This window comes from Salinispora cortesiana, from assembly GCF_000484695.1.
Taxonomy (GTDB): Bacteria; Actinomycetota; Actinomycetes; order Mycobacteriales; family Micromonosporaceae; genus Micromonospora; species Micromonospora cortesiana.
In genome coordinates, this window is record NZ_AXVR01000029.1 from 1 (window position 1) to 55867 (window position 55867).

51 protein-coding genes, 3 tRNA genes and 5 pseudogenes are annotated in these 55867 nt (G+C 69.4%); 37 read left to right on the top strand and 22 right to left on the bottom strand.

What is annotated here, in order from left to right; all coding sequences use genetic code 11:
• The 3 genes and pseudogenes from K228_RS0114155 to K228_RS27185 all read right to left on the bottom strand — a co-directional run.
• A pseudogene (locus K228_RS0114155) lies at positions 1–272 on the bottom strand (hypothetical protein); the annotation flags it as partial.
• A gap of 68 nt (positions 273–340) precedes the next feature.
• On the bottom strand, positions 341–607 hold the full coding sequence (locus tag K228_RS0114160; protein WP_025619029.1) for a hypothetical protein: 267 nt from the start codon (positions 605–607) through the stop codon (positions 341–343).
• The gene (locus K228_RS27185) at positions 607–852 is read right to left on the bottom strand and encodes a helix-turn-helix domain-containing protein (RefSeq protein WP_080671605.1); all 246 of its coding nucleotides are present in this window, start codon (positions 850–852) and stop codon (positions 607–609) included. Before K228_RS27185 ends, K228_RS0114160 begins: the two co-directional genes overlap by 1 nt.
• Positions 853–1394: 542 nt before the next feature.
• Here K228_RS27185 and K228_RS28340 point away from each other — a divergent pair.
• From K228_RS28340 to K228_RS28350, 10 genes and pseudogenes are all read left to right on the top strand, one after another.
• Positions 1395–1499, top strand: a tRNA-Ile gene (locus K228_RS28340).
• A 261-nt stretch (positions 1500–1760) separates the two neighbouring features.
• The gene (locus tag K228_RS0114165; protein WP_025619030.1) at positions 1761–2129 is read left to right on the top strand and encodes a VOC family protein; all 369 of its coding nucleotides are present in this window, start codon (positions 1761–1763) and stop codon (positions 2127–2129) included.
• 147 nt (positions 2130–2276) lie between these two features.
• Complete coding sequence (locus K228_RS29190; protein ID WP_011903934.1) at positions 2277–2405, top strand: DLW-39 family protein; 129 nt, start codon at positions 2277–2279, stop codon at positions 2403–2405.
• A gap of 38 nt (positions 2406–2443) precedes the next feature.
• Positions 2444–2516 (top strand) — tRNA-Ala (locus K228_RS0114175).
• Positions 2517–2566: 50 nt separating this feature from the next.
• A pseudogene (locus tag K228_RS30185) lies at positions 2567–3139 on the top strand (helix-turn-helix domain-containing protein); the annotation flags it as partial.
• A pseudogene (locus K228_RS30190) lies at positions 3134–3397 on the top strand (VOC family protein); the annotation flags it as partial. The pseudogenes K228_RS30185 and K228_RS30190, both read left to right, overlap by 6 nt.
• 65 nt (positions 3398–3462) lie before the next feature.
• The gene (locus K228_RS28345) at positions 3463–3639 is read left to right on the top strand and encodes a hypothetical protein (RefSeq protein ID WP_155251584.1); all 177 of its coding nucleotides are present in this window, start codon (positions 3463–3465) and stop codon (positions 3637–3639) included.
• Between the two features lie 228 nt (positions 3640–3867).
• Complete coding sequence (locus tag K228_RS0114190; RefSeq protein ID WP_033776908.1) at positions 3868–4854, top strand: sigma-70 family RNA polymerase sigma factor; 987 nt, start codon at positions 3868–3870, stop codon at positions 4852–4854.
• Between the two features lie 64 nt (positions 4855–4918).
• On the top strand, positions 4919–5842 hold the full coding sequence (locus K228_RS0114195) for a YybH family protein (RefSeq protein ID WP_025619033.1): 924 nt from the start codon (positions 4919–4921) through the stop codon (positions 5840–5842).
• A 42-nt stretch (positions 5843–5884) separates the two neighbouring features.
• Positions 5885–6022 (top strand): hypothetical protein, encoded by a 138-nt coding sequence (locus K228_RS28350; RefSeq protein ID WP_245603477.1) that lies wholly within the window; start codon positions 5885–5887, stop codon positions 6020–6022.
• Positions 6023–6047: 25 nt separating this feature from the next.
• Here the strand turns inward: K228_RS28350 and K228_RS0114205 are convergent, their stop codons facing one another.
• The 3 genes and pseudogenes from K228_RS0114205 to K228_RS27195 all read right to left on the bottom strand — a co-directional run.
• The gene (locus tag K228_RS0114205) at positions 6048–6476 is read right to left on the bottom strand and encodes a type II toxin-antitoxin system VapC family toxin (RefSeq protein WP_245603478.1); all 429 of its coding nucleotides are present in this window, start codon (positions 6474–6476) and stop codon (positions 6048–6050) included.
• Entirely contained in the window at positions 6473–6718 is a 246-nt protein-coding gene (locus K228_RS0114210; RefSeq protein WP_025619035.1) for a FitA-like ribbon-helix-helix domain-containing protein, read from the bottom strand. The genes K228_RS0114205 and K228_RS0114210 overlap by 4 nt, the downstream gene beginning before the upstream one ends.
• 238 nt (positions 6719–6956) lie before the next feature.
• Positions 6957–7160, bottom strand: a pseudogene (locus K228_RS27195) (hypothetical protein); the annotation flags it as partial.
• 108 nt (positions 7161–7268) lie between these two features.
• Here K228_RS27195 and K228_RS0114220 point away from each other — a divergent pair.
• On the top strand, positions 7269–8222 hold the full coding sequence (locus K228_RS0114220) for an L-threonylcarbamoyladenylate synthase (protein WP_025619037.1): 954 nt from the start codon (positions 7269–7271) through the stop codon (positions 8220–8222).
• A gap of 87 nt (positions 8223–8309) precedes the next feature.
• Here K228_RS0114220 and K228_RS0114225 read toward each other — a convergent pair whose 3' ends face one another.
• On the bottom strand, positions 8310–12788 hold the full coding sequence (locus K228_RS0114225) for a cation-translocating P-type ATPase (RefSeq protein ID WP_025619038.1): 4479 nt from the start codon (positions 12786–12788) through the stop codon (positions 8310–8312).
• Positions 12789–12905: 117 nt separating this feature from the next.
• Here K228_RS0114225 and K228_RS0114230 point away from each other — a divergent pair.
• Together K228_RS0114230 and K228_RS0114235 are read left to right on the top strand one after the other, a co-directional pair.
• A pseudogene (locus K228_RS0114230) lies at positions 12906–13266 on the top strand (hypothetical protein).
• A 120-nt stretch (positions 13267–13386) separates the two neighbouring features.
• Positions 13387–13581, top strand: a complete 195-nt coding sequence (locus tag K228_RS0114235) for a hypothetical protein (protein WP_018722533.1) — start codon at positions 13387–13389, stop codon at positions 13579–13581.
• Between the two features lie 101 nt (positions 13582–13682).
• Here K228_RS0114235 and K228_RS0114240 read toward each other — a convergent pair whose 3' ends face one another.
• From K228_RS0114240 to K228_RS0114250, 3 genes are all read right to left on the bottom strand, one after another.
• Entirely contained in the window at positions 13683–14318 is a 636-nt protein-coding gene (locus K228_RS0114240; protein ID WP_025619039.1) for a DsbA family oxidoreductase, read from the bottom strand.
• A gap of 20 nt (positions 14319–14338) precedes the next feature.
• A complete protein-coding gene (locus tag K228_RS0114245; RefSeq protein WP_025619040.1) occupies positions 14339–14767 on the bottom strand; it encodes a SufE family protein in 429 nt (142 codons plus the stop codon).
• 136 nt (positions 14768–14903) lie between these two features.
• Entirely contained in the window at positions 14904–15329 is a 426-nt protein-coding gene (locus tag K228_RS0114250; protein WP_025619041.1) for a CBS domain-containing protein, read from the bottom strand.
• A gap of 243 nt (positions 15330–15572) precedes the next feature.
• Between K228_RS0114250 and K228_RS0114255 the strand changes: the two genes are divergently transcribed.
• The 7 genes from K228_RS0114255 to K228_RS0114285 all read left to right on the top strand — a co-directional run bounded on the left by K228_RS0114255 (position 15573) and on the right by K228_RS0114285 (position 25301).
• On the top strand, positions 15573–16340 hold the full coding sequence (locus tag K228_RS0114255) for an SGNH/GDSL hydrolase family protein (RefSeq protein WP_025619042.1): 768 nt from the start codon (positions 15573–15575) through the stop codon (positions 16338–16340).
• A gap of 159 nt (positions 16341–16499) precedes the next feature.
• Complete coding sequence (locus K228_RS0114260; RefSeq protein WP_025619043.1) at positions 16500–17081, top strand: TetR/AcrR family transcriptional regulator; 582 nt, start codon at positions 16500–16502, stop codon at positions 17079–17081.
• 126 nt (positions 17082–17207) lie between these two features.
• A complete protein-coding gene (locus tag K228_RS0114265) occupies positions 17208–18545 on the top strand; it encodes an acetyl-CoA carboxylase biotin carboxylase subunit (protein ID WP_025619044.1) in 1338 nt (445 codons plus the stop codon).
• A gap of 199 nt (positions 18546–18744) precedes the next feature.
• Complete coding sequence (locus K228_RS0114270) at positions 18745–19656, top strand: hydroxymethylglutaryl-CoA lyase (RefSeq protein ID WP_025619045.1); 912 nt, start codon at positions 18745–18747, stop codon at positions 19654–19656.
• Positions 19657–19864: 208 nt separating this feature from the next.
• A complete protein-coding gene (locus K228_RS0114275) occupies positions 19865–21397 on the top strand; it encodes an acyl-CoA carboxylase subunit beta (RefSeq protein ID WP_025619046.1) in 1533 nt (510 codons plus the stop codon).
• Positions 21398–21455: 58 nt separating this feature from the next.
• Positions 21456–22610 carry an acyl-CoA dehydrogenase family protein gene (locus K228_RS0114280; RefSeq protein WP_025619047.1) on the top strand — a complete coding sequence of 385 codons (1155 nt, stop codon included), beginning with the start codon at positions 21456–21458 and terminating at the stop codon, positions 22608–22610.
• 123 nt (positions 22611–22733) lie between these two features.
• Positions 22734–25301, top strand: coding sequence for an ATP-binding protein (locus K228_RS0114285; protein ID WP_025619048.1), 2568 nt, complete (start codon positions 22734–22736; stop codon positions 25299–25301).
• A gap of 303 nt (positions 25302–25604) precedes the next feature.
• Here the strand turns inward: K228_RS0114285 and K228_RS0114290 are convergent, their stop codons facing one another.
• Positions 25605–26102, bottom strand: a complete 498-nt coding sequence (locus tag K228_RS0114290; protein ID WP_025619049.1) for a MarR family winged helix-turn-helix transcriptional regulator — start codon at positions 26100–26102, stop codon at positions 25605–25607.
• Between the two features lie 224 nt (positions 26103–26326).
• Between K228_RS0114290 and K228_RS0114295 the strand changes: the two genes are divergently transcribed.
• Positions 26327–27805, top strand: a complete 1479-nt coding sequence (locus tag K228_RS0114295; protein ID WP_025619050.1) for a glutamate-cysteine ligase family protein — start codon at positions 26327–26329, stop codon at positions 27803–27805.
• A gap of 57 nt (positions 27806–27862) precedes the next feature.
• Here the strand turns inward: K228_RS0114295 and K228_RS0114300 are convergent, their stop codons facing one another.
• Positions 27863–29128, bottom strand: coding sequence for a hypothetical protein (locus K228_RS0114300; RefSeq protein ID WP_025619051.1), 1266 nt, complete (start codon positions 29126–29128; stop codon positions 27863–27865).
• A 250-nt stretch (positions 29129–29378) separates the two neighbouring features.
• Here K228_RS0114300 and K228_RS0114305 point away from each other — a divergent pair, with 250 nt between their 5' ends.
• A complete protein-coding gene (locus K228_RS0114305) occupies positions 29379–30092 on the top strand; it encodes a PASTA domain-containing protein (RefSeq protein ID WP_025619052.1) in 714 nt (237 codons plus the stop codon).
• A 126-nt stretch (positions 30093–30218) separates the two neighbouring features.
• On the opposite strand, the gene K228_RS0114310 is transcribed toward K228_RS0114305, so the two are convergent.
• Complete coding sequence (locus K228_RS0114310) at positions 30219–30506, bottom strand: hypothetical protein (protein ID WP_018730929.1); 288 nt, start codon at positions 30504–30506, stop codon at positions 30219–30221.
• A gap of 421 nt (positions 30507–30927) precedes the next feature.
• Here K228_RS0114310 and K228_RS0114315 point away from each other — a divergent pair, with 421 nt between their 5' ends.
• The 4 genes from K228_RS0114315 (at position 30928) to K228_RS0114330 (ending at position 34403) form a co-directional block, all read left to right on the top strand.
• Positions 30928–31809 (top strand): helix-turn-helix domain-containing protein, encoded by an 882-nt coding sequence (locus tag K228_RS0114315; RefSeq protein WP_025619053.1) that lies wholly within the window; start codon positions 30928–30930, stop codon positions 31807–31809.
• A complete protein-coding gene (locus K228_RS0114320; protein ID WP_025619054.1) occupies positions 31779–32000 on the top strand; it encodes a DUF397 domain-containing protein in 222 nt (73 codons plus the stop codon). Before K228_RS0114315 ends, K228_RS0114320 begins: the two co-directional genes overlap by 31 nt.
• 181 nt (positions 32001–32181) lie before the next feature.
• On the top strand, positions 32182–32586 hold the full coding sequence (locus K228_RS0114325) for a hypothetical protein (RefSeq protein WP_025619055.1): 405 nt from the start codon (positions 32182–32184) through the stop codon (positions 32584–32586).
• Positions 32587–32849: 263 nt separating this feature from the next.
• The gene (locus K228_RS0114330; protein WP_025619056.1) at positions 32850–34403 is read left to right on the top strand and encodes a S8 family peptidase; all 1554 of its coding nucleotides are present in this window, start codon (positions 32850–32852) and stop codon (positions 34401–34403) included.
• A 68-nt stretch (positions 34404–34471) separates the two neighbouring features.
• On the opposite strand, the gene K228_RS0114335 is transcribed toward K228_RS0114330, so the two are convergent.
• The 3 genes from K228_RS0114335 to K228_RS0114345 form a co-directional block, all read right to left on the bottom strand.
• Positions 34472–35278, bottom strand: a complete 807-nt coding sequence (locus tag K228_RS0114335; protein WP_029723588.1) for a WecB/TagA/CpsF family glycosyltransferase — start codon at positions 35276–35278, stop codon at positions 34472–34474.
• Positions 35275–36348: an NAD-dependent epimerase/dehydratase family protein gene (locus K228_RS0114340; protein ID WP_025619059.1), complete on the bottom strand. Its 1074-nt coding sequence runs from the start codon at positions 36346–36348 to the stop codon at positions 35275–35277. Before K228_RS0114340 ends, K228_RS0114335 begins: the two co-directional genes overlap by 4 nt.
• A gap of 103 nt (positions 36349–36451) precedes the next feature.
• Positions 36452–36537 (bottom strand) — tRNA-Leu (locus K228_RS0114345).
• A gap of 221 nt (positions 36538–36758) precedes the next feature.
• On the opposite strand from K228_RS0114345, the gene K228_RS0114350 reads away from it, so the two are divergent.
• Genes K228_RS0114350 through pknB form a run of 7 tightly spaced genes read left to right on the top strand, consistent with a single transcriptional unit; the run spans position 36759 to position 45670 of the window.
• A complete protein-coding gene (locus tag K228_RS0114350; protein ID WP_018730922.1) occupies positions 36759–37547 on the top strand; it encodes an FHA domain-containing protein in 789 nt (262 codons plus the stop codon).
• 6 nt (positions 37548–37553) lie between these two features.
• Positions 37554–38039 (top strand): FHA domain-containing protein FhaB/FipA, encoded by a 486-nt coding sequence (locus K228_RS0114355; protein WP_018724305.1) that lies wholly within the window; start codon positions 37554–37556, stop codon positions 38037–38039.
• On the top strand, positions 38036–39490 hold the full coding sequence (locus K228_RS0114360; protein ID WP_025619060.1) for a PP2C family protein-serine/threonine phosphatase: 1455 nt from the start codon (positions 38036–38038) through the stop codon (positions 39488–39490). Before K228_RS0114355 ends, K228_RS0114360 begins: the two co-directional genes overlap by 4 nt.
• Positions 39491–39518: 28 nt before the next feature.
• Positions 39519–41009, top strand: coding sequence for an FtsW/RodA/SpoVE family cell cycle protein (locus K228_RS0114365; protein WP_025619061.1), 1491 nt, complete (start codon positions 39519–39521; stop codon positions 41007–41009).
• Positions 41006–42511 carry a peptidoglycan D,D-transpeptidase FtsI family protein gene (locus K228_RS0114370; RefSeq protein ID WP_025619062.1) on the top strand — a complete coding sequence of 502 codons (1506 nt, stop codon included), beginning with the start codon at positions 41006–41008 and terminating at the stop codon, positions 42509–42511. Before K228_RS0114365 ends, K228_RS0114370 begins: the two co-directional genes overlap by 4 nt.
• 1 nt (position 42512) lies before the next feature.
• Positions 42513–43907, top strand: coding sequence for a serine/threonine-protein kinase (locus tag K228_RS0114375; RefSeq protein ID WP_025619063.1), 1395 nt, complete (start codon positions 42513–42515; stop codon positions 43905–43907).
• Positions 43904–45670, top strand: a complete 1767-nt coding sequence (pknB, locus tag K228_RS0114380; protein WP_025619064.1) for a Stk1 family PASTA domain-containing Ser/Thr kinase — start codon at positions 43904–43906, stop codon at positions 45668–45670. Before K228_RS0114375 ends, pknB begins: the two co-directional genes overlap by 4 nt.
• A gap of 104 nt (positions 45671–45774) precedes the next feature.
• On the opposite strand, the gene K228_RS0114385 is transcribed toward pknB, so the two are convergent.
• From K228_RS0114385 to K228_RS0114400, 4 genes are read right to left on the bottom strand one after another with little or no spacing between them, the layout of a single operon-like run.
• Complete coding sequence (locus tag K228_RS0114385; protein ID WP_025619065.1) at positions 45775–46425, bottom strand: aminodeoxychorismate/anthranilate synthase component II; 651 nt, start codon at positions 46423–46425, stop codon at positions 45775–45777.
• 3 nt (positions 46426–46428) lie between these two features.
• A complete protein-coding gene (locus K228_RS0114390) occupies positions 46429–46719 on the bottom strand; it encodes a hypothetical protein (protein WP_025619066.1) in 291 nt (96 codons plus the stop codon).
• Between the two features lie 4 nt (positions 46720–46723).
• Positions 46724–48247, bottom strand: coding sequence for a class E sortase (locus tag K228_RS27205; RefSeq protein ID WP_080671607.1), 1524 nt, complete (start codon positions 48245–48247; stop codon positions 46724–46726).
• A complete protein-coding gene (locus K228_RS0114400; protein WP_025619068.1) occupies positions 48244–49047 on the bottom strand; it encodes a DUF881 domain-containing protein in 804 nt (267 codons plus the stop codon). The genes K228_RS27205 and K228_RS0114400 overlap by 4 nt, the downstream gene beginning before the upstream one ends.
• A 189-nt stretch (positions 49048–49236) precedes the next feature.
• On the opposite strand from K228_RS0114400, the gene K228_RS0114405 reads away from it, so the two are divergent.
• The 3 genes from K228_RS0114405 to K228_RS0114415 all read left to right on the top strand — a co-directional run bounded on the left by K228_RS0114405 (position 49237) and on the right by K228_RS0114415 (position 53363).
• Positions 49237–49500: a cell division protein CrgA gene (locus K228_RS0114405; RefSeq protein ID WP_018738360.1), complete on the top strand. Its 264-nt coding sequence runs from the start codon at positions 49237–49239 to the stop codon at positions 49498–49500.
• 308 nt (positions 49501–49808) lie between these two features.
• Complete coding sequence (locus K228_RS0114410) at positions 49809–52004, top strand: (Fe-S)-binding protein (RefSeq protein ID WP_025619069.1); 2196 nt, start codon at positions 49809–49811, stop codon at positions 52002–52004.
• A gap of 351 nt (positions 52005–52355) precedes the next feature.
• Positions 52356–53363, top strand: a complete 1008-nt coding sequence (locus K228_RS0114415; RefSeq protein WP_050580992.1) for a C40 family peptidase — start codon at positions 52356–52358, stop codon at positions 53361–53363.
• Between the two features lie 141 nt (positions 53364–53504).
• On the opposite strand, the gene dcd is transcribed toward K228_RS0114415, so the two are convergent.
• A complete protein-coding gene (dcd, locus tag K228_RS0114420) occupies positions 53505–54083 on the bottom strand; it encodes a dCTP deaminase (RefSeq protein ID WP_025619071.1) in 579 nt (192 codons plus the stop codon).
• Between the two features lie 77 nt (positions 54084–54160).
• Between dcd and K228_RS0114425 the strand changes: the two genes are divergently transcribed.
• Positions 54161–54697, top strand: coding sequence for a pyridoxamine 5'-phosphate oxidase family protein (locus K228_RS0114425; protein ID WP_025619072.1), 537 nt, complete (start codon positions 54161–54163; stop codon positions 54695–54697).
• Between the two features lie 105 nt (positions 54698–54802).
• Here the strand turns inward: K228_RS0114425 and K228_RS0114430 are convergent, their stop codons facing one another.
• Positions 54803–55798: a zinc metalloprotease gene (locus K228_RS0114430; protein WP_025619073.1), complete on the bottom strand. Its 996-nt coding sequence runs from the start codon at positions 55796–55798 to the stop codon at positions 54803–54805.
• Positions 55799–55867: the final 69 nt, after the last annotated feature.

The window sequence follows — 55867 nt, forward strand, 5'->3', positions numbered from 1 at the left end:
TACAGCCCGACATGCAGGCACAGACTCGTGCTCACCGAGGGCGCCGGTGTGCCGGCGAGAGAGCCGATCCGGTCAGCCACCGCACGTAGGTCAGCGGCGAGATCCTGCCAGTAGTCCGGCCCCGGGGTGGCCTGCGGCTCTGCTGCCGGCGTGGGCAGCGGGTGCTCGCAGTCCCAGCCGCGGCTGCGGAAGCAGGCCGGCGAGCAGTGGACACCAGCCGCGGCGGCGGCGCAGCCGGGGCGCTCGGTGGTGTCGGTACGATCGGTGTGCATCTGGACTCCTTGGTTGATCAGGTTCTGGTCCGGGTGTCGAGCCCCTCGCCGTTGCTGCGGCGGGGGGCTCACTTACTGCTGGGCGGTGCGGCGCGCTTCTTGGCGCTGGCCAGGGCCATACGCCGGTAGTGCGCCGTCTTGAGCCGCTGCACGGCTGCGGCGAGTTCGTCGGGCGGTAGGACGCCCTGCGGGTCGGCCTGCCGCTCCCACTGCCTCAGCCGTGCTATCCGCGCTGGAGCAAGGGTGGCCTTCCGTGCCTCCGCGCTGGTGATGCGTGACCAGCGCGTCAGGCTGCCGATAGATGCGGCGAGCTGCCGCTGAGCCGGACTGGCCATCAGGCGGCCCGACGGAGCTGTGACGGGTCAGCCTCGAGGTCAAGTGCGCCGGCAAGGCGTCGAAATAGGGGTGGGGAGATGGTTGGCTTAACTCCACGCTCAATCTGGCTCAGGTAACCAAGGCTGAGGCCAGCACGATCCGCAAGCATGGTCAACGTCAGTCCGGCGAGCTTTCGGCGCTCCCGTAGGGCTGCCCCGTCGATCTCCACCCCGCTGGGTGCGTAGTTCGGTGTTGCATGGGTCATGCCGGCAAAGCTACCAGACTGAGCCAGGATGAGCCACTCACAAGTTCAAGATTGAGATGAATGAATGACTTGTGCGCTAGATTGAGCCGGAGTGAGCTGCCATGATGGCGCGTATGGAAGACCGACGCGCCGCACTAGGAGCCGCGATCCGGCAGCGACGCCTAGCACTTCGCCGCACCGAGCGCGAGGCCGCAAAGCTGGCGCAGATCGCACGTAACACGTGGTCAGGTGCGGAAAAGGCCACAGTCCGTACGTCTGAGCACGTCTGGCCTGGCATCGAGCATGCACTCGACTGGGAGCCGGGTAGCGTCGCTGCGATCTTGAGCGGTGACGACCCAACCCCCCGCGCCCGAACCCGGCCACAGCCCGCCGCTCCGTCGAGTGGCGATGAACTCGCTGAGGAGGTGGATCGCATTCGCAACCTCAAGATCTCCGCTACCGCCAGGCGGCGAATGATCGAGGCGCTCATCTCGGTCTACGAGGAAGCAGCAGAGGAGGAAAGCGGCGGTGTAACACCAGCTTCGAGACAGCAGTAAGGTATCGGTGTTGTGTAGGTCAGCGGCACCCAGGGGACGCGAGATCGAACGATGCTGGGACCGGCAGAGCTGATAACTCTGAGGTCGCTGGTTCGATTCCAGCTAGCCCCACCTACCACTCGGTCCTCACATTCTGAGGGCCGAGTTTTTTCATAGAGCCGATCGAGGTCTCCACCCGCGCCCGGCCGCTCCTGGCCCTATTCCGGCAACGCCCTGCTCGCCGAGGTGTCAGACACCGATGTCACCGGCCGGACAACCTCGGCACCGGCGGCGAGACACTGGAAGTGTCGTACCCCACCCCTAGCCTTGCGCCGTTCGATGTTCTGTCCTGGCCCGCCTTCCACGGGTCGGTTCGCCTTCGAGGAGGTTCGGGTGCTCAACCACCTTGGCATTCAGGTGCGCGATTTCGATGCCAGTCTCGCCTTTTATGATGCCGTCCTGGCCCCACTTGATGGGCGTCGCCTGATGGAGTTCCCGGGGGCGGTCGGCTATGGCGGCAGCACCCCTGACTTCTGGCTCAGCCCGCTGGGCGGTGCGATCGGGGGCGTCGAGGCGCACATCGCCTTCACCGCGCCGGACCGGGCTGCGGTGCAGGCGTTCCATGACGCCGCGGTGGCGCTCGGGGCGGAGGTGCTGCATGCGCCCCGGGTCTGGCCGGAATATCACCCGACCTACTTCGGTGCTTTCGTCCGCGATCCGGATGGCAACAACGTCGAGGCGGTCTGCCATCAGCCGGAGTGATCGCTTCCGCAACGCCAGCGGGGGTGGGGGCGGTGATGAGTGGTCCGGTGGCCACGTGCCGGCGGGCCCGTTAACCGGGCCTTGCTTCCGGCTGATACGGTCCTCGGGTAGGTCCGACGGCACTGTCGAGCGTGAGGGGTTGCCCTAATGTTCAAGAAGCTGCTGATCCTCGTCGGTATCGTCGGTGTGGCGGCAATCGTGGCCAAGCGAGTCAAGGAAACCAACGACGAGCGTGCTCTGTGGCACGAGGCCACCACCGCGCCCGATCTGCGCTGACCCGCACTGGTCGGCGTTCGGCGGCACGGACCGCTTCCGGGGCCCTAGCTCAACTGGCAGAGCACTGCCTTTGCAAGGCAGGGGTTAGGGGTTCAAGTCCCCTGGGCTCCACCTTCCAAGCCTGTGACTAGGCATGACGTAGTTTGACCTGCCATCGGTGCGTGTGGGAGCAGCGAGCTTCGCCCATGCCCGAGGTCCGGACAGTCTGGCGTGCCTACGTCGAGGAGGCCGCTGACTACATCGACGAGGCGAGCGAGCACTGGGGCCTGTCGTTCATCCGTCGCCCCGATGGATCGCTGGCGGCTGAGCTGGCGGGTCCGCGGATTACGGGTCTGCCGATTTGCTCACATGCGGGGGAGTCCTACTGGGGCGTCGAGCTCTCCGCTGACGTGGTGATCCCAGGCGTGGACAAGGCGTTGCTGCGCGGTGCGATTGCTGAGCTGCCGGTCGCCGACGGGCAGGTAGCGCTCGGGGGCCGCCGCTGTCGTGTTCCTGGGTGGGAGGGACACGAGTCCTTCGTCGCGCGGCTTGTGGCCGACGGGGTGTTGGTGGCGGATGCCGACATCCGGCGGGCGCTCAACGGCGACGACCGTGGGCTGTCGCGACGGAGTTGGCAGCGGCGGTTCCGGTCGATCACGGGCCTGCGCCGCAAGGAAATCGAGCGGCTCGACCGGGCGCGTCGTGCCCACCAAATGCTCAGCGAGGGAGTGCCGCCGCCCGAGGTCGCTCTCGCGCGGGCCGTGCAGCGTGGCGCGCGGATCATTACTCGGCCGACCGACTTCTTCGGCACGGTCTTTTCTCGGATGCGTGACCCGTGGGGCAACATGTGGTGGGTGTATCAGTACGCCGTGGCCCCGGAACTGGACTGGGACGGCGGGGGCGGCAGTGACGCGGGCTCCACCGAATGGTCCGACCCCGACCTGGCCCACATCCACCGAACCCTCGTGGAGGCGATGCCGCGGCTGGACACCGAGCCCAGCGGCGAGCGTTAATTCATGTAGAGGGCCGACCTTAACCTGCCCCCGCCTGAAGTGATCATGGACTGGGAGGGCGCGCCGTGCTGAGCTATCTCCACCCCCGAGTCTCTGTCCCCGCGCTCGTTGGGCTCGTCCTGCCGATGGCCTTCCTCTCCGGCTGCGGGGAGGATGCCCCAGGACGGACCGTGGAGGCGGACGGAATCATCACGTTCGTGGCACCGGAGACCAATGGAGGCCGAGACGGCCCCCGCCAGTAGCACTCTCGGCCCCGGTGTGACGCGCCTTTTCCAAGGCACTCTTCGCCGCCGCGGGCGACCTGGGTCGTGGTCGGCGTGCAATGCGGGCAGGCTTTCCTGGCACCGCGGACATGTCCCCGCAACGAAGGCTCACCCCCGCGTTGTCGATGTAGCCTGGCGCTGGTGAGCGGTGCCGGAGGTCGCGAAAGCAGTTCGAGGCGGCTGGGCGAGGCTGCTGCGACGCAGTTGGTGGCGGCGCGGGCCGGTGACGGCGATGCCTTCGGCCGGTTGGTGGGGCCGTTGCGGGACGAGCTACGCGTCCACTGTTACCGGATGTTGGGGTCGGTCCATGACGCGGAGGATGCGGTCCAGGAGACCTTGGACCGGGCGTGGCGCAGCCTGGAGCGCTTCGAGGATCACGGGTCAGTTCGGCCGTGGCTGTACAAGATTGCGACGAACCGGTCGCTGACGATTATTGAGCGTCGGGGTCGGCGTGAGTTGCCCACGGATCTGAGTCCGGGCGGTGCGCCGCTGACCGAGGCGGCCTGGCTGGAGCCGTACCCCGATCGGCAGATGGACTGGACGGCGCGGCTGAGCCCCGAAGCTCGCATCGTGGCGCGAGAGAGCGTGGAGTTGGCGTTCGTCGCTGCCTTGCAGCACCTGTCGGTGTCGCAGCGAGCGGTTCTGTTGCTGCGCGACGTGCTCGGCTACACCACCGGTGAGGTCGCTGAGGTGTTGGGCACCACGGTGGCCGCGGTCAACAGCGCTCTGCAACGGGCCCGCAAGGTCGTTGTGAAACTTCGCCCCGAAGCCAGCCAACAGCAGACCCTGCAGACGCTCGGCGACGCGGAACAACGAAAGGTGGCCCGGCGGTACGTGACCGCCTGGGAGGCTGGCGACGTTGACGCCATCGTGGCGATGCTGACCGAGGACGCACGATACTCGATGCCGCCGCTGACAAGGTGGTACGCCGGCCCGGTAGCAATCCGCGGGTTCCTGGTCGAGGCGGTGCTGCGACATCGCTGGCGGTTCGTGCCGGCCTGGGCGAACGGGCAGCTCGCGTTCGGCACCTACCTGTGGAGCGACGAGCGGGGCGCGTACGTCCCGGCGGGTTTGGACGTGCTGACGCTGCGCGGGCGGCAGGTGGCCGAGGTGGTCTCGTTCCTGGACGCCGACTTCCCGACCTTCGGCCTGCCGGTCCAGCTGTGGGAAGAGAACCTGCCCGGCGCGCGATGATTTTGCGGACTGGCCCGGGTTGTAGTCCTGACGGACGCATCAACCCGGAAGGACCGAGCCGACCATGGCTACCAACGAGGAGCAAATCCGCACCCTGATCGAGCGCTGGGCCAAAGCGGTCCACCACGGCGATCTCACCGGAGTTCTTGCCGACCACACGCAGGACATCGTGATGTTTGACGTGCCGCCGCCGCAGCAGGGGGTGCGGGGTCTCGACGCCTACCGCGAGACCTGGCCACCATTCTTCCGATGGCAGGCCCAGGGCGCCTCGTTCGACGTCGAGGCGCTGGAGGTCACCGCGGGCGAGGATGTTGCCTTCGCGTACGCCCTGCTGCGCTGCGGCACCGAGCGCGACTTCGCCGACAATCCCGATAGCCGGCTGCGGCTGACGTTCGGTCTGCGCAAGCAGGCTGGCCGATGGGTCATCGTTCATGAGCACCACTCAGTTCCGCTCACCGACGGGTCCACCGCGGCCGACCCCGCTCCGCACCAGGACCACGCCGCCGCCGAGCAGGACCACGCCGCCGCCGAGCAGGACCACGCCGCCGCCGAGCAGGACCACGCCGCCGCCGAGCAGGACCTGCGCCAGCTGCATCAACGCTGGTTCGCCAGCACCGCCGCCAAAGACCTCGACGGCCTGATGGCCCCCATCGCCGACGAGGTCGTCTCCTATGAGCATGACCAGGTGCTGCAGTGCGTCGGGGTCGACGCCATCCGCGAGGTCTGCAAGGCCGGTCTCGACGCGGCCGGCGACAGCAGCGTCACCTGGCACGTTCCCGACCTGAAAGTCCTGGTCGATGGTGACCTCGCCGTCGCCTGGGGGCTCAACCATGTCAAGGTGACCGCTGGCAGCCAGCCAGTGGAGAGCTGGTCCCGTGGGACTCGTGTCTTCCAGCGCAGAGATGGCGCCTGGCTGATGACCCACCAGCACCTCTCCTACCCCTTCGACCCGGTCACCGGTGACGCCAAGACCGACCTTCGCCCGTAACGGGAACGGCGGGTTGTCGACCAACTGCTTGGGAGGACGGCGATGTCGGGCAACGAGTTGTGGCAGGTACGGGTCTTCGTGGGGCCCGATGCCATGGGAAACGTCACCGGCGTGGTGACGGTGGGCCCGGATACGCGGTCCGACGACCTGGCCGCCGATGCGCCCGGCTGCCTGCCCTGACCCGGTAGGCAGCCGGGCGCACGAGTCAGGTAACCGTGGTTTGCCAGGGATCAAGGACGTCGATTCCGGTGTCCGCGAAGTCCTTGGTGTTCCGGGTGGCGAGGGTGGCTGCTTGGGCGCGGCAGATGGCGGCGATCTGGGCGTCGAAACCGTTGATCGGTTGGCCGAGCCGTTCCCGGCCAGCGACTACGCCGGCGTAGGCGCCGGCGGCGGCGAGGTCGAAGGGCAGCACTTGGCGTGGGAAGGCGGCGAAGATCTCATTGGCCGCCTGGTGCAGTGATTCCCGGCGCTGACCCTCCGGCAGCCGCGCGATGCCGTAGCGGATTTCGGCGACGGTGACGGCAGTGGTGTACAAGCCGGCGCTCGAACTCTGCTGGATCCACGCGAGCACCGCTGGGGCGGGCTGCGCCCGCATGAGCTCGGAGACGACGTTGGTGTCGAGAACGATCATCATTCGGGCAGCCGCGCCGCGCGGGGTGGCGTGGCACGGTCCGGCAGATCCAGTTCGACGCCGCCGAGTCTGGCGAATCGATCGGTGAGTGCGCTGAACAGGTCGGTTGCCGGCGCGTCCTCGGCGACGGCGGCGGTGAGGATGTCGCGGATCTCGGCTTCCATGGATCGACCGTGCCGTGCGGCGCGGCGGCGTAACTTGTCCCGGACCGCGTCGTCGAGATCTCTGATGCTGAGGGCTGCCATCGCTTCTCCTCACCGAGGAATGAGAGCAATGCTAGCACCGGTGGCGGGTTGGACGGCACTCCGCTACCTACCACTATCCGGTAGGAGGCGGAGGGCCGGTGCAGCCCGGCCCCGTCAGCCGAGTGTGATCTCCGGCGTCAACGGCGTGTCCGCCTCGGCGGTGTCGACCTCCCGCACCACCCCCGCTGCTCGAACATCCCGGCTGACCAGAGCGAAGGCGGCGAGGTCGGTGGCGCGGGGTGTGGGAGAAGACGTGACCGACGTGCAGCGCCCCGCTGACCGCCGGCGGCGGGGTGTCGATCGAGTAGACCTCGTCCCGGGATACCGAGCGATCGAAGCGATAGGTGCCGTTTTGCTCCGATACCCGCGACCAGACCTTCTCGATGCCCTGGAGGGACGCTCTGGCCGGTACGGCTATTCGCTTCTTGGCGTTCTCGGTCATGGGTCCGAGTTTTGTCACTGCTCCAGCGAAATCTTGCACGCTGATCGGGTCGGCGGCGGGGGAGGGGTTCCGGCAGGCTAGCGTCGAGGCGTGAGCACGCCGCGAGTTTTGCCCGCTGACAGCGGTGCCGCCGAGGCCGCTGCCATCCTGCGGGCCGGTGGTCTGGTGGCCCTACCCACCGAGACGGTGTACGGCCTGGGCGCGAACGCACTGGACGCCCCGGCGGTGGCTCGGATCTTCGCCGCCAAGGCGCGGCCGAGCTTCGACCCGCTGATCAGCCACCTGGCTGAGGCGGCGGAGCTGGAGAAGCTGGTGGGTACGGTGCCGGCGGCGGTGGCGGTGCTGGCCGAGCGGTTCTGGCCCGGGCCGCTGACGCTGATCGTGGACCGGCCGTCGGTGATCCCGCCAATCGTCACCTCCGGGCTGGAGACGATGGCGGTGCGGGTGCCGGACCACGCGGCGACGCGCGAGTTGATCGCGGCGGCCGGGGTACCGGTGGCAGCACCGAGCGCGAACCGGTTCGGCCAGCTCAGCCCGACCCGGGCCGAGCACGTGGTGGCGGGGCTGGGGGCGGCCGTTGACGTGGTGCTCGACGGCGGGCCGACTCGGTGTGGGATCGAGTCGACGATCGTGGACGCACGAGGCGACCGTCCGGTGGTGCTGCGGTTGGGCGCGCTGCCGGTGGAGTCGCTGCAGGAGGCGGTCGGTCCGGTGCTGGTCCGGCCGGGCAGTTCGGGCCAGCCGGTGGCGCCGGGGACGCTGGCGGCGCACTACGCCCCGCGTACGCGGCTGCGGTTGGCCACCGATGTTGAGCCGTCCGACGGCGGCGCCGCCCGGCGGGGGTTCCTGGGCTTCCGGGGCGCTCCGGTGGGGGACTGGGCGGCGGTCGAGGTGCTGTCCAGCCGGGGCGACCTGACCGAGGCGGCGGCCCGGTTGTTCGACGCGCTACATCGACTGGATGGGGCCGGCGTCGACGAGATCCTGGTGGAACCGGTGCCCGAGGTGGGGGTGGGCCGGGCGATCAATGACCGGTTGCGCCGCGCCGCCGCCACCTGGACGTAGCCGCCTGCCGGGTACGACCTTCTCTCGGCGGATGCCGGGACGGCCTGCGTTCCCTGGAGGTGGGCGACGATGATCATTCCCCTGGCGCTAGCCGTCATTCCCGGCGCTGGCTGCGTACCCCCGAAGGCGGGCGAGTAGGTCGTGTAGGTCCACCCCGGGGCGGGGCGGGGCCGGTAGCTGCTCCACCAGGCGGGCGACCGTGCCGTTGGCGAGTGCGGCCCCGGCCGCGGAGCCGGTGGCGATCGTCCAGCTGATCGGGCCGAGCGGGGTGCAGCCGAAGAATTGACTGAGGCCGGGAGTCTGTACGACCAGTACGAGTACCCCCACCGAGCCGGCGGTGGAGATCAAAACGCCGGGGGTGGTGCCGCCGGCCAGCAGGGTCTGGCCGAGCTGGGTGCCGATCAGCGACACCAGGGCTACCGTGCCGGCCCGGCGGGGTGACGCCGCCACCCACCGGGACAGCATCCAGCCGGCGGTGGCGCCGAGCGCGGTGGAGGTGGCACGGACGCCAAGTTCCCGGTTGAGGGTGGCGCCGAGGGAGGTGTCGGGTCCTTCCCGGAGCAGGTTCTCGCTCTGTTCCGGCGGGGGTGGCCGGACCGCAACGGCCAGAGCGGGGGCCAGATCAGTGAGCAGGTTGACGAGTAGCAGTTGCCGGCCGTTGAGCGCGGAGCGGCCGTCAGCGGCGGCGGTAACGATGCTGAACGCGATCTCGCCAAGGTTGCCGCCGAACAGGATGCTCAGCGCGTGCCGGACCGACGACCACATGGCCCGCCCTTCGGCGAGGGTGGCGATGATGGTCTCCAGCCGGTCGTCCAACACCACCAGGTCGGCCGCCGCGCGAGCCGCGGGGGTGCCGCGCTGTCCGAGGGCGATGCCGACGTCGGCGAGGCGGATGGCGGGTGCGTCGTTGGCACCGTCGCCGGTCATCGCCACGGTGCGACCGCAGGTCCGGAGCGCCTGGATGATCCGTACCTTGTGGGCGGGGGTGCACCGGGCCACGACGTCGGTGGTGACCAGGCGAGCCGCCAGCGCCTCGTCGTCGAGGTCCACGAGGTCGTTGGCGGTCGCCACCCGCTGGCCGTCACCGGGGCTGATCACCGAGGCGATCGCCTCGGCGGTGGCCGGATGGTCGCCGGTGATCATGATCGTGTGCACTCCCGCCTTGCGGATGCTCTCCACCGCCGGGGCGGCGCTGGCCCGGATCCCGTCGGCCAGCGCGAGGATGCCGACGAAGGTCAGGCCCTGGACGTTGTCGTCGGCGATGGACTCGTCGGACACGGCCCGTTCGGCGAGGGCCAGTATCCGCTGGCCGGCCCCGGCGTGCCGGAGCAGCTCCTCTTGGACCGCCTCCCGGGTCGCGTCGTCCAACGGCACCACCCCGGCCTCGGTCCGCCGGTTCCGGCAGCGGGGCAGGACGGTCTCCGGGGCGCCCTTGACGCTGAGGACCAGGCCGGCGTCACAGGTGCCGACGGTGGCGTGGTAGCCGCGGGACGGTTCGAAGGGAAGCCCTCCGGCGGGACGCCAGTCTTCGGCATCGGTCTGCTCCACCGTGTGGGTCTCCTGGGCCGCCTGGCGGATCGCCCGGTCGGCCTGCTCGGGAAGCTGTTCCGGGTCCTCGGCGTCCGGAGTGGCGCGCAGCGCGACCGCGAGGATCATGCGGAGGTGGTCGTCGAGCTGGTCCACGGTGTCGAACCGAGTACCGTCGCCGACTCCGGAGAGCACCAGCCGCCCCTCGGTCAGGGTTCCGGTCTTGTCGAAGCAGAGCACGTCGACGCGCCCCAACGCCTCGATCGTGCGGGGGTTACGCACCAAGGCGCCGCGTTCGGCCAGGCGCCGGGCCGCCGCCAGCTGCGCGGCGCTGACCAGGAACGGCAACCCCTCGGGCACCGACGCGACGGCCAGGTTCGCGGCGGTTGAGGCGGTCTCCGCCAGCGGTACGCCGCGCGCAACGCCGGCACCGGCGACCGCGACGGCGGATCCGAGCGCGAGCGGTATCGCCGAACCGGTGAGCCCGCCGAGTCGCGCTTCGACGCCGCCGCTGGGCCGGGCCTGCCGAGCGAGGCTGAGGCTGCGCCCGGCCTCCGTGTCGGTACCGGTGGCGACGACCACGCCCCGGCCGTGACCGGCGGCGACGGTGGTGCCTTCGTACAGCATCGAATGGCGGTCGGCGATGTCGGATGCGGCCACCGGTTGGTCGGTCTTGCCGACCGGCAACGATTCACCGGTGAGCGAGGACTCGTCTGCCTCCAGCCCCGTGGCCTCGAGGACCCGGCAGTCGGCCGGTACGGCATCACCTGGTTCCAGGATGATCACGTCGCCGGGGACCAGGTCGTCGGCGGGTAGCTGCTGCTCGGCATCGCCGCGCCGGACCCGGGCGGTGATGGCCGTACGGGACAGCAGCTCGGCCAGCGACCGCTCGGTGTTGCGTTGGTGTGCCGCCCCGACCAGGGCGGAGCCGCCGACCACACCGCTGACCAGGGCGGCGTCAACCAGGGAGCCGAACGACGCGGACAGCACCGCTCCGGCGGCGAGGACCGGGGTCAATGGGTTGGCCAGCTCGTCCAGGAAGGCGCGGAGCAGGGTCGGAGTCGGACCACCGTCGGCGACGTGGTCGGAGCGTCGGCGGTCGGCCTCCGTCGGATCCAACCCGTCGAAGCTGCTACCCAGCTCGTCGAGGACGGTTCCCGCCGGCATCAGGTGCCATGGGGCCGCCGTCCGCCCGGCGGGGGCCTGGGTCGGTTTGGGCAGGTGGTGAGCCCGCCACACGCCGTGGGCGAACGCCAGCGCCGCCGTCCCGTTGACCGCGGCCTGAGTCCGGTCCGGGAGCTGTTCCTGTGCGGCGGTGAGGGCGGACAGCGTCCCGAGACCGGTGCCTCCGAGCCCCAGCCGGATGTTCTGCGTCGTCATCCGGCGCGCCACCCCAGCTGCCTCGACTACCAGCGCGCAGGCCCGGAGGTCGGTTCCGACCAGTAGGTGCGCACCCCAGGGTGGCAGTTCCTCGTCGATGGTCAGGCCGAGGCCGCAGTCGGCTGCCGCGAGCGCCCTCCGGTCACCGGAGAGCAGCATCACGACCGCGCCGTCGCGTTGCAGTTGGCGTACGGTTGCGGTGAGCTGGGCACCGCCGGCGAGGACGGTGTCGGCGAAGTCGTACCGGCTTGGGTCGTCGTCCGCCACGACCAGCCGCAACCCCGCGCGTCGAGCGGCGGCCGGTAGGAGATCCACGCCGGGGGCCGGCTCGGCCTCGACCCGGAGCAGCGCGACGAGCCGACCGCCGTGTGCCAGGCCGAGGAGTCGGCCACCGGAGGCGCGCAGCCGGTCGCTGTGCAGGGTGTCGCCCGGGTCAGCCGCGTCGAGGCGGTCCAGCGGGCCGAGATCCCAGCCATCGCCGTGCTGGACCGCCGTCGGCTGATCCGGGTCGAAGAGGGCAAACGCTCGGGCACCCACCTCGCCCAGCTCCGCGTCGCCCAGTGGCGCCAGGTCGGTGAGGACACCGCGGTCGGAGCCGAGGATCGCGGCGTCCAGCACCAGCGTGTCGATCCGGTCGAGTTCGCGGAGCACGCGGCGGTCCATGGCGATGACGCCGCGCCGCGCGAGCAGGCTACCGAGTTGGGCGGCGTACCCCTCCCGGCCGGCACCGCTGGCCTTCGGAAGCGCGGCGAGGCCGAGTGCGGCGGCGCGTTTCGGACCGGCCACCGGGACCGCGGCAGCGGCGGCTGCCACCCCGGCGTGGAGCATCCGCAGCACGTACGTCTCGGCCGGTCCATCCGGTTTCGGGCAGGGACGTTCGGTGGGCAGGACGGGGGCAGCGGCCCGGCCCGGGGCGCCGGTGAGCCGGGGTTCGGCCGTTGTCCACGCGCCGAGTTGGGCCCGCGCCTCGCCCCATTGCACCACCCGCTGGAGGCTGTCCAGGACGATGCCGGTCCAGCCACCCGCGAGGCCCTGCGTCACCGCCTCGGCCAGCGGGAAGAGTAGGTCGGAACGCGGGTCGGCGCGTACTCCCCGGTCGGCGAGGGCATGCAGCCTCGGGTGCAGGTCGACCGCGTTGAGGAGGCCGGATACCTCACCCGGCACCGGGGTGAAGGGCAGGATCCGGGTGGCAGCGGAGATCGTCAGACCGAGCGCGTCGGAGGCGAGGGCGCCGAGCGTACGGGGGGTGCGGGGGCCCTCCTCCGGCGGGTGCGGCGGGGGGATCTCCGGGTCCGGTTCGTGTGGGCTGATGCGTTCGGCGCGGGCCACGGTGGCGATCAGGTCGCGCAGCCTTGGCTCGGGGGAACCGACGGCGACCACCACCCGTCCCGAGGGGGCGTTCACCCGCGCCCAGCTCACGCCGGGTACGCGTTCCAGCGCCGCTTCGACCTGCCGGGCCAGCTGGTCCCCGCCGTCCTGACAGACACCGTGCACCTCGATGTGGTGTCGGCCGTAGCGGGACCAGACCCGGCGGCGGGTCAGTCCGGTGAGCCGTGTGGCCCGGGCAGCGGCGGATCCGAGGTTGCGGGCCGCCTGCCCCATCAGCTGGGGCACGGCCGGCACGCGCACGCTGCCAGCAACGCGGCCCAGCGGGATCATCGAGGCGTACGGCGGGACTCGTGTCGGCCCGATCCCCCGGTGTCACTCTTCCCGTACGCCATCCCGCCTCCCACGCCGTGTGTCCCGGCGGTCTTACTTCCCGCCCGGCCGTCCGTTATGCCCTTGGCCAGCGGTGAAGTTCTGCCGACCAGGACGGCATGGAGGACGGCGACGGTGGAAAACCACGGCGGTCACCGCCGTTTTCTGGGAGGTCGAGATGAGTGTGTTGACCCGGGATCTCAGTGGGAGTCGGGACATGATCCGGACGTTCACCCGCCGAGTGGAGGTGCCGGTACTGGGGGAGGTGGCGATCCCGCCGCCAGACAAGCTGGCGTACTACGCGGGCGTGGGTCTGCTCACCCTGCTGCAGGTCATCGAGTGGCCGGTGGCATTGGTGGTCACCGCTGGTCACGTGCTCGCCGATCAGCATCTTTCTGGGCTGGCCAAGGGGCTTGGGGAGGCGATGGAGACCGCTTGATCACCCCGGCGGCCCTCGGCCCTCGGCGCCCCTGGGCCGGGTGGTGGGCGGCGGTCACGTTCGGGGGAACCCGTCCGTGGCCACCGCTCCACTCGGCGCGGACGGACCTACGGTGGCCTCATGTTCACCCTGGTCACCACCGTGATTCTGTACGTCGGAGGGTTCGTCTTCCTGTACGGAGTGATCCGCCTCGCGATCCGGCACGCCCTGGAGGAGGCGGAGGTGCGTCGGATCCAGGCCCAGCGGGCCGAGGAGTTGGCCGCCCACCGTGATCGGACCCTGCTGGAGGGAAAGGGCTATCTCGCCGGGAGCTGACCTGGCAGCGGTGCCCGCACGGCCAGGCAGCTGTGGTTGTCAATGTTGTTGCACGTGAAACATCAGGATGGTCGATTCCCCTGGCCGGCGCCGGTGCTCCATCAGGCCTCGGTCGCCAGTTGTCGCTGGGCCTCGGTCAGGGCGGCGAGCAGGGCTGACGAATCCTGCGCGCCGCTCACCGCGTACTTGCCGGCGAGAACGTAGGTCGGCACGCTCGTGATGCCGAGTTCCCGCGCGGCGGCCAGCCGGGCGCGGACCTCGGCTACCTGCCCGTCGGACTCGAGGAAGGTGTGGGCTGCCGCGGCGTCCAGGCCGACCTCGCCCGCGATCGTGGCCAGCGCCGGCCGGGAGCCGATGTCGACGCCGTCGCGGAAGTGGGCCCGGTGTAGCGCCTCTACCGTCTCGGCGGCCCGGTCCCGCTCGGTCGCCCAGGCGACCAGCCGATGCGCGTCGAAGGTGTTCGCGGCGAGCGCACGGTCGAAGTCGAACTCAATGCCGTCTCCGGCGGCGGCCCGAGTGACCTGGTCGGCCATCTGCCGCGCGCGTTCCCGGCCGCCGAACTTCGCGCCCAGCGCGTCCAGTAGTGGCAGCGGCTCGGGAACCGGCGCCGGGTCGAGCTGGAACGGTCGGTAGCTGACGGTCGCGGCGCCGTCGTAGGACGCGAGCGCCCGCTCCAGCCGGCGCTTGCCGAGATAGCACCAGGGGCAGACCAGATCGCCGTAGATTTCGATCTCCATAACCGAAGGCAACCCGGGCGTCAGCGCGTCTGTTCCCGGACCTGACGTTTGAGTCGGGCCAGGACCGCGGTGCCGCCCCGGATCCGCAGCGGACTTACCGCCTGGGCCAGCCCCATCCGCTGGTACAGGTCGTCGGGGACGGCCAGCACCTGCGCTGGCCGAGCGCCGGCGAGCCCCTCAGCGAGGATCCCCGCGAAGGCGCGGGTGGTGGCCGCCTCGGGTGGGCAGTCGAAGACGGTTTCGACGCTGCCCTCCGGAGTTACGCGTGCGCGCAGGAAGAGCGCCGTCTGGCACTCCGGGACCTGCTCCATCTCCGCGCGGCCGGGGTGCCCGGACGGCAACGGCCCGATGGCGTCGGCGTACTCCAGCAGGAGTTCCAGCACGATGTCACGGGGTGCCGTGGCGAACTCGTCCACAATCTCGACCAGCCGGGGAGGCATCTCGGGCATCCCCTCAGGCTACCGCCGCCCGGAATCCGGGCCGGGCGGTGTGACGACGAGGCGCGCCCATCTCACGGCCGGGTGAGGCGTGCCACGTCGCGGCGGCAGGGTGTGCCCGCCTCACGGCCGGGTGAGACGTGCCACGTCACGGCGTCGGGGCCTGCCCGCTGAGTTGGCCGAGCGCCGACTGAGGGTCGAGCCGCAGGACGAGGTCACCGAGGGAGACGATGCCGACCAGCCTCCGTTCGTTGTCGCAGACCAGCACTCGCCGTACGCCCCGCTCCCGCATGAGGGCCGCCGCCTCGCCCGTGGTGCAGTTCTGTTCGATCATCACCACCTCACGGGTGATGATCGATTCAATGGTGGTCCGGGCCGGGTCGCTCCGTAGGGCGACGGCTCGGACCACGATGTCCCGGTCCGTGAGTACCCCGGCGAGGGTGGCGCCGTCGGTGGCGACCACGTCCCCGATGTCGGCCTCCTTCATCACCCGTGCGGCTTCGTCCAGAGTGGTATCCATCGGTAGGTAGATGACCTGCCTTGTCATCACGTCGCTGACCCGGAAACTGGTCATGGGACTCCTTTGGAAGCGATCCAGCCCGATCGGGACGCGGTTCCCCGTTCCACCCTTACTACACCTGTCTCTGCGGTCACCCTTCGACCAGAGGTTGTCCGGCTTCCCATCGCCTCGATGTCACCCGGCTCCGACCCGGGGGCACCGGCAGAGGCACCATTGCTGAGAAACTATCGCTTCTCAGGCAGGGCTCACCGCTACCGGAGGCGGAGACACGAGCCCTTCCCTACCCTGGAGGGTGTAGTGGGCTGGCGCAGTTTCGTGGCGGTCGGGGACAGCTTCACCGAGGGCCTGAACGACACGTACCCGGACGGCGGCTTTCGGGGCTGGGCTGACTTGGTGGCCTCCCGGCTCGCGGTGGAGGCCGGGTCGGAGTTCCGGTACGCGAACCTCGCAATTCGTGGCCGGCTCTTTCCCCGGGTGGTGGACGAGCAGGTTCCCGCCGCGTTGGCGATGCAGCCGGATCTGATCAGTTTCGCGGCAGGTGGGAACGACGTGCTGCGGCGAAGCTTCGACCCAGAAGACCTGATCGCGCGCTTCAACGACGTGGTGGGGCGGCTGCGTGCAGGCGGGGCCGACGTAGTCCTGTTCCGCTTCGCCGACGTCATGGCGCGCCTGCCCGGGCAGCGGCTGGTCGCCCCTCGAGTGCAGCTACTCAATCAGGCGGTTGGTGACACGGCGGAACGGCACGGCGCGATCCTGGTCGACCTGTACGCCGACGATACGTACCTGAATCCGATGCTGTGGAGCACCGACCGGCTGCATCTCTCCTCCGCCGGGCACCGGCGGGTGGCCGCCCAGGTGCTGACGGCGCTGGGGGTCAGCTGTGCCGAGGATTGGTTGTTGGCCCCGGAATGTCCGCTGCCCAAGCCGTGGCTGACGGCCCGCACCGACGACCTCCGTTGGGCCACCCAGCACCTGGCGCCCTGGCTCACGCGTCGCCTCACGGGTCGCAGCTCCGGCGATACGGTCACCGCCAAGCGCCCCATCCTGACCCGGTTGACGGACTGACCGGCCCAGCGCTGTCCAGCGCGGACCACCGCGCCTGGTCGCTACCCGGTTGTGCCTCGGGAACCCGAGGCACAACCCCGGCCACTGCACGCGGTGGAGTCTGCGGACTACGCTCTCCCCGTGACGGTGCAGCAGTCGCCCAGAGCGGCGAACGGCGATGTGGGCGGCGGCCGGCGTCGGTCCCGCAAGGAGGAGATCCTCGAGATCGCGGTCGGGCTGTTCGCTGCCCGGGGCTACCACGGTGTGTCAATGGACGACATCGGCGCCGCCGCCGGGGTGACCGGTCCGGCGCTCTACCACCACTTCGCCGGCAAGGAGGCGATGTTGGTCGCCGCCTTGACCCCGGTCAGCGAAGGGCTGCTCACCGGCGGCCGGGAGCGGGCCGCCGCCCATCCCGACGATCCGCGCGCCGCACTGGAGTCGTTGATCGACTTTCATGTCGACTTCGCGCTGGCCCAGCCGGCGGTGATCGCCCTGCATCTGCATGAGCTGGACCGGTTGCCTGATCAACCGCGTCGCCGCATTCGCCGGCTCCAGCGGCTGTACGTCGAGGAGTGGGTCAGCGTGCTGACCGCGTCGCACCCGGGCTTGCCCGACAACGAGGCACGGGTGCTGGCCCACGCCGCCTTCGGCCTGATGAACTCGACCCCGTTCCTCGGCGGCGTGGTGGACCGGCAGCGCCGAGCCGAGCTGCTCCGGGGCGCGACGCTGGCTGCCCTGTTGGCACCGACAGCCCGCTGAGTATTGGGCCCGGGCCCGAGGTTGCCTCAGGCTGGATCGAGGGGCTGTGCCGCACACTGACTCGTCAGTAGCCGGGGTGGCATGGTTCCCTAGCTGTCCGTTCGACCCCGGGACGCTGGAGGAAACATGATCGAGTCACTGTTGGTCGTCAATCGGGGCGAAATCGCCCGCCGGATCATCCGGACTGCGAAGCGGCTCGGTGTCCGGGCGGTGGCGGTGCACTCAGAGGCAGACGCCGGCCTGCCGTTTGTGACCGAGGCCGACGAGGCGGTCTGTGTCGGTCCGGCGAACCCGGCGCAGAGCTACCGGAACGTCGAGGCGGTCCTCGCCGCCGCGAAGTCGACCGGTGCGCAGGCGATCCACCCTGGCTACGGCTTCCTGTCGGAGAACGCCGACTTCGCGCAGGCTGTCGCTTCGAGCGGGCTGCTCTGGGTCGGGCCCGGTCCGGACGCGATCACCGCGATGGGTGACAAGATCAATGCCCGGAATCTGATGGCGGCGGCCGGGGTGCCGGTCGCGCCGGGCACCACGGAGCCGGCGGCGGATCTTACTGCGGCGGTTAACGCGGCGGCGGAGATCGGCTACCCGGTGATGGTCAAGGCCGCCGCCGGCGGGGGCGGCATGGGCATGGGAATCGCGAACGACGAGGCCGCGCTCCGCACCGAGTATGACAAGGTACGCGCGTTCGCCGAGCGGATGTTCGGGGACGGATCCGTCCTGATCGAACGGTACTTCCCCCGGGTACGCCACGTCGAGGTGCAGATTCTCGGCCTGGCGGATGGCCGGGTGGTGGCGCTCGGCGAGCGCGAGTGCTCGGTGCAGCGACGGAACCAGAAGCTGGTCGAGGAGTCCCCCTCCCCGGCAGTCACCCCGGAGCTTCGGTCCCGTCTGCTGGCCGCGGCGGTGCGGGCCGGCGAGGCGGTCGGCTACCGCAACGCCGGCACGGTCGAATGCCTGCTCGACCCCACCACTGGCGAGTTCTTCTTCCTGGAGATGAACACGCGCCTGCAGGTTGAGCACCCGGTCACCGAGCTGGTCTACGGGGTTGACCTGGTCGAGGAGCAGCTGCGGGTGGCCGCGGGGCTGCCGCCGACGTTCGACCCGGATGCCCTGACGCCGCGTGGGCACGCGATCGAGCTGCGGGTCAACGCCGAGGACCCGAAGCGTTTCCTGCCCGGACCGGGGGCGATCACCACCTGGACCGAGCCGACCGGCGAGGGCGTCCGCGTCGATTCGGGATATGTCGCCGGTAACACGGTGACCCCGTTCTACGACAGCCTGATGGCCAAGCTCATCGTCAGTGGCGTGGACCGCGCCGAAGCGATCAGTCGGGCGCGGGCCGCGGTGGCGCAGTTCCAGCTGGCCGGGCCGAAGAACAACCTGCCCTTCTTCGCCGAGCTGCTGGACAACCCGGAGTTCCTCTCCGGCGACTACGACACCGGCATCGTCTCCCGAATGCGCTGACCCACATCCGACCTCGGGCGGGTGCGCCCGGGTCGAGGTATCGACCGCGGGGTCGGGGAGCTGACCCCGCGGTCGGGTCGGGTTGGTCGCCGCGCTGCCCCGACTGTCGTGATCACGCGATCGACTCGGCCACGGCTGCGGGTGACATGCTGGGGGAGTCGGACCAGAGCGTGTCACAGTGAGGTGGCCCATGGGTAGTATGCCGGGATTCGTGTCCATTCGGGAGGTTGGGCCGCGCGACGGGCTCCAGAACGAGGAGCCGATTCCGACCGAGGCGAAGGTAAGACTGCTCGATGCGCTCTCCCGGACCGGGGTGGGGCGGATCGAGGCGGTGTCCTTTGTGCACCCAAAGGCGATCCCGCAGATGGCCGACGCCGACGAGGTGTGGCGGCGGGCGGAGCGGACCGAAGGGGTGCGCTACTCGGCACTGGTGCCGAACACGCGGGGTGCCCATCGCGCGTTGGCTGCCGGGTTCACCGAGATAGAGGTGGTGGTCTCCGCCAGCGACACCCACAACCGGCGCAACGTCAACCGCTCCACCGACGAGTCGCTGGATGACATCGCCGAGTTGGTCGAGCTGCTCCACAACGCCGGTGCTCGGGCCGAGGTCATCGTCGCGACCAGCTTCGGCTGCCCGTACGAGGGGGATACTGACCCCGCTCGGGTGGCCGGCATCGTGGACCGCGTGGTGCGCGACGGCGCCGACCGGGTGGCGTTTGGCGACACCACCGGCATGGCGACGCCCCGCCGGGTTCGCGAACTGGTGACGGCCGTACGTGATCGCGACGCAGCCGTGCCGGTGCTGATGCACTTCCACAACACCCGCGGCACCGCGTTGGCGAACCTGTTGACCGCCATCGAGCTGGGGGTCACCGAATTCGACGCGAGCGTCGGCGGCCTGGGTGGCTGCCCGTACGCGCCCGGGGCCAGCGGCAACCTGGCCACCGAGGAGGCCGTGCACTTGCTGCACGACATGGGTGTCGACACCGGTATCGACCTGGCCGCACTGATCGAGGTCGCCGAACTGGCTGAAGAACTGGTCGGCCGAAGCCTGCCCAGTGGCGTACTCCGGGCCGGCCCGCGGACCCGGCTGACTCCGCTGCCGGGCTGACTCCCTCGCCGGGCTGGTTCCCACCACCGTGCGGTCGGCCCCGGCCGCACGGTGGTCGCTGCCGTGGCGCCGGATTGGTGTCCGAATCTGCCCGGTGCGGGCGGGCGGATGGTGGGCGTGGTGCGTTACCCTAACGATCGTTCAGGAAGGTTCGGTTGTGCACGTGAGTGCGCGCCGGACCGGGAGCGGCGGCACAGGAGGAGTCGGCGTGACGCTCGATGGTGAGGCGCTGGAGCAGCTACGCAAGCGGTCCCGGGCCGGTGGCGCGGACAAGTACCATGCGGCGAATGCCGCCAAGGGGAAGCTCTTCGCCCGGGAACGGGTCGCGTTCCTGGTTGACGAGGGATCGTTTGTTGAGGACGGGCTCTATGCCAACGCCCTGGCCGAGGGGTTGCCCGCCGACGGCGTAGTCACCGGGACCGCCACCATCGACGGCCGTCCGGTCTGTGTGATGGCCAACGACTCCACGGTCAAGGCCGGCAGCTGGGGCGCCCGGACCGTCGAAAAGATCATTCGGATCATCGAGCGTGCCTACGCGACCAAGGTTCCGATGGTCTACCTGGTCGACTCGGCCGGTGCCCGGATCACCGACCAGGTGGATCTGTTCCCCGGCCGGCGGGGCGCCGGAAAGATCTTCTGGAACCAGGTCCGCGCGTCTGGCTCGATTCCCCAGGTCTGTGCGCTCTTCGGGCCGAGCGCGGCCGGTGGGGCGTACATCCCGGCCTTCTGCGACGTGGTCGCCATGGTCGAGGGAAACGCCAGCATGTACCTGGGCTCGGACCGGATGGTCGAGATGGTCACCGGAGAGCAGACGACACTGGAGGCGATGGGCGGGGCCCGGGTGCACTGCGCCGAGTCCGGCGTCGGCCACTTCCTCTGCCGGAGTGAGGCCGACGCCCTTGATGTCGTGCGGCGCTACCTGTCGTATCTGCCGACGAACTGGACCCAGCAGCCGCCCCCGGCACCCGCGGTCGAAGCGCCGGCGAAGGTCGATCTGGCGGCGCTGGTACCGGCCAGCGAGCGGCAGGCGTTCGACATGCGTCGGTACGCGAAGGGGCTGCTCGACCAGGGGAGTTTCTTCGAGATCCAGGCGCTGTGGGCCAAGGAGCTGACCATCGGCTTCGGCCGGCTCAACGGCGAGGTCGTGGGCGTGGTCGGCAACAACTCGATGTTCAAGGGGGGCGTGCTCTTCGTCGACTCGGCCGACAAGGCGACGCGGTTCGTGCAGCTCTGTGACGCGTTCAATGTGCCGCTGCTGTTCCTCTCCGACGTGCCGGGGTTCATGGTCGGCAGCGCGGTGGAGAAGCAGGGCATCATCCGGCACGGTGCCAAAATGATCACTGCGATCTCCGAGGCGACCGTACCCAAGATCTGCGTTGTGGTGCGCAAGGCCTACGGTGCCGGCCTCTACGCGATGGCCGGCCCCGGATTCGAGCCGGACGCCACGATTGCCCTGCCGACCGCGAAGATCGCCGTGATGGGTGCAGAGGCGGCGGTAAACGCGGTCTACGCCAACAAGATCGCTGCTATCGGGGACGAGAGCGAGCGCGCCGCCTTTGTCGCTGCCCGGCGCGAGGAGTACGAGCAGGACATCGACGTCGTCCGGCTCGCCAGCGAACTGGTGGTTGACGCAATCGTGGAACCACCCGAGCTGCGCGGTGAGTTGACTCGCCGGTTCGCCGCCGCCCGCGGCAAGGATCGCCACTTCGCCACCCGTCGGCACGGCGTCACCCCTGTCTGACCCGGCCGCCCGGCGTCACGAGCGCCGGGGTGACCCATCCCCCTACCAGGAGGAACCCATGGACTTTCGGCTCACCGAGGAGCACGAGGCGCTGCGGACGAGCGTCCGCGACCTCGCCCGGGAGGTTGTCGCTCCGGTCATCGCGGATCACTACGAGCAGCACACCTTCCCGTACGACGTCATTCGCCAGATGGGAAAGATGGGCCTGTTCGGCCTTCCTTTCCCGGAGGAGCACGGCGGAATGGGGGGTGACTACTTCGCGCTCTGCCTCGCGCTGGAGGAACTGGCCCGGATCGACTCCAGCGTGGCGATCACGCTCGAGGCGGCGGTCTCGCTCGGCGCTATGCCCATCTTCCGGTTCGGCACGGATGAGCAGCGGGCACGGTGGCTGCCGCGGCTACTCAACGGCACGGCACTGGCCGCGTTCGGGTTGACCGAGCCGGGCTTCGGCTCGGACGCCGGGGGGACGCAGACTCGGGCGGTACTCGATGAGTCGACGGACGAGTGGGTGATTAACGGGTCGAAGGCGTTTATCACCAACTCCGGGACCGACATCACCGATCTGGTCACCGTCGCGGCGGTCACCGGTACGAGGGCGGACGGCTCCAAAGAGCTGTCCACGATCATCGTGCCGACCGGAACCCCGGGCTTCACGGTGGCGCCGAGCTACTCCAAGGTGGGCTGGACGGCCTCCGACACCCACGAGCTGACCTTCGATGACTGCCGGGTGCCGGCGGGGAACCTGCTCGGTGAGCGGGGCCGGGGCTTCGCGCAGTTCCTGCGGATTCTCGACGAGGGGCGGATCGCGATCGCCGCGCTCGCCGTCGGGCTGGCCCAGGGCTGTGTGGACGAGTCGGTCCGGTACGCGAAGGAACGGCACGCCTTCGGCCGTCCGATCGGGGCCAATCAGGCAATTCAATTCAAGATTGCGGATATGGAGCTGCGGGTGCACACCGCTCGGCTGGCATACTACGACGCTGCGGCGCGGATGCTCGCCGGAGAACCGTTCAAGCGTCAGGCAGCCATCGCCAAGCTGCACGCCAGCACCATCGCGGTTGACAACGCCCGGGACGCCACCCAGATCCACGGCGGATACGGCTTCATGAACGAGTTCCCGGTGGCCCGCTTCTGGCGAGACGCCAAGATTCTGGAGATCGGTGAGGGTACCTCCGAGGTGCAGCGCATGATCATTGCTCGGGAGCTGGGGCTGTAGCCGGACCGGGACGCTTCGTTGCCGGACTACTCGGCGGCATCGCTGTCGGGTATCGGCAGTGGCGCGTCAGTAGGGCGACGATGACCTGTCGACGAGCGTCGTTGATCCGTACCCTTCCTGGCCATGAACCCGGAGGATGACCATTCGCGGTGGTCAGGCGGCCAGCTGGGGCTGCCCGACCTGCTCCGCGGACACCGGCTCGCCGCTGGCCTGACCCAGGCCGATCTGGCGGGCCGGGCTGGCATCGGGGTCCGGACCGTTCGGGACGTGGAGCGGGGCCGTTCGTCGCGGCCCCAGCGGACCACAGTCGAACTGCTCGCCACCGCCCTTGGGCTGGCCGGGGCAGCGCGGTCCACCTTCGTCGCCGCCGCCCGACACGTGCCGACGTCGCGGTGCCCGGAGTCCGAGTCACCGCTTCACGGCGGCCGGGATGGCATGGCACGGCCGATCGTGCTGCCCCCGGCCCCCGAGCTGATCGGCCGGGAGCGGGACGTTGCCGAGCTGGTCGGGATGCTCACCGGCGAGCCGGCAGTCCGGCTGGTCAGCCTGGTCGGGTTGGCCGGCGTCGGCAAGACGGCGCTGGCGCTGTCGGTGGCCCACGCGGCTGCCGAGCACCTCCCCGGCGGGGTGGCCGGGGTCCTCACCGGGGAGGGAACGGATGTTGCGGAGCTGCTTGCCACCGCGGCGGCGGTCTTCGGGGCCGCTCGCCTCCCCGAGCTCGCCACCCGCCTCGCGGGTCAGCCGGCACTGCTGCTTGTGGACGCGGTCGAGCGGGCTCCCGGCCCGGTCGCCGAAGCCCTGCACCAGCTCGCGACCACGGTGCCGTCCCTGGGTGTGCTGGTCACCGGCCGGCACCCGGTCGGGCTGCGCGGTGAGCGGGTCCGGCCCGTAGCCCCACTCGACACCCCACCGCCGGACCGCGACGAGGCGGGTCCGGCGGCCCTCGCCCGGTATCCGGCGGTGGCGCTGTTTACCGCCCGGCTCGCGCTGGTCCGACCGAACCCGCCGACAGTGGAGGAGCTGCCGGCGCTGGCCCGGCTGGTCCGGCGCCTCGGTGGCCTTCCACTTGCGATCGAGCTGATGGCGGCGCGGGGGCACCTTCTCGACCTCAACGAGCTACTCGACCGGTATGGCGATCGGGTTCTCGATCTGGCGACCGCCTCCGGCGCAGCGGCGCGGCCGGGCTGGAACGCTGCCGATCCGGGCCCGGCACAGCGATCGCCCGCGGCGGTCGTCGAGACGCTGCGGGACGCCGTTGCGACCAGCTATCTCCTGCTCGCCCCCCAGGAGCGGGCTGCCCTGCGGCGGCTCGCCATCTTCGGTAACCGCTGGTCGATCAAGCTGGCCGAGGAGATGCTCGGAGTTGGTGCCGAACCGGCGGACCCGGTGCTGGTCGTCGATCCGGTTGTGCTGCTGGACCGGCTCCGGGAGCTGGGACTCCTCAGCATCAGGGGGGTGGGGTCGTTCCGATTCCGGCTGGTCGACGCCGTCCGGGAGTTCGCCGTCGAGCAGGCTGCCGGCGCGGGGGAACTCACCCTGGCCCGGCGTCAACATGCCCGGGTCATGGCCAGACTGGTCGCCGAGACGGCCCCGTACCTGGTCGGGGCGGACCTGACCACGGCGGTGCACCGGCTGGACGACGTGGGCGGGGACATCAGCTCCGCGCTCGCGCACGCCGCTGTCGACGAACCGGTGACCGCGCTGGGTCTGGCGGCCGGGCTCGTCCGGTGGTGGCGCTTCCGGGGGCGGGACGTCGCGGGCCGGCAGTGGCTGCGCCGGTTGCTGGCGGATCCGCGTACCGCTGATGCTGCGCCCGTCTTGCGGGCGTGGGCGTTGCTGGGCGTGGCCCGGTTGGCTGCGGAGCACGGCGCGGGGGCGGAGGAGTTGCCGGCCGCCCGCGCGGCACTCGCCGCTTTGCAGTCGGCCGGCGACGTCGCTGGTGAGCTGGAGGCCCGGACGGTTCTGGGCAGGTTGTTCACCGGCACCGGTGACCACGACGAGGCGCGGGGGCAGGCTGAGGCGGTACTGGCGCTGGCCACCCGGCACGGGCGGATCCGGGATATGACGGTGGCGCAGAGCAATCTGGCCTGGCACGGGATCCGGGTCGGTGACCTCGCCACTGCCCGGCGCCGGTTGGCTGCCGCGGATCGACTGGCGGCCCAGTGCGGGGAGCGGCGGCTACGAGTGCTCGCGATGGCCAATCTGGCCGAGGTCACGCGCCTTGAGGGCCGGTACGACAGCGCCGTCGATCAGGGGCGGAGGACGCTGGCGGCGTTGATGGCGTTGGGCGACCCGGGGCACCACCGTCGGGTGCTGGGCACGGTCGGGCTGGCGCTGGCACAGGACGATCGGGTGACGGAGGCGGCCGAGGTGCTGGCCGAGCTGCGACCGGGGGGGCCGGCGGCGGGTCTGAGCTGGATGCCAGCGGATGGGATCTGTGGGTTGATCGAAGGAACACTGGCGTTGCGCCGGGGCGATCGGGAACTGGCGGCCGAGTGGTTCGCTGTCGCTGCCAAGGTGGGGGCCAACAGCCAGGACCGCCGTGACCTGGTGGAGGCGCTGGTGGGGCTGGCCGCCAGCACGGCGGAGCCGGCCGTGTTGGATCGGCTGGATGCGGTCTGCAAGGTCAGTGGGATCCGCCTGCTGCCGCCGGAGGTGGCGGCCTTGGCTGCGGCTACCCGTCGGGCATGACCGGTTTGCGGCGGAGAGTGGGTGGGCCCGGGTGCGGCGAGGACCGGGTGGGCCGGGTGCGGGGCCGCGTGAATAGTCCCGGGAGTGGCGCGAGCGAGAGCCCCCTCTGTTACCCCTCGCTCGTCGCCCGCGCCATCTCCCCCGGGTGCATCCCCCGTTGATCGGAGCTTAGTTGGCGGGGAAAAGTCGGCTGACCGATTTGCCCAACAATAATCTGGCGCTCGAGCAGTTCTGCCGCTCTTTCTGCCGGTGGTGTCCCTTCGCCGGCGGCGATCCGGCCAGGCCGGCCCCACCACGGCGGTGTCAGTCGTTGCCCTGGTCCGGTTCCTGGCCGGTGGCGCCGGCGGTGGCGCCGGGGTGGACCGCATCTCGCACCTGACGTAGCCCATCAAGGAGCCGGGCCAGCGACTCCGGGTCGAGCTGCCCGGTGAACCACTCCTCGATGATTCGTAGGTGTCCCGGGAGTACGGCGTCGAGCCGCTTACGGCCGGATTCGGTGGCCACCGCGAAGTAGCTGCGTCGGTCGGCGGGGCAGGCGCGTCGGGCGAGGAGCCCATCGCGTTCCATTCGGTCGACCACGCGGGTCGTCCCGCTGGTGGAGAGGGAGATCTGTGCGGCGAGGTCGGTCATTCGAAGCTGGTTGTCCGGCGAGCGGGCAAGCCGGGTGAGCACCTCGAACTCCACCGGAGAGAGGCCGTGCTCCTCGAACTGGGCGGTGAACCGGGCCGACAGTCCAGCGTGCGCCTCGACGAGTAGGCCGACGGCGGTGATCCGGGGGTCGTTGAACACATTCTGGTCCACCCGCCGGAGCCTATCAGTAGTTGATCAACGAAATATTGCTGTGGGCGTATCTGTTAAGAGCGTTATTTACAAAACAAGCATTTTTGTGGAGGGTGCACGTGACCAGGTTGGTGGGCTCGTGTGTGCCCGGCTCTGGCCCGCGGCCTTGGGCGCTTCTACCGTGAATGGTTCACAATGCGCTGCGGAGCGGCATCGCTCCGTCACCTCGGGCGCCGGGAGGACACATGGGCAGGGATGTCACGCGGGGCGCCTTCTCCCGGGAGGACCGGGTCCGCTACCGCCGCAAGGTACGTCGCTGCCTGGACGTCTTCGCTCTGATGCTGGACGACTTCGGGTTTGCTGCCGACCGGCCGACGACCGGCTTGGAGATCGAGCTGAACCTGGTCGACTCTGCCGCCGAACCGGCGATGCGGAACGAGGAGATTCTGGCCGACATCGCCGACCCGCTCTTCCAGACCGAGTTGGGGCAGTTCAATCTGGAGCTGAACGCCGCACCCCGGCTGATCGAGGACACCGGCTTCACCGGCTACGAACAGGACCTCCGCGGCAGTCTTGCCCGGGCCGACGAGCGGGCCGCCAAGTCCGACGCGAAGATCCTTCTGGTGGGAATCCTGCCCACCCTGACCGAGGGGCACCTGGTCGTTGACAACCTCTCCACCAACGAGCGCTACCGCGCGCTCAACGACCAGATTGTCGGAGCGCGTGGCGAAGACATCGAACTCGACATCCGCGGAGTCGAGCGGTTGCAGACCCACACCGACTCGATCGCTCCTGAGTCGGCCTGCACCAGCCTGCAGTTGCACCTGCAGGTCGCGCCGGACAGCTTCGCCGACTACTGGAACGCCTCGCAGGCGATCGCTGCCGCCCAGGTGGCGATCGGGGCGAACTCTCCCTATCTGTATGGCCGACAACTCTGGGCGGAGACCCGGATCGCGCTGTTCCAACAGGCGACTGATACCCGGCCAGACGAGTTGAAGGCGCAGGGTGTCCGCCCTCGGGTCTGGTTCGGCGAACGGTGGATCACCTCGATCTTCGACCTCTTCGAGGAGAACGTTCGCTACTTCCCGCCGCTCCTGCCGATCTGCGAGGAAGAGGACCCAGTGGAGGTGCTGCACGCCGGGGGAGTGCCGAAACTCGGCGAACTGCGCCTGCACAACGGGACCGTCTACCGCTGGAACCGGCCGGTCTACGACATCACTGAGGGGCGCCCGCACCTAAGGGTGGAGAACCGGGTCCTGCCGGCCGGTCCGACTGTGATCGACATGCTGGCCAACGCCGCCTTCTACTTCGGATCGGCGCGCGGGCTGGCGGAGGCGGACCGTCCGGCCTGGAGCCAGCTGACGTTCAGCTCGGCGGAGGAGAACTTCCACTCCGCCGCCCGTCGAGGCATGGACGCGGTGGTGCACTGGCCTCGGCTCGGTGAGGTGCCGGTCGCCGAGTTGGTCCTCGACGTGCTGCTGCCGCAGGCGGCGATCGGGTTGGACCGGTTCGGCGTGGCTCCTGGTGAGCGAGACCGGCTGCTCGGCGTCATCGAGCAGCGCTGCCGGACCCGGCGCAACGGCGCGGTATGGCAGGCGGAGACGGTGTGGGCCGCCGAGCGGCACCGGAAACTCGACCGCTCGGCGGCGCTGCACCACATGGTCCAGCGGTACGCCGAACTCCAACGCAGCAACGAGCCGGTGCACACCTGGCCGGTCGACTAGGTGGGCGGCGGGGCGACCATGGCCCCCTGTGGTCGGAGCGTCCGACCACCACCGCCGTCAGCTGGTGCGGCGGGTGGAGCGGGGCCGGCGCGAAGCCGTCTCCTTCGGCTCCTGTGGGGCGGGGGCGGCGTCCGCTGCGGGTGCGTCGTCCGCGGCCCGCTGAGCCGGTACCTCGCTGGTGGCATCCGCCTTAACGGTGCGGGGCCGTCGGCTGCCCGATCCGCGGGTCCGGCCGCGGGTGGTGGGCGTCGCGACGGTCGAACCGTCCGGCTCCGGGTTGGTTGGGGACTTCGTCGGCCGGGGCGAATCAGTTGGGGGCTGCGCCAGCCGGGGCGAATCTGCCCGCTTCCGGCGGTTGGCTCGTTGACCGACCGCGGTGACCAGCGCCGAGCCCCCGAAACCGATGATGACCGCATACGGGGCGATGAGGTGCGCTGACGCCTGGCCGGGAGCGAGGTCGGCCAGGTCCGGCACGGCGAGCAGATAGGCGACCGCGACGAGGAGCGGGCCGGCTGCGCCAGAGGCGGTGGCACCCACCTGCTGGTCGGGGCGTTGGGCCGTGCCACGGGCGACCAGTACGCCGATGAGGAGGGCGGAGCCGAGGGACAGCAACGCACCCGGCCAGTAGAACCAGTCGCGGAGCCACAGCTCGGTTCCGCCGACGCTGAGCTGCCAGATGCCGAGCTGAGCGGTGTTCAGTCCCCGCCCCACAATGACGCCATCCACAACGGCCACCACAGCGAGCAGCCACAGCCAGCCGACGGTCGAGATCACGTTGGTGGCGGCGGCGCGGGAGTGCAACGCCCACGCGGCGATGGCCACGCCGACCAGGACGCCCAGGGCGGCGTATCCAGCGGCGACCTCGCGGGGCGCGGCGACGCCGGGTACCGCGGCCACCCGTGCCGGTACGGCGGTCAACAGCACCGTGATCAGAGCACCGAAGCCGGCGGCGCCGGCGAGCGCCAGTTTGCCGAGCACACTGTCGGATGCGCCCGGCTCGGCCTGGCTTCGCCATTCCCGGGGGGTCGCTGCGTCGGCGTCCGGTCCGCTCGGGTTGTCGGCCGTCGAGTCCGCACTGGAGAGCTCGCCGTGGCTGCCGGTCGGCGGATGCGCCACCGGGCCACGATGACGGAGGCGTTGTGCGCAGATCGCACCAGCCACAGTGGAGGTGGCGGCGATCCACGTGGCCCAGATCAGGCTGGCTGTCCAAGCGGTGATGGCGACAGTCTCATCGGGCGGTGGGGCCCAGTTGATGATGCCCAGGCCGTAGCCGAAGCCCAGTGCGGCGGCGCCGGCCCCGGCAGCGGTGCCAAGCGCGGTCATGATCGATACTGCCCAGCCGCGTCTCGCCATGCCGGCGAGCGTAACGTCCTGTGGTCGGGGCGGGGAGTACTGCGCCCAAATTCTCACTCAGAGTAATCGATGCGGGGCGTTCTGGTCGTCGGCGGTCGAGGTGACGATCAGCGCGATCGCCGGGTGGGCGTTGACACGGACCGGGCCGCGGTGAACTGATTCCCGCCGATCCCCCTGCTGGCGGGCTAGGTTGTCGTCAGGCAGCGAGGGGGAACGTGGGATGAGCGACGACCGAAAGCCCGCCGCCGACGGGCCGGACGACGAAACCCGTCCGCTGTCTGCCGACCAGACCGCGCCGCTGCCGCCCGCTGGAGGCCCGGCGGCATGGTCGGGGCGGGCGGGTGTTCCGCCGCCGCGTCCGCCGGAGTACCAGGAGGCGCCCGGGTGGTACGTGGAGCCGAGTGGGCGACGGTGGTGGTCACCGATTCTCTGGGGAGTGATCGTGCTCCTGCTGGCTATCTTCGGCGCCGGTCTGTGGCTCGCCCTCGGTGCCGGCGACGACGAGCAGGTCACCCCCGACTCCTCGCCGTCGGCCACCACGCCACCGGTGTCGCCGACGCCTACGTCCGCCGCGCCGACCACGATGGCGCCGACCACGACCGCGCCGACCGCGACCGGGCCGACCGCGACCGGGCCGACCACGACCGCGCCGACCACGCCGTCGCCGACGGAGGAGCTGGGTGAGGTCCCGATGCCCCCGGTGGTCAACCTGCCGCTGACGACGGCCCAGGCGCTCCTGGACCAGATCGGACTGACGTACCGGGTCCAGTACCGGACCTCGGATCAGCCCTCCGGGATTGTGATCTGGACCGAGCCGCGAGCAGGTGTGCTGGTGCCGGAGGGAGCAGCGGTCGTACTGGTGGTGTCGGGGTCTGGGCCGTCGCCGCAGCGGCCAACGCTCACCCCACCCTCGGAACCCACCCCCACCGGCTGACCGGGCGTACCAGTTGGCTGGACGGCGCTCCCCGGCTCAGGTCCTGGCGGTGCGGGTGGAACTGCCGGGGTGGGCGTACCGGTGTTCCTCTCGTAGGTACGCCCACCAGCGGCGGATCGCAGCAGTTCAGCCCACGCGTGCGGGGGTACGCGCCAGCGGTCGGCGCTGTGTCCCTACGGTGTGTGGGTGGCGTTGCGGCGCGGCCTGGATCTGGTCCAGCCCTTCCTGCTGTACGAAGATCGACCGCCGGCTGACCGCGTCCCCCGATGCGTTCAACTCGTAGCCGTCGAGCCAGAGCCAACCGTCGTAGGTCGGCCAGTCGAGGACCCGGATCACCCGGAAGGCGATGGGTCGGAGGAACTGGACACTCGCCGCGCGAGTCACGTGCAGTACGTCACCGGTGCGGGGAAGCACATGGGCTCCTGGGAAAGAGGGCCGGCGGAGGCGCCGGCGGGAGTTGTCGGGGGACATGTGTTGTCGGCCTCGGGGTGGTGCCCCGCAGGCTGGCGTTGTTGGTGCTGGCCGTGGGATCACCACGGTGGGAGAGCGGAGTAGGACTCTGCGTGATCCGCCATAGGGAATAGAGTGCATCAGGGACGTGCGACATGCAAGTTGCATGTCGGTTGTTGCCGATGGGTTGTCGGTCCAGAGCGATGTAATGCTTGAGCTGTTCGTATTCGGGCGGCACACTGAGGGCCGGGTTCGCCCCGCCACCATCCGCCGTCGCGAGCCCGTCCACCGGCGTGCCCTCCCCGGCGCGACGGCCGAGCCGGGAAGTTGTCAAGGTGGAGGGGGACGGTGGCAATGACCGCGAGATTGAGTCCGGGGTGGCACCGTGGCTGAGCGGCGAAGCCCGACGATCCGCCGGCGGCGGCTGGGCGCGGAACTCCGTCGGCAGCGTGAGGCTGCGGGGATCACCATCGAGTCGGTCGCCGAGCAGCTCGAATGTTCGGCCTCGAAGGTCTCTCGGATCGAGACCGGCCACACCACGGCGACGCCCCGCGACGTCCGGGACATGCTCCGGATCTACGGCGTGGTGGGGGCGGAGAGCGACGAGCTGGTACAGATCGCTCGCGAGGCCCGACAGAAGGGTTGGTGGCACCCCTACAGCACGGTTTTGGTCGGGGCGTACGTCGGCCTGGAAGCGGCGGCCAGCTCCATCCGTGCCTACGAGCAGCAGGTCGTGCCGGGTCTACTAGAGACCGAGGAGTACGCGAGCGCCATGATCCGCGCTGCGCGACCGGACTTCACCACAGAACAAGTCGCACAACGTGTCCGTGTCCGGTTGGGTCGTCAGTCGTTGCTGACTCAGGATGATTCAGTCGATGTGTGGGTGGTGCTCGATGAGGCAGTGGTGAGCCGACCGGTGGGTGGGGACACGGTGATGCGTGGTCAGCTCAAGCGGCTGTTGGAAGCAGCCGAACTACCGAACGTGACGTTGCAGATCCTGCCGTTCGAGGTTGGTGCGCATGCGGGCATGGACGGGACCTTCAGCATCCTGAGCTTCCCCGAACCCAGTGATCCGGATGTTGTGTACGCGGAGAACGCCACGGGTGGGCTCTTCCTGGAAAAGAGCGACGAACTGCAGAAGTACAGCTTCATCTTTGATCACATCCGAGCGGCTGCCATCAGTCCTGAGGAGTCCATCGCACATATCGCGAAACTGGCAGAGGAGCCGTTGTGGAAATGGCGACCAAGGAGTTCCCCGTGGACCTGACGCAGGGTACCTGGTTCAAGAGCTCGAAGAGCGGGCCGAACTGCGACAACTGCGTTGAGGTGGCGTACGTGCCGGGGGCGGTCGGCGTGCGGGACTCGAAGGACAGGTCTGGCCCGGCCCTGGTCTTCAGCCCGGGTGGCTGGCGTTCCTTCGTCAGCGATGCGCGGGGCGGTGCCTTCGACCCGCGCTGACCAGGACCGGTGCCCCCGTCCGGCCAGTTCGGACGGGGGCACCGGATCGGTTTCTGGGTTCCGGCGACCGGCTTGCCCCGGGCCCGTCGCCACAACGGCTCCGTCTCGTTGAACCCGTCGGTACGGCGCAGGTCAGTGACCCGCCGCGCCGATCGGCAACCGAATGAGGTAGGCGAGACGGATGACGACGATCGGGTCAGAGAACCTCACCAACGGTCCGGGTAAGCCGGAGCGGTTCGGCGGCAAGTACCGAGGGACACGCCGGGACACGGTGCTCACCGAGGTGGTGTCGCCGGACGCCGAGGCTGGCGAGCGGCAGGATGGGGCCGCACCTCCGCGACCTGCGCCACCCCGCCCCCTGCCTTCACTCGACCCGGACCCGTCAACCGGTCCGGGCTTTCCGGTCGATGGCTGGTCGACCGGTCCGGTCGAATCACTGGTTGATCACCCGTTGCTCCGCGGTCTCCTGCTGGAACTGCCGCCGAGGGGCAGTGTTCCGCCACCGGGTTGGTTGGATCGCTGGTTCGAGGCGACCCGGGCCATCCTCGAACTGCTCTACGTGCAGGGCCCGGGGCGGTCCCGCTGACGGTTGTTTCGCACCAAAGTGCTGGTCAGGCCGCGAGTCTGCGGTGCTGATCGGCGGGGCTCCGGCGGCTCTGCCAACCGGTCGCCGGAGGTGTCCCCGTCGCCACCTCGGTGACTTCCCCGGTATTCCACCCGTGGCCCCGGTGACTCGACGTGTTGATTTCTCATCTCCTTGCCGTTTACTCTCATCGATGGATAGGCATCTATCGATCGACTCGCCGGGAGTCGGTGGACCTTGATGCCATCCGGAGGGAGACAGAGGAGATGGGTCTATCTCGAAGGTCTGTGTTCGTCGGATTAGCCACGATGGCCATGGTGGCGTCCGCAACCCCCGCTATGGCCGCTGAACCGGTTGGTGAGATCCGTGGTGCGGGGGGCGCTACGGCTGTAGCCGACAGCTACATTGTGGTCTTCAAGGAGAGTGCGGTCGGCCGTGGCGCGGTTGAGAGGTCGGCTGACCGTCTGGTGGATCGGCACGGTGGCCAGGTGGCCCGGACGTACACCGCAGCACTGCGTGGGGCCGAACTGCGGGTGGATGCTGGTGCGGCAGCTCGTATCGCGGCCGACCCGGCGGTGGCCTACGTTGAGCAGAATCACCAGGTGTCGATCAACGGCACGCAGGTTAATCCGCCGTCCTGGGGTTTGGACCGGGTTGATCAGCGGGATTTGCCGTTGGACGACTCTTACACCTACCCGAATACCGCCAGTGATGTGACCGTCTACATCCTTGACACTGGGATTCGTACCACTCACCAGGACTTCGGTGGCAGGGCTACCTGGGGTACCAACACCGCCGACAACAATGACACCGACTGTAACGGGCACGGTACGCACGTGGCCGGCACCGTTGGTGGTACGGCGTATGGTGTGGCCAAGGAGACCAACCTGGTAGCGGTGAAGGTGCTGGACTGCGCGGGCAACGGTACTTTCGCTGGGGTTGTGGCCGGTGTTGACTGGGTGACTGCGAACGCGGTCGCGCCGGCGGTGGCGAACATGAGCCTTGGCGGCGGTGCGAACACCGCGTTGGACAACGCGGTGACCAACTCGATCGCCTCGGGTGTCACCTATGCGCTGGCGGCGGGTAACAGCAGCGCCAACGCCTGCAACTACTCACCAGCCCGCACCCCGGACGCAATCACTGTTGGCTCTACGACCAACAGTGATGGACTGTCCTGGTTCTCCAACATCGGAAACTGTCTGGACATCTTCGCGCCGGGCTCGTCGATCACTGCGCCGTGGATCACCAGTGACACCAGCACGCGTACGATCAGCGGCACGTCGATGGCCTCGCCGCACGTCGCGGGTGCCGCGGCGATGGTCCTGTCGGCCAACCCGTCGTACACCCCGCAGCAGATCCGGGACGCGCTGGTCGACAACGCCACCGACGGTGCGGTCGGCTCTCCGGGCAGTGGCTCACCGAACAAGCTCCTCTACGTCGGTGACGGCGGCACCACGCCGCCCCCGCCGCCGGGGTGCTCCGGCACCAACGACACCGACGTGTCGATCCCGGACGCCGGCTCCGCAGTGACCAGCTCGATCACCATCGCCGGCTGCGACCGGGACGCCGCGGCCACCTCGACCGTGGCGGTGGACATCCCCCACACCTGGCGGGGTGACCTCGTTATCGACCTGATCGCGCCGGACGGCTCGTCCTACCGGCTGAAGACCAACGACCTGTCCGACTCCGCCGACAACGTCAACGAGACCTACACGGTGAACCTCTCCAGCGAGGCAGCCGACGGCACCTGGCAGCTCCAGGTCCGCGACGTCTACCGCGGGGACACCGGCTACATCGACACCTGGACCCTGACGGTCTGATCTGGCTTCACCGGGCGGGGCCCCTTCCGGAGACTCCGGGAGGGGCCCGTGCCGTGCCGGGACCTTCCTCAGACGGCGAAGCTGGTGGGCTGGTCGGTGGCGGGCTCCGGCGGCTCCGCCTTCCACAGGCCGGTCTTCTGTGCGGCAAGCCGGGCCAGGTATGCCGGGTTGAGGATCACGTAACGGCGCCAGAGGCGCTTCGGTTCCAGGCTGAGTCGCCAAAGCCACTCCAGGCCGGCCCGCTGCATCCACGGTGGCGGCTGCCGCAACAGACCCGCGTGGTAGTCGAAGGCCGCGCCGACCGCCATCAGCGGCATGTCCAGCAGCGGTCGCATGGCGTACGTGAAGATCTCCTGCCGCGGGCAGCCCAGCCCGACCAGGACGAGTCGGGCCCCGCTGTTCCGGATCCGATCGGCGATCTCGACATCCTCACCGGGTTGCACCGGTCGGAACTTGGACGGCTCCACCCCGGCGAGCTTCAGCGCGGGAAACATTCGCTCCAGCGCCGGCACCAGGGTCGCGAGCGTCTCCTCGGTGGAGCCGTAGAGGTAGACCGGCAGGCCCTCGTCGGCGAAGCGGGACAGTACATGCAGGGTGAGCGTCGGCCCGTAGACCCGGTCGGTCAGCCCGGCCCGGTGCAGCACGTTGAGCGCCCAGCGCACCGGCTGTCCGTCCGGAGTGACCACATCGAACGAGTTCAACCGGGCATTGTGTGCCGGATCGAGCACCCCGGTCATCACGCCGTGAACGGCCAGGGCGGTCAGCGCCAGCGGCTGCCGCTCGTGCGCCGCCGTCACGACCGCCTCGGTGGCGGTGGCGTAGTCCGTGACGTCGACGAGGACGCCGAGTACGTTCCGCTTGGCCCGGAGGGTCATGACTGCGGAACCCACTTGTCGACGTTGGCCTCGTAGATCTCACGCATGATCATGGGCACGTCATAGACCTGCTTCCAGTCCGGGTAGTCGGCGTGGAAGGCCTCGTTGGAGCCGATCCACCACTTGTGGTCGCCGATTCGGTTCGCCTCGACGTACTCGGAGTCCATCTCCTGCCCGGTGATCTGCTGGGCCAGGGCGAAGGCCTCGCGCATCGAGGTGTTGGAGTGCCGGCCGCCGCCCAGGTTGTAGACGGCGGCGGAGCGCGGGTTACGGAAGAACGACTCGAACGCCGAGACCACGTCCGAGCTGTGGATGGCGTCCCGGACCTGCTTGCCCTGGTATCCGAAGATCTTGTACTTCCGGCGCTCCATGTTGGCCCGCATCACGTACCCGAGGAAGCCGTGCAGCTCGGTGGCGGAGTGCGCAGGGCCGGTCAGGGTGCCACCGCGGAAGCAGGCCGTCCGCATGTCGAAGTAGCGGCCGTACTCCTGCACCATCACATCCGCCGCCACCTTGGAGGCGCCGAAGATCGAGTGCAGGCAGGCGTCGATCGACATGTCTTCCCGGATGCCCTGCTCGTACGGGTGCCCGGGCTCGATCTCCCACCGCGTCTCCAACTCGACCAGGGGCAGGCTGTTCGGCCGGTCGCCGTAGACCTTGTTGGTGGAGCAGTGGATGACCGGCGCCTCAATGCAGTGCTCGCGAACGTTCTGTAGCACGTTGAGGGTGCCGGCGGCGTTGACGTCGAAGTCGGTGAACGGGTCGCGGACGGCCCAGTCGTGCGACGGCTGCGCCGCAGTGTGGATCACCACAGCCGTGTCGCGGCCGTAGCGGCGGAAGAGCTTCGCGAGCGCGTCCCGGTCGCGGATGTCGATGCTTTGGTGCGAGTAGGCGGCGCCCAGCTCCTCGGTGAGCCGCCGGACGTTCCAGGCGGTCGAGGCCTCCGCGCCGAAGAACTCCTGCCGCATGTCATTGTCAATACCGACGATATCGAGACCGAGGCCGGCAAAATGCCGGACCGCTTCGGAGCCAATCAGACCGCCCGATCCGGTCACGAATGCGACACTCACACGTCACTCCTGGTCCGTCGGAGTCAAGAACGATAGGAGCATAGCGTGACGTACGACGTGTCCCGATACGGCGCGAGGGCCCCGCTACTGCGGAGCCCTCGTCTGGTGGGGAAGGGGGGAGTTGAACCCCCACGCCCTTTCGGGCACACGGACCTGAACCGTGCGCGTCTGCCATTCCGCCACTTCCCCGTGGCTTCAACCGGAGACACCTGGTGTCCAGTCCCCCGGCTGCACCGGGCTCGGGACATTCTACGCGGCTCCTCGCACTTGCCACCAACGGTTACCCTCGTAGGACGGCCACCGTTCGTGGCGGACGAAAGACTAGCACGACGGAGCCGGCCCGCCGAACGGGCCGGGATCAGCGCGGCCGAGCGGCGTGTGAGCTGCACGCTCCTCGGCCGGATACCATCATGTCCTCGGGACCCGAGGAGGAGCCGGTGAGCGTGCTGCAACGCTTCGAGAAGCGTCTGGAAGGCCTGGTCGAAGGGGCTTTCGCCAAGGTCTTCAAAGGGGTGGTCCACCCCGTGGAGATCCTCAACGCCATGCAGCGGGAGGCCGAGGCGCACAAGGCGATCCTGGCCGGTGGGCGCACGTTGGTGCCCAACCGCTACGTGATCGATCTCTCGCCATACGACCACAGTCGCCTGGCGCCGTACGCCGCCGCACTGGCCCAGGAGCTGGCCCAGTCGCAGGCGGAGTTCATCGGCGAGCAGGCGTGGACGGTCTACGGCGACGTGATCGTCGAGATCGAACGGGGGGAGGGGCTCGACACCGGCATGTTCCGGGTCACCGCCGAGGTTTACACCGGCGGTGAGGTCGCCCCGGTGTCGGGGCCGGGCTACGACGCCGGCCCGCCGGCCTACCCCGCCTACGAGCAGGGGGGCGGCTACGGCCCGCCGCCCGGTCAGGGTGGCGGCCACAACGTGCGGCTGGTCTCCGGCGACGGGCGGACCTACCCGCTCCAGCTGGGCACGACCGTGATCGGCCGCGGCGACCAGGCAACCCTGCGCCTACCCGATGTCGGCATCTCGCGGCGACACGCCCGGCTGGACTTCGACGGCGGGCAGGTCGTGCTGACCGACCTCGGGTCGACCAACGGGACGATGGTCAACGGTCAGCGGGTCTCCGCGGTCGCCCTGAACCCCGGTGACATGGTCCAGCTCGGCACCACGACGCTGACCTTCCGCGTGGACGGCTGATCTGCCTTGCCGGAGCTCGTCATCACCGTTGCCCGGTTCGGGTTCCTGATCCTGTTGTGGATTTTCGTCTTCACGGTGGTCGGGGTGATTCGCCGGGACCTCTTCGCGGGTGCCCGCTCTGGTCGGCTGGTAGCGGCCCCCCGGGGCGTCGGGGCCGTCCTTGGTCAGGGCGGCAAGCCGGCCCGGGTGAAGCGGGGAAAGGCAGCTCGCCAGCTGGTGGTGACCGCCGGCCAGTTAGCCGGCACCCGCATCACCCTCGGCGAAGCGCAGATCACAATCGGCCGGGCCGAGGATTCCACCCTCGTGATCACCGATGATTACGCCTCCGCTCGACACGCCCGGCTCGTGCCTCGCGACGGGCAGTGGTTCGTTGAGGACCTCGGTTCGACTAACGGGACCTACCTGGATCGCGCTAAGGTCACCGGACCTACCCCCGTCCCCCTCGGCGTGCCGATCCGCATCGGGCGCACCTCACTCGAATTACGGCCATGACTCTGACCCTCCGCTATGCGGCCCACAGCGACCGCGGGCTGATCCGAGACGGCAACCAGGACTCTGTCTATGCCGGGCCACGGCTACTCGCCGTCGCCGACGGCATGGGCGGTATGGCCGCCGGCGACGTCGCCAGCAACATCGTCATCGGCGCCATGGCGCCACTGGATGAGGATGTCCCCGGCAACGCCCTCGTGGATGCGCTTCGTTCGGCTGTCACCAACGCCACCCAACAGCTACGCGAGACCGTTGACGCCAACCCGCAGCTGGAGGGGATGGGGACGACGCTCACCGCGATCCTCTTCTCCGGCAGCAAGCTGGGCATGGTGCACATCGGCGACTCCCGTGCCTACCTGCTGCGTGCCGGCGAGTTCGCCCAGATAACCAAGGACGACACGTACGTCCAGATGCTTGTCGACGAGGGCCGGATCAGTGCCGAGGAGGCGAGCAGCCACCCCCAGCGGTCGCTGCTGACCCGAGCTCTTGACGGTCGGGACATCGACGCGGAGTACTCGGTCCGCCAGGTCCTCACCGGCGACCGGTACCTGATCTGTAGCGATGGTCTCTCGGGCGTGGTGAGCGCGGAGACGATCGTGGAGACGATGCGGGAGTACGCCGACCCGCAGCAGTGCGTGGAGCGGTTGGTCCAGCTCGCGCTGCGCGGTGGCGGACCGGACAACATCACCGTGATCATCGCCGACGCGACGGACCAGGACATCGTCGAGGCGACCCCGATCGTCGGTGGCGCTGCCGCCCGGGACCGGGGCATGGCGACCTCCGCCGATGACTCCACCCCTGCGGCCCGCGCCTCGGCGCTCTCCGGTCCACCACCACCGGCGTCGCCGGACGAGTCGACAGCCGGGGCCGACGACGAGCCGGAGCGCCGTCGACGTCGACCGATCCGCCTCGCGGCGATGAGTCTCGCCCTGCTCGTCCTGCTCGGCGGAGCGCTCTACGGTGGGTGGAGCTACACCCAGCGGCACTACTACGTTGGAGCCACCGAGAGTGGTCAGGTCGCGGTGTTCCGTGGCATCGAGGGGCAGATCGCCGGCATTGATCTCTCTGCCGTGCACTCCACGAGCACCGCCGAGCTGGACGACCTCACCCTCGCCGCGCAGGAGCAGGTCAAACAGGGCATCCCGGCTAAGAGTGAAGCGGATGCGGAGCGTCGGCTGGCCGAGCTGACCGCCGACACCCCGACCAACCCCAACCTGAAGCCGATCTGTCCCCCCAGCCCCAGTCCGAGCCCGAGCCCGCCAGTCGTGCCGAGCCCGACAGTGGAGCTCGCTACGCCGACGCCGGCTTCCGCTCCGAGCATGCCGCCGGCGACCTCCGCCGCACCGAGCACGCCGGCAAGTGGCGCGCCGACCGAACCGACCCCCTCGCCCGACGCCTTGCCCGCCATCCCGCCACCGGCCGTTGATCCGGCCGCCTGCCGGTCGCCCGAGTGAGCGCCGGCTCGATCTGTCAGGACGTTCAGTGACCGCAGCGGCCACGTCGACATCCCCGCCCACCAGCACGGGCGGGCAGAGCGGCGTGCGTCTGGCCCGGTCCCGGCGTAACGCCGAGCTGTCGCTGCTGCTGCTCGCCATGGTGCTGGTCGCCGCGTACGGGGCGATGGTCGAAGCCAGCGTTCTCGACACGGTCACGCCGAGCTTCTGGGTACCGGCCGCCGCGCTCAGCGCGGTCTTCCTCGGCCTGCACGTGGCGATCCGGTTCCTGGCGCCTTTCGCCGACCCGGCTCTGTTGCCGGCCGTCGCCCTCCTCAACGGCCTCGGTGTCGGCTTCCTGCACCGGCTGGACCTGGCCCGCGCCACCCCAGCCGAGCGCGCCGAACTGGCGACCTTCGCCGGCACCGGCGGGCGTCAACTCGCCTGGACGCTGATCTCGGTCGCTCTCGCCGCCGGGTTGCTCGCCGTGGTCCGTGATCACCGCTCAATCTCCCGGTACGCATACACGCTCGGTCTTGCCGGCATCGTGCTGGTGATGATCCCGGCAGTGCTACCGCCGAGTATTTCCGAGATCAACGGCGCGAAGCTCTGGATTCGGGTCGGCGGTCTCTCCATCCAACCCGGCGAGTTCGCCAAGCTCGCGCTGCTCGCCTTCTTCGCGTACTACCTGGTCCGAAAGCGGGAGGTCCTCTCCCTGGCCAGTCGCCGGTTCCTCGGTGTCGACCTCCCGCGGGGCCGGGACCTCGGGCCGGTCGTGGTGGTCTGGCTGATCAGCCTCCTGGTTCTGGTCTTCGAGAAGGACCTGGGCACCTCCCTGCTCTACTTCGGCATGTTCGTGGCAACGCTCTACATCGCCACCGAACGGGTGAGCTGGCTCCTCATCGGCTTGGTGCTCTTCTTCGGTGGCGCCTATCTGGCGTACGTGTTGGGCGACCTGATCGGTGGCCCGTTCGCCAACTTCTACCTGCGGGCCAACATCTGGCTGGACCCGTTTGCCGACCCGTACAACGACGGTTACCAGCTGGTGCAGGGGCTGCTCGCGCTTGGTAGCGGTGGAATGTTCGGCGCCGGGCCCGGCGCTGGCCAGCCGCTGAAGCTGCCCGAGGTGCAGAACGACTTCATCTTCGCCGGCCTCGGCGAGGAGATCGGTCTCTTCGGTCTCTCCGCCCTGCTGGTGGTCTACCTGCTCATCGTCGAGCGGGGGCTGCGCGCCGCGCTGGCGGTTCACGACTCGTTCGGCAAGCTGCTCGCCGGTGGCCTGGCGTTCACCCTCGGGCTCCAGGTCTTCGTGATCGTCGGCGGGATCAGCGGGCTGATTCCGCTCACCGGCCAGACCACGCCGTTCCTCTCCGCCGGTGGTTCGTCGCTGATGGCGAATTGGTTGCTGATCGCGATCCTGCTTCGGATCTCCGATGCCGCCCGTCGCCCGGTGACCGGTGGTGGCCCTCCGTCGACGCGACCGACGGGCGGACCACCAGAGCAGCTACACGGTGCCCCCACGGAGGTGATCAGACCGTGAACGCACCACTGCGCCGGGTAGGGCTCGTCGTGATGGTCCTGTTCGGGCTCCTCTTCGCGAATCTGAACTGGATTCAGGCCTACAAGGCCGATGACTACCGCAACAGCGACTACAACGGCCGGGTCCAGGTCGCCGAGTACGAGCGCAAGCGCGGCAACATCGAGGCCGGCGGTACGGCCCTCGCGGTGAGTAAGGAGACCGACGGGGAGCTGGAGTACCTGCGCACCTATCCCGCCGGGGCGAAGTACGCCCACGCGATCGGCTACAAGCCGGTCAACCTGGCCGACACCGGCATCGAGGAGGCGGAGAACGCATTCCTGGCCGGCACCAGCGACCAGCTGATCGGCGACCGGCTACGGGACCTGGTCACCGGTGACGAGACCGCCGGCGCGAACGTCCTGCTCACCATCTCCAAGCAGGCGCAGGATGTCGCGTACGAGCAGCTGCTGGAGAACCGTAAGGGGGTCAGTAAGGGCGCGGCCATCGCGCTCGACCCGCGTACCGGGGCGATCCAGGCGCTGGTCTCGATGCCGAGCTTCAACCCGAACCCACTGGCCAGCCACGACTCGGACGAGGCCACAGCGGCCTACAACGAGCTGCAGCAGAACCCGGACGGTCCGCTGAAGAACCGGGCACTCGGCGAGGTGCTCCCGCCAGGCTCCACCTTTAAGATCGTGGCGGCCGCCGCGGCGCTCGAGAACGGTTTCACCCAGGACACGAAGATCCCCGCCGGGCCCAGCTGGACCCCGCCGACCTCGGGTCAGCCGATCAAGAACGCGGCCCCCTCCATCTGCCCGGAGGCGGAGGTCACGCTGATGAACGCGGTGACCGAGTCGTGTAACACCGGCTTCGCCCAGCTCGGCGTGCGCCTCGGCGCGGACACGCTCAAGCAGAAGGCCCGGCAGTTCGGCTTCGAGCAGGACGACCTGACCGTCGGCCGGCTCGGTGAGGACGGCGAACCGGTCGCCGCCAGTCGGACCGGCAGCATGGAGAACGCCGACGGCAGCGTTGACCCGGCTGCCCTCGCCCAGTCCTCCATCGGCCAGCGTGATGTTCGGATGACTCCGCTTCAGGGCGCCCTGATCGCCGCCACGGTAGCCAACGACGGCAGCCAGATGCGGCCGTATCTGGTCAGTCAGATTCTTGGGGCTGATCGCACCACCAACTACTACACCGCCGAGCCCGACGAGTTGCGCCAGCCGGTCAGTGACCAGGTCGCCGCCGACCTGCGGGAGATGATGGAGAGCGTCGTCCAGAACGGCACCGGCCGCAACGCCCGGATCAGCGGTTACACCGTCGGTGGCAAGACCGGCACGGCACAGTCTGGTCCGGACACTCCCGATCACGGCTGGTTCATCGGCTTCGCGCTCGACAAGGACGGCAACCCGGTCTCCGCGGTCTGTGTCCTGCTCGAGGAGGCCGGCGACGGCGGCAGCGCCGAGGCCGCCCGGATCGCCGGGCAGATCATGCGGGCGGCGATCGCCTCGCCGGGGAGCCGCTGAGATGCTCAGCTCCGGGGTGAAGCTCGGCAACCGCTATCGTCTCGACGAGCGGATCGCCAGCGGCGGCATGGGCGACGTCTGGCGCGGCACCGACGAGGTGCTCGGCCGGACCGTCGCCGTGAAGAGTCTCCTGCCGGCCCTGCTCGACGACCCTGATTTCGCCGAGCGGTTCCGGGGCGAGGCGCGCACGATGGCGACCATCAACCACCCCGGTGTCGTTGACATCTACGACTTCGGCAGCGACCAGCAGATCGCTTTCCTGGTGATGGAGCACGTGGAGGGCGAGGCGCTCCTGGCCACCCTGAACCGGGTCGGTCGGCTCACCTCCGCCCGAACGATGGCCCTGGTGGCCCAGGCCGCCGACGCGTTGCACGCCGCCCACCTGGAGGGCATCGTGCACCGAGACGTGAAGCCCGGCAACCTCCTCGTCCGGCCGAACGGCACCCTGGTGCTCACCGACTTCGGTATCGCCCGATCCGACCTGGTTGCCCAGCTCACCGCCGCCGGCTCGGTGCTCGGGACGGCCTCGTACATCTCACCGGAGCAGGCCACCGGTGCGGTCGCCACCCCTGCCTCGGATGTGTACGCCCTCGGTGTGGTCGCCTACCAGTGCCTCTCCGGCCGGCGACCCTTTGCGGGCGACAACCCACTCGAGATCGCCCTACAGCACGTCCGGGACACGCCTCGGGCGCTGCCTGCCGACATTCCACCGCAGGTGCGGGCGGTGGTCGAGCGGGCCATGGCGAAGGACCCGGCGGACCGCTGGCCGAGCGCGGCAGCGTTGGCCGGGGTGAGCCGACAACTGAAGGCCCAGCTCTCCCAGGCCACCCGGGCGGCGGGACAGGCCGTTCCGGTTTCACCGGCGCCGGGTCGGATCAGTCCGGTCTCGGCGGCGCCTGCCGCGCCGGCACCAGGTCGAGCCAGCGTGGTGTCGGCGGTGCCCGCCACACCGGTGCCGGGTCGGGCCAAGGTGCCGCCGCCGGTTGTTGCCCGTCCACCGCAGGTTTTCCGCTCACCGGTGGCGCCGCCGCCTTCCCCTCCGCCCGCCCCGCAACCGCAGGTCGGGCGATCCCCGGTCGCCGCTGTGCCACTGGCGTCAGCGCGTCCCGGGCACCTCCCCGCGCCAAGTCCGCCGCCCCGCCGGTTCCGGTTCGGGAGAATGCTCCTTGTCCTCCTCCTGGCCGCTCTGGTCCTGACCTGCTTTGGCATGGTTTCCTACGTTTGGGGCGAGGTGTCTGCCGGGCCCTCCGGCCGGCCGGGGTATTCGCCGGGAACCTCCGGTGAGCTCCGGCTCGACGGACGCGACGATTCAGACCGAACGTCGTACCGTCGACTGCAACTGCCCTCGACGGGCGGCGATGAGACGACGACGAGCGAAGGACGACAGACGCGATGACAGCGCAGGCCCGCCTGCTCGGTGGCCGTTACCAGGTCGGCGAGCTAATCGGCTACGGCGGCATGGCCGAGGTGCATCGCGGTCGTGACCTGCGACTGGGTCGGGACGTTGCGATCAAGATGCTCCGGGCCGATCTGGCCCGGGACGCCACCTTCCAGATGCGGTTCCGGCGGGAGGCGCAGAACGCGGCCTCCCTCAACCACCCGGCCATCGTCGCCGTCTACGACACCGGTGAGGAGCAGGCGCCGACCGGTGAGACCCTGCCGTTCATCGTCATGGAGTTCGTCGGTGGGCGGACGCTGAAGGAGGTGCTGGGCGGCGAGGGGCGGCTCCAGCCGCGCCGGGCGCTGGAGATCTGCGCCGACATGTGCGCGGCGCTGGAGTTCAGCCACCGGCACAGCATCATCCACCGGGACATCAAGCCCGGCAACGTCATGCTCACCCAGACCGGCCAGGTCAAGGTGATGGACTTCGGGATCGCCCGGGCGTTGGCCAGCGGTGCGACCACGATGACGCAGACCAGCGCCGTGATCGGCACCGCCCAGTACCTCTCGCCCGAGCAGGCCCGTGGCGAGTCGGTGGACGCCCGTTCGGACGTCTACGCCGCCGGCTGTGTGCTCTTCGAGTTGCTCTGCGGACACCCGCCGTTTGTCGGAGACAGCCCGGTCAGCGTCGCCTATCAACATGTCCGGGAGGCGCCACCGACGCCCAGCGACCTCAACCCGGAGGTCCCCCCGGCCGTTGACGCGATCATCCTCAAGGCGCTGTCGAAGAACCCGCTCAACCGCTACCAGAGCGCCGGCGAGATGCGGGCGGACCTACTGCGTGCCGCCGCCGGACGGCCGGTCATGGCGACCCCGGTCCTGCGGGAGCAGGAGACCACCCAACTCGCCCCAGCCGGTGCCGGATACCCGGCCGCCGCGCCCGGTCCGCGTACCCAACAGATACCAGCCCGGGTCGGTGACCCCCGTCGGCGCCGGACGTCGTCGTGGCTGATCGCCGCCTTCGCCGCGCTCGCCGTACTCGCGGTGGTCGCGTTGGCTGTCAACCAGTTTCAGCCCCGAGAACCCGAGCAGGCCACGGTCCCGCAGGTGACCGGGCTGGAGCAGGCTGACGCGTTCGCGGCGATTGAGCGGGCGGACCTGGTACCGGACACCGGCGAGGCGGTCCGCGACAACGACTGCACCAAGGGAGAGGTGGCCAGACAGGATCCAGGCCAGGGCCAACGGCTGGCTCCGAACACGGTCGTCACGGTCTTCATCTGCGCTGGGCCGGCGACGGTGGAGATCCCGAACACCCTGGTCGGCATCACCTTCGACAACGCGAAGAAGCAGCTGGAGAACCGCGGCTTCGAGGTGGAGCGCGAACTCGTTGACAGTCCGGAGCCGGAGGGCGAGGTCCTGGGGGTGTCGCCGGATGAGGGCAGCCAGGCGGCGGAGGGGGAGACGGTCACGCTGACCGTCTCCAAGGGCAACATCGGCACCGTGCCGAACGTGGTGCAATCCTCCGTCGAGGATGCCAAGGAGGAACTCGAGGACGCCGGCTACAAAGTCAAGGTCCGGGAGGGTCAGCCGGTGCCACCGGGCGATGAAGGCCGGGTGACGAACCAGGACCCGAGCCCGGGCACCCAGCGTGAGAAGGGCAAGACGGTGACCATCACGGTGACGGTGCTCGAGGAGCCGACCGAGTCCCCGACGCCGGAGCCGACCGAGACGCCGACGCCGGATCCGGAGCCGACCGAGACGCCGGGCGACGGTGATTGAGGTGGGCGGTGATTCCCCGTGTCGGAGCTACGGCGCGGGGTGATGGCACTATCCGGCGGGCGTGGGACGACCCAAGCCGTCGCCAGGGCGCTGTTGATCGTCGGTCAGGTGGTGCTGAACGCGGTACGTCGGCGCGCGTCGACCTCGGCCGCCAACGCGGGGGCGCGCTCCAATGCCCCCGGAAAGCCGCAGGACGCCAGCCAGTTCGCCAGCATGAGGTGCCCGCCCTCGGTCAGGACCGACTCGGGGTGAAACTGCACCCCCTCGATCGGCAACCACCGGTGTCGCATCGCCATCACCACGCCGGAGCCGGTCCAACCGGTGACCTCCAACTCGTCCGGCAACGTCCCCGGCACGAGAGTGAGTGAGTGGTAGCGGGTCGCGGTGAACACCTTCGGTAGGCCGGCCAGTACCCCCACGCCCTGGTGCTGAACCTCGGAGGTCTTGCCGTGTAGCAACTCCGGGGCCTGGGCGACGGTGGCACCGAACGCCTCCCCGATCGCCTGGTGGCCCAGGCAGACACCGAAGAGAGGAAGCACCCCGGCGTACTCCCGGATGACATCCAGGCAGACGCCGGCGCGCTCTGGGCTACCCGGGCCGGGGGAGAGCAGGACGCCATCCGCGTTCGCCTGCCCGACCTCCGCGACGCTGATCTCGTCGTTGCGGCGCACCTCGCAGTCGGCGCCGAGTTGACCCAGGTACTGCACCAGATTGAAGACGAACGAGTCGTAGTTGTCGATGACCAGGATGCGCACGGGTCACTCTTCCGGGGAGGGAGGCGGGTTGTTCTCGTCGGTGTCGTACGGCAGGTCGTGCCCATCCTCGGTCGGTGCCGGCCCGTCGGCGGGCGGTGGGAAGCCGGGAACCTCCGGCGCCCCGGGGTCCCCCGTCTCCTGGGTGACCTGGACATCGTCGAAGGGGAGCAGCGGCTCAGCCCAGGGGAAGACCACGTACCAGAGCAGAGCGACCGCGGCCGTCGTTAACAGGACGCTGCCGGCCAGCTTGCCGGGAAGTCCGAACGGCAACTTTCGCCAGATCCAGGCGTACATCTCCTCAGCCCCCCAGTTCCGCTGGGCGCCCCGCCGACTTGGCCTGGGTCCGGTCCAGCTTCGCGTGGATGATCAGGCGTTCGTAGTTGTCGAACTTCGGATGGCAGGTGGTCAGGGTGAGCATCGCGTCGGTCGGTTCGGCGCCCGGTTCGCCGGGAACCGGCGCCACCACCGCCACCTCGCTCGGTTTGACGATGTGGTTGCGGGTGACGCGGTAGACGTGCCAGTTGTCGCGATCCTCGGCAACGATCACGTCGCCGTCGTCCAGTTCGTCAAGTCGCCAGAAGGTGGCCCGGTTCCGGTGCCCAGCGATGGAGAAGTTGCCGAGCTGGCCGGGGAGGGCGCTCGTCGGATAGTGGCCCGGGGCGTATCGGAGATCCTTCTGGGTCACCCCCTCGACGACGATCCAGTTCTTGTCGAGCCGTGGGATGTACAGGCCGGCGATCGGTGTGCCCTCCACCTTCGGCGGGGCGGAGGCAGGGGCGGGGGCGGACGAGGAAGTAGCAGAGGGCGTCACAGTCGGGTCACCGGTGGGCCCCCACGCCTCGGCGAGCTGCTGGCTGAGGTCGTTCTGGTGGGCGTTGACGATCACCGACTTCCCCCAGATCTCGTACCCGGCGAAGAGGAGCACCACGATGCCGAAGGTGATGAGCACCTCTCCGGCGGCGCGGACGCCGGTGCGAAGGCGGGACCGCAACGTCGGCCGGGTCAACTCCGAGTAGACGCTCTTGTAGCCGTCGGCGGACTGCTCTGGGCGAAGCTTGACCACCCGTTCGCCTCGGCGCGGCTGGGCCGGCTCCTCGACAGCGGGTTCGGCCGTGGCGTCCGCGTCGCGGGGCGGCTGGGGCACCGCGCCCATCAGGGCGGTGGAGTCCAGTGGCGGAGGGGTGTGGCTGGCCACTCGCGGGATGAGTGCGGTGGCCGCCGGATCGGCGGCAGAGCCGGTGTCCGGGGTGGCATTCGGGGCCGTGCCGGTGTTCGGGGCCGCGGTCCGCAGCGGTGTTGTCGGGATGAGCGCGGTGGGGGCGTCGGCCGTCGACGGGGTGCGGTCCCATGCTGGCCGGCGCGGGTTGACCGGGCTTGGTGACAGTGAAGGGGTGGCTGGGTCCGACGAGTGGGATGGGGATTCGGGCCGAAGATCTCGGTGGCCTGCCTGCGGCTGGTCGAGGGGGCGATCAGCCGCCGGCACCGACAGTGGTGACGGTGACGAGTACGCAGCGTCGAAGGTCGAGCCGGCTGGAGGTGTGGGGGCGGGGCTGGCCAAGTGCCGCGGCGACTGGCTCAGCGGGCGCGGCGACCTGTCGGTCGATCCCGGTAGCTGGCTCGGCAGGCCCGGCCGGCTTAGCGGGTCCGGCTGGCTTAGCGGGTCCGGCTGGCTTAGTGGGTCCGACTGGGGCAGGGGGCCCGGCGGGGGCGACGGCGGCCCCGACTCGTGCTGGGGCTGCGCCCAGGGGCGTTCCAGTCGCGGCAGGACTGCCGTCTGGTCGTCGTCCTGATCTGGCTGCCAGCTCTCCGAGGCCCTGGTCATTCGGGCACCGTCGCCCAGCGGAGTGCCGCCGAGCCATCGAACGCTGGCACCGTCACGGTGGAGACAGTCTCCTTATAGCCCAGCTTGTAGATGTTCGCCAGGTCCTTGAACAACCGGACTCCCTCAGATTCGGCGAGGGCCTGCTGGAGGGTAGCGGGGTCGCCGATCGCTACGATCTTGAATGGAGGGGAATACACCCGGCCATGGAGCAACAGGGTGTTACCGACGCAGCGTACCGCGCTGGTGGTGAGTACGCGGACATCCATGATTGACATCGCCTCCGCGCCGCCGGCCCAGAGGGCGTTCACTACGGCCTGTACGTCGCCTTGGTGCACCACCAGGTCGTCGTTGGTGGCGCCCGCGGGCAGACTGCCGTCGCTGCGCCGCGGCGCGTCGTCGAGCTCCACGGTCACTCCGAGGCCGGTGAGGGCGGTGAAGCCGGCCGGCTCCTGGCTGGCCGCTGCTCGCTCCTGCTGCCGCTGGATCGTCTCGTCAGAGCCGGCGAGGGCGCTGGTGCGGGCCTCGACCGTCGCGCGGAGCTCCGCCGCCCGCTGCTCACTGGCCGCCACCTCGGCGTGGCGGTCCTGGATGAGCTGGTTGAGCTGGGGGCGTCGGTCCTCGCGCAGGGTGGTGCCCCCGGCAGTGGTAGCGGTGGTGGTGAAGAGTAGTCCGGCCGCGGCGGCGATCAACGGTACGCCGACCGGCCAGCCGAGTCGGCGCTGCCGGGGGCGCCGGATGAGGGCGGCGACGACCCGCCGGAGCACCTTCCGCCAGGAGGCCGCGCCGGATGTGTACTCCACGGGGCTTCCCTCCCCTCGTCGCCTGCCAGCCCGCTCCAATGACCCCTCCGGGGTGTTGGAGAAGACCCTTTCGTGGCCTGAACGGGTCTTCCGGACTACGCTAGCTGTCGAACATTATTGGCCATGGACCGTCGCCCTCGCGCCCGGTTGTCAGGCCGGACGAGGTCGTCACCCCCTCTGGAGAGCGTCGTGCCCAAGTCTCAGGTCCGTAAGAAGAAGGTGTACACCCCGCCGACAGACGTGCGTCCGACGGCGACGGCGGCGACGCGTAAGCCTAGCCCGGTCTGGTTGCCGGCCACGGCGGTCGCGCTCATCGTCGTCGGCATTGGCTGGCTGGTGGTCTACTACCTCTCCGAGCAGGCGTATCCGGTCATGTCGTGGGGCTACTGGAACCTCGCGGTGGGCTTCGGCGCGATGGTCGGCTCCCTGATCCTGCTCTCGCGCTGGCGTTGACCGTGCGTTGATCCGCGCGCCGGCTCCGGCCGGCGCGCCAGCCTAGCCGGCCCGGGTTGACTCGGCCCCAACCGGCGCTGCCAGGCGCGGCACCTTATGGTGTGGCGCAGGACGGCGTCGTTCGGGATGCGAGATGCGTCACGTTACCGATGGGTAACCTTGCGCGTAGGCTGCACTGCACGACCGGGCGAGGCAATTCAACGATCGGTCCGGGTCGAGGATATGGCGAGAGTTTCGCCGACCACGTCCTGACCGGGTGCCGATCGCCGAGCCGCTCGAGGCAGTAGTAGACCGGGAGGGCCGACTCGATGGGCAGCGTCCAGATCGTCACCACGATCGTCGCGGCCGCCATCACCGCTGTGGCGGTGTGGCTCGCCGTGCGGGCAGTCATGAAGATGGTGGCGGTGATCCGGCTGGGCCAGCCGGATCCGGCCCGCTTTACCGACTGGGCCGCGCGGACGAGGACGATGCTGGCGGAGACCGCCGGTCACACCCGGATGCTCCGTTGGAGCCTCGTGGGTGCCGCGCACTGGTTCGTGATGGTCGGGTTCATCGTGCTGTCGCTGCTGGTGCTCGAGGCGTACTTCGAGGTTGTCTCCCCCACCGGCGGGCTCCCGCTGGTCGGGAACTGGGCGGTCTACGGTCTCGTCACCGAGGGGCTCGGCATCTTCGGGATCGCCAGCATCCTGGTGTTGATCGCGATCCGGGTGCGCAACCGACCGACCCGGCCCGGCGGAAAGTCCCGGTTCACGGGCTCCACCATGTGGCAGGGCTACTTCGTTGAGGCCGTCATTCTCGGCGTCCTGGTGATGGGTTTTCTCATCCGGGGCTTCAAGGTCGCTACTGACCACTTCGAGTATCCGGTCTGGGCGGCACCGCTGAGCCACGCCGTCGGCGGCCTGCTACCGGACTGGGAGGCCGGGGTCAGCATCGCCGCTGTCATCAAGATTGCGATCTCGATGGCCTGGCTGATCGTCATTTCGCTGAACGTGACCATGGGGGTCGCCTGGCACCGCTTCCTGGCCTTCCCCAACATCTTCTTCAAGCGCAACCCGGGCCGGCCGGGCTCTGGGCTCGGTGCGCTGCGGCCGATGACCAGCAACGGCGAGCTCCTCGACTTCGAGGAGGCGGATCCGGAAAAAGACCAGTTCGGCGTCGCCCAGGTCGAGCAGTTCACCTGGAAGGGGCTGCTGGACTTCAGTACCTGCACCGAGTGTGGCCGCTGCCAGTCCCAGTGCCCGGCGTGGAACACCGGTAAGCCGCTGTCGCCGAAGCTGTTGGTGCTCAGCCTCCGCGATCACGCCTACGCGAAGGCCCCGTACCTGCTGGCCGGCGGTGGCAAGGATCTGACCGGTGCGGAGAAGGCCACCGACGGGCAGCTCGCCCACGTTGACGCGCTGGCGCTCGCCGAGGCGGAGAAGCCGCTGGTCGGCGGCGCCGAGGAGTCCGGTGTCATCGACCCGGACGTGCTCTGGTCCTGCACCACCTGCGGGGCCTGCGTCGAGCAGTGCCCGGTCGACATCGAGCATGTCGACCACATCGTCGACATGCGTCGCTACCAGATGCTCATCGAGTCCAGCTTCCCCTCGGAGGCCGGGGTGATGCTGCGCAACCTGGAGAACAAGGGCAACCCGTGGGGTGCCCCGCAGAACACCCGGGAAGACTGGACCAAGGGTCTCGACTTTGAGGTGCCGCGGGTCGGCGAGGTTGAGGACTTCGAGTACCTGTTCTGGGTTGGCTGCGCCGGCGCCTTCGAGGACCGGGCCAAGAAGACCACCCGGGCGGTCGCCACGCTGCTGAACGAGGCCGGCGTCTCCTTCGCCATCCTGGGTGAGGGGGAGACCTGTTCCGGCGATCCGGCTCGCCGGATCGGCAACGAGTTCGTCTTCCAGATGCTCGCCCAGCAGAACGTCGAGACTCTGAACGAGGCGTTTGACGGCCGGGAGCAGAGCCGTCGCAAGATCGTCGCTACCTGTCCGCACTGCTTCAACACCCTGGGCAACGAGTACGGGCAGCTCGGTGGTGAGTTCGAGGTTGTGCACCACACGCAGCTGCTGGCCCACCTGGTGGCCACCGGCGCGCTGACTCCGGTGCAGCCAGTCGATGGCGGCGTCACCTACCACGACCCCTGCTACCTGGGCCGGCACAACCGGGTCTTCGCTCCGCCGCGTGAGGTGCTCGGAACGGCGGTCCAGGGCGAGCTCACCGAGATGCCGCGAAACAGTGAGCGCTCCTTCTGCTGTGGTGCCGGCGGCGCCCGCATGTGGATGGAGGAGAAAATTGGCAAGCGGATCAACGTGGATCGGGTCGAGGAGGCCATGTCGACCGGCGTAGCGACGGTTGCGGTCGGCTGCCCGTTCTGTTCGACGATGCTCAACGACGGCGTGAACGGTAAGGGAGCCGGCGAGCAGGTCGAGGTGGTTGACGTGGCGAGCGTTCTGCTCCGGTCGGTGCGCCCGGAACAGCCACCGGTTGACCAGGAGAGTGAGCAGGTCGCGGGCTGACCAAGCCCCGGACAGGGACGGCGGCAGCTCGCCGCGCTGCCGTTTGTCCCAGCGGCGGCACGACCGGGTGCCGCCGCTGGTCGTTTCGCCCACAGCCAGGAGTGGATCTTAGATATCGATCGTAATGGTTGTGGATATCGGTCTATTGGAGACCCGCAGTTTGGAGTTGGGCCGGCACTATTTGTGGGCGGGTGACTACGCAGAAGTGAAAGCCGCTCGTTTGCCTTGATTCCGTACCGGGCCCTCCCTATTGTTGTGCGTTGGCTGCGGTGGATCGTCTGCCTCGTACCCCCCCTTGTTCCGAGGCGCCCCGTGGTCCGGGTTGCAAAGGAGTCGGTGCCGGTGGCAACCATGTCCCCTCATCGTCAGGACTCGGCACGGCCGCACCGTCCGGGAGGACTGCGTCGGACCGCTCACGGTCTGCTCGCCGCGGTCGCCGCGGTCGCGGTCAGTCTCGGTGTGCTGGCGGTCCCCGCGCACGCCGAGCCGACCGTGGAGGAGATCGAGGCCGCGATCGACGAGCAGTGGCGCGAGATGGAGCCCACGATCGCGCAGTACAACAAGGTTCGGGCGCAGCTGAAGGCCAACCGCGAGAAGTCGGAGGACCTGGCGGAGAAGCTCGCTCCGCTCCAGCAGAAGAGCGATGCCGCGATGAAGCGGATCGGCGGCCTGGCCTCCCAGTACTACATCAGCGGGCCGTCGCGGGAGCTCGGTGCGCTGCTGGTAAGCGATGATCCGAATGAGATCAGCGAGGAGTTGGCCCTGCTGAATCGGGTTGCCCTTATGGAGCAGAAGCAACTCGAGGAAGTGCTGACGATCCGTAAAGAGTACGAGGACCAGAAAAAGACTCTCGATGACCTGATTGCCGCCCAGGACAAGCAGGAGAGCGAGCTGGCGGCAAGGAAGAAGCAGATCGACGCCGAGATCAAGCGGCTCAAGGATTCACTCCCGGTGACCACGGTGTCGACCCCGCAGTGCCCCACCATCAACGGTGTGGTCAGCGAGGCCGCCCGGACCGCCATCCGGACCGCCTGCGCTCAGGTGGGTGACCCGTACGTGTGGGGTGCCACCGGCCCCAACTCGTTCGACTGCTCCGGACTGACGCAGTACGCGTACAAGGCGGCCGGTATCTACCTGACGCACTACACCGGCGCCCAGTGGAACGAGGGCCAGGCGATTTCGCGATCCGAAGCGCGCCCCGGCGACCTTGTCTTCTTCTCCAGCCCCAGCAACCTGCACCATGTCGGCCTGTACCTGGGTAACGACCAGATGGTGCACGCGCCCCGGACCGGCAAGCCGGTCATGGTTTCCAGCATCAACACCATGCCGTCGATCGCCGGCTTCCGCCGACCAGGCTGACCCGGCGACTGGATCGAGGCCCCGGACGACCTGTCGTCCGGGGCCTCGTCGTCTGCGTCTGTCGATTCCGGCGGTGCTGTCTCCGGCTCATCCGTGGGTAGCCGGCGGCTCGTCCCTGCGTAGCCGCTGGATCGCCCAGCGTCAGCGGGTGGGCCAGGTGCGCCAACTCTGCCAGGAGCGGCTGGGCGTCGGGCCCCGCTGCCCCTGGTAGCGGGACCCGTAGACGGCTGATCCGTACGGGTGCTCGGCGGGTGAGCAGAGGCGGAAGATGCAGAGCTGACCGATCTTCATACCGGGCCAGAGCATGATCGGCAGGTTCGCCACGTTGGAGAGTTCCAGCGTCACGTGGCCGGAGAAGCCCGGGTCGATGAAGCCGGCGGTCGAGTGGGTGAGCAGCCCGAGCCGGCCGAGCGAGCTCTTGCCCTCCAGCCGGCCGGCGAGCTGGTCCCCGAGCGAGATGACCTCGAGGGTGGAGGCGAGCACGAACTCGCCGGGGTGCAGCACGAACGGCTCGCCGTCGGGCACCTCGAGCGCCGAGGTCAGGTCGTCCTGCTGCTGGGACGGGTCGATGTGCGTGTACAGGTGGTTGTTGAACACCCGGAAGAGCTTGTCCAGCCGTACGTCGATGCTGGACGGCTGGACCAGCGCGGGATCGAACGGCTCCAGCGCCAGCGTGCCGGCCTTGATCTCGGCGGCCAGGTCACGATCGGAGAGAAGCATCGGACCACCATAGCGAGTGCGACGACACGCGCCCATTTCGCCTGGGCATTCGAACGCACGTTCGATAGGGTGCGGGTATGGCTTCCTGGTCCGAGTTCGCCGCCGACGTACCCCGCCTCGCCGACGGGGTCCGCCGGCTTCTCCAGCAGTACGGGCCGGGCCTGGGCTACCTGGCCACGGTCCGCGCCGACGGCGGTCCTCGCGTGCATCCGGTCTCCCCGGTGCTCACCGAAGAGGGCCTCTTCTGTTTCGTGATTGACTCGCCCAAGCGGCGCGACCTGGAGCGCGACGGGCGCTATGCGCTGCATTCTTTTCCCGCGGAGGAGAGCGACGACGAGGCCTACCTCGCGGGTCGTGCTCGGCTGGTGACGGACCCGGCCCGGGTGACCCGCCTGGCCCGCCGGCACTGTGCGATCTACGACATCGACTGGCGGCTCTTCGAGTTCAGCATCGATGTCGCGATGGTCGCCCAGCACGACATCGCTGGCGTGGCGAGACCGGCGGTTCAGGTTTGGCTGGAGCCGGGTGGTCAGGCCGCGTCGGGTCACCCCGGCCAGCCTCGACGTGCCGGCTCGCCGACCCCCACCGTTGACCAGGGCAGTGCGGCGGCCTGAATGTCGGTCAATCAGGGCAGCGCAGCGGCCTGAGCGCCGGCCCCGCAAGAGCTGCTGCCGGCTCCAGGCGTTCGGAGCCGGCAGCAGGGCCATACCGGTCGAGGGCTATGCCCGATACGTGTTCCAGGCGGTCAGCATGCGGCTGGCCTGGCCCGGTGTGAATTCGTACATGCAGGAGTCGTACGTGTAGTCCATGAAATTGTGGATCGGGTCCACGCCCGCCGCGGAGCAGGTGTCCCGTCCGGTTGGGCACTGGTAGGCCGGGGAGGCTTCGGCCGGGGTGTCGCTGACCTCGTCCCCGGAGCCGCTACAGCCACCCTGGAAGGTGTGGTAAAGGTTCAGCCAGTGGCCAACCTCGTGGGTGCCGGTGTCGCCGAGGTTGTAGTTGGTGGCGGTGCCACCCGGCAGCGACTCGTTCAGCACGACGACGCCGTCCATCTTGTTAATCGATTGTCTCGGGAAGGTCGCCCAGCCGAGCAGGCCGCTCGAAAGGTCACCGAGGTAGATGTTGAGGGTTTCCCCACCACCGACGCGCAGTGACCTCTTCATCGACCGTTCCGAAGATGAGCCGTAGTTGATCGGGTACCAACTCGGGTTCGTGACCCGGTTGATCGACTGGAGTGCGAAGTTGAAGGCTGTGGGGGCGCCACCGGTCGCCCCGCTGAACGAATCGTTCAGCACGTCGATCTGTGAATAGATCATGGAGTCTGGGATGTTGCCGCCGGCCCGGCTGCTGTCTTCCTGGATGACGTGCACCACCACCGGGATGGCGACCGACGCGGGAGCCACGGGTGCGAACGCGGCGGCGCCCTCGCGCCGTACCTGCATCTCCACCAGTTCGGCCAGCTCGTTCTCCCGTGCTGCCACCTGGGCTTCGGTCAGGTGGTTCGGGTCGTGTTCGGTGATGCTGCCCGGCCGGGCCTTGGCGTCGGCGTGGACCGGCTCGCACTCCTCGCTCGCGGCGTGTTCCGCGGCGTGGTTCGCGAGCGGCGCCGCGTGCGCCGGGATGTAGCCGGCCGTGACGGCGCCGAGGAGTAGCGCGAGCGATGTTGACGCGATGCCGGCGCTTCGACGGGACAGTAGCTTGGGATGGAGGCCCATGGGCCCACCTCCTTCTGGCAGCACAGCGGGGGGAGTGTGCGTGCCATGGCGGGAAACGTGGGGCAGACC

Excerpts from the sequence above, each read along its gene's own strand:
- K228_RS0114250 (WP_025619041.1), bottom strand. The coding sequence starts at position 15,329 with ATGACCAGTTTCCGGGTCAGCGACGTGATGACAAGGCAGGTCATCTAC.
- pknB (WP_025619064.1), top strand. The coding sequence starts at position 43,904 with ATGACAGCGCAGGCCCGCCTGCTCGGTGGCCGTTACCAGGTCGGCGAG.
- K228_RS0114415 (WP_050580992.1), top strand. The coding sequence starts at position 52,356 with ATGTCCCCTCATCGTCAGGACTCGGCACGGCCGCACCGTCCGGGAGGA.
- K228_RS0114245 (WP_025619040.1), bottom strand. The coding sequence starts at position 14,767 with ATGCCCGAGATGCCTCCCCGGCTGGTCGAGATTGTGGACGAGTTCGCC.
- K228_RS29190 (WP_011903934.1), top strand. The coding sequence starts at position 2,277 with ATGTTCAAGAAGCTGCTGATCCTCGTCGGTATCGTCGGTGTGGCGGCA.
- K228_RS0114390 (WP_025619066.1), bottom strand. The coding sequence starts at position 46,719 with ATGTACGCCTGGATCTGGCGAAAGTTGCCGTTCGGACTTCCCGGCAAG.
- K228_RS0114210 (WP_025619035.1), bottom strand. The coding sequence starts at position 6,718 with ATGGCAGCCCTCAGCATCAGAGATCTCGACGACGCGGTCCGGGACAAG.
- dcd (WP_025619071.1), bottom strand. The coding sequence starts at position 54,083 with ATGCTTCTCTCCGATCGTGACCTGGCCGCCGAGATCAAGGCCGGCACG.
- K228_RS0114300 (WP_025619051.1), bottom strand. The coding sequence starts at position 29,128 with ATGACCGCGCTTGGCACCGCTGCCGGGGCCGGCGCCGCCGCACTGGGC.
- K228_RS0114410 (WP_025619069.1), top strand. The coding sequence starts at position 49,809 with ATGGGCAGCGTCCAGATCGTCACCACGATCGTCGCGGCCGCCATCACC.
- K228_RS0114375 (WP_025619063.1), top strand. The coding sequence starts at position 42,513 with ATGCTCAGCTCCGGGGTGAAGCTCGGCAACCGCTATCGTCTCGACGAG.
- K228_RS0114285 (WP_025619048.1), top strand. The coding sequence starts at position 22,734 with ATGAACCCGGAGGATGACCATTCGCGGTGGTCAGGCGGCCAGCTGGGG.
- K228_RS0114305 (WP_025619052.1), top strand. The coding sequence starts at position 29,379 with ATGAGCGACGACCGAAAGCCCGCCGCCGACGGGCCGGACGACGAAACC.
- K228_RS0114195 (WP_025619033.1), top strand. The coding sequence starts at position 4,919 with ATGGCTACCAACGAGGAGCAAATCCGCACCCTGATCGAGCGCTGGGCC.
- K228_RS0114430 (WP_025619073.1), bottom strand. The coding sequence starts at position 55,798 with ATGGGCCTCCATCCCAAGCTACTGTCCCGTCGAAGCGCCGGCATCGCG.
- K228_RS0114425 (WP_025619072.1), top strand. The coding sequence starts at position 54,161 with ATGGCTTCCTGGTCCGAGTTCGCCGCCGACGTACCCCGCCTCGCCGAC.
- K228_RS27205 (WP_080671607.1), bottom strand. The coding sequence starts at position 48,247 with ATGACCAGGGCCTCGGAGAGCTGGCAGCCAGATCAGGACGACGACCAG.
- K228_RS0114320 (WP_025619054.1), top strand. The coding sequence starts at position 31,779 with ATGGCGACCAAGGAGTTCCCCGTGGACCTGACGCAGGGTACCTGGTTC.
- K228_RS0114325 (WP_025619055.1), top strand. The coding sequence starts at position 32,182 with ATGACGACGATCGGGTCAGAGAACCTCACCAACGGTCCGGGTAAGCCG.
- K228_RS0114350 (WP_018730922.1), top strand. The coding sequence starts at position 36,759 with ATGTCCTCGGGACCCGAGGAGGAGCCGGTGAGCGTGCTGCAACGCTTC.
- K228_RS0114205 (WP_245603478.1), bottom strand. The coding sequence starts at position 6,476 with ATGATGATCGTTCTCGACACCAACGTCGTCTCCGAGCTCATGCGGGCG.
- K228_RS27185 (WP_080671605.1), bottom strand. The coding sequence starts at position 852 with ATGACCCATGCAACACCGAACTACGCACCCAGCGGGGTGGAGATCGAC.
- K228_RS0114235 (WP_018722533.1), top strand. The coding sequence starts at position 13,387 with ATGTTCACCCTGGTCACCACCGTGATTCTGTACGTCGGAGGGTTCGTC.
- K228_RS0114280 (WP_025619047.1), top strand. The coding sequence starts at position 21,456 with ATGGACTTTCGGCTCACCGAGGAGCACGAGGCGCTGCGGACGAGCGTC.
- K228_RS0114225 (WP_025619038.1), bottom strand. The coding sequence starts at position 12,788 with ATGATCCCGCTGGGCCGCGTTGCTGGCAGCGTGCGCGTGCCGGCCGTG.
- K228_RS28350 (WP_245603477.1), top strand. The coding sequence starts at position 5,885 with ATGTCGGGCAACGAGTTGTGGCAGGTACGGGTCTTCGTGGGGCCCGAT.
- K228_RS0114240 (WP_025619039.1), bottom strand. The coding sequence starts at position 14,318 with ATGGAGATCGAAATCTACGGCGATCTGGTCTGCCCCTGGTGCTATCTC.
- K228_RS0114330 (WP_025619056.1), top strand. The coding sequence starts at position 32,850 with ATGGGTCTATCTCGAAGGTCTGTGTTCGTCGGATTAGCCACGATGGCC.
- K228_RS0114160 (WP_025619029.1), bottom strand. The coding sequence starts at position 607 with ATGGCCAGTCCGGCTCAGCGGCAGCTCGCCGCATCTATCGGCAGCCTG.
- K228_RS0114295 (WP_025619050.1), top strand. The coding sequence starts at position 26,327 with ATGGGCAGGGATGTCACGCGGGGCGCCTTCTCCCGGGAGGACCGGGTC.
- K228_RS0114265 (WP_025619044.1), top strand. The coding sequence starts at position 17,208 with ATGATCGAGTCACTGTTGGTCGTCAATCGGGGCGAAATCGCCCGCCGG.
- K228_RS0114270 (WP_025619045.1), top strand. The coding sequence starts at position 18,745 with ATGCCGGGATTCGTGTCCATTCGGGAGGTTGGGCCGCGCGACGGGCTC.
- K228_RS0114335 (WP_029723588.1), bottom strand. The coding sequence starts at position 35,278 with ATGACCCTCCGGGCCAAGCGGAACGTACTCGGCGTCCTCGTCGACGTC.
- K228_RS0114360 (WP_025619060.1), top strand. The coding sequence starts at position 38,036 with ATGACTCTGACCCTCCGCTATGCGGCCCACAGCGACCGCGGGCTGATC.